We start from the raw sequence: 51,187 nt of genomic DNA, 5'->3' as shown, positions 1-51,187 counted from the left end.
TCGATGCGATTGCCGAAGCGGCGTTCGATGACCAGTGCACCGGCGCCAACCCGCGCTATCCGCTGGTCGCCGAGATCCGGCAGCTGCTGATCGACAGCTATTACGGCCGCGCCTATGTCGAGCCGTCGGCCCAGGACGCCGCACCGGTCGAGGTCAAGCCTGCCGGCAAGTCCGCCGCCCGCAAGGACGCGGCGCTCGCCAAGTAAACTCGCCAGATAACGAACCTCTTACATCAGGATACGAGACCATGAGCAAAGCGATCATGTGGGCCGAAAGCGATGCCCGCGGCTTCGAGACCGAATGCATGTTCAACGAGGACAACCGCAGCTACGAGGTGCTGGTCACCGCCAAGGGCCTGGGACTCGACAAGGCGGAGAGCTTCCCGGTGGTCGAGGACCCCGGCCTGGGGATGTGCCCCGCCGACCTCGCCCGCTCGATCAAGCTGGCCGACCGGCTGGTGTGGGAGATCGACCGGTCGCTCGGCGACCTCTGAGGCGAAACACGCCGTCGCCGGCCGGCAAGGTCCGGCGGCGGATCACCTGAAGCTCCCGTCCGGACTGCCGGACGGGGGCTTTTCTGTGCAGGGACCTTGACCGCCGCTCCCCCGGTCAGACCGGGGCCAGCAGCCAGCGGTGTTCCGGGGCGGTGTTGAAATGCCAGGCGCGGCGGGGGCCGGCCATCACGTTCAGATAATAGCCGGTGTAGCCGTGGGCGGCACCGACCGGGTGGTAGCCGCGCGGGACCATGACGAGGTCGCCGTTCTCCACCGCCATCGCCTCGTCCAGCGAGCGGTCGTCGGTGTAGACGCGCTGGAAGGCGAAGCCCTGCGGCGGGTCGATGCGGTGGTAATAGGTCTCCTCCAGCTGGGTTTCCGCCGTGCCGTCGTCGCTGTCGTGCTTGTGCGGCGGATAGCTGGACCAGTTGCCGGCCGGCGTGATGACCTCCACCACCAGAAGACTGTCGGCCGGCTGCGATTCAGGCAGGATGTCGAAGACATGGCGGGTGTTGCTGCCCTGCCCGCGGACCGAGGCGCCGACATCCTCCGGACGGATCAGCCGCACCGGCAGCCCGCCGTTCAGGCCGGGAGCGGTGCAGACCGCCAGTTCCAGCGCGGTGGTGGCCCGCACCCGCCACGGCGTGCCCTGCGGCAGGTAGATCGCGTAGGGACGCTTGTCCTCGAAGGGCGACATGCGGTCGCCAAGCTCCGCCCACTCCCGGTCGCCGGCCATCGCCGCGCCGCGCCCGGCGACGAAGACCAGACAGGTCTCGCGGTCCGCATCCTCGCCGGAAACGGTCATGCCCGCCTCCAGGCGGTAGAGGTCGAAGCCGATGCACGACCAGCCCGCCGATTCGGGCGTGACATGGTGCACCCGGCCGGCCGGGTCCGGTGCGTGGTTGCGCAGCAGAAGCTTGCTCATGGTCGCCCTCTGTGGTGCCGGATGGTCTCGCGATGCGTCCCCGCCCCCTGGCGAAGCCGCGGTGGATGCGGACGCGGACAGTTAAGGATCATACGTTCCCGCTCACGTCATCGTTGGCATCACGAAGTCGGCGCCGGACCGGATGCCGGTCGGCCAGCGGCTGGTGATGGTCTTCAGCCGGGTGTAGAAGCGCACGCCCTCCGGCCCATGCATGTGATGGTCACCGAACAGCGAGCGCTTCCAGCCGCCGAAGCTGTGGAAGGCCATCGGCACCGGGATCGGCACATTGACGCCGACCATGCCGACCTCGATCTCCGCCCCGAAGGCGCGCGCGGTGTCGCCGTCGCGGGTGAAGATGGCGGTGCCGTTGCCGAACTCGTGTGCGTTGATCAGATCGACCGCCGTGCGGTAGTCGGGAACCCGCACCACCGCCAGCACCGGGCCGAAGATCTCCTCCCTGTAGATCCGCATCTCCGGCGTGACGTGGTCGAACAGCGTGCCGCCGATGAAATAGCCGTCGCCGCACTCCGGATCGGCGATTTCGACCCGGCGGCCGTCGACCACCAGCTTGGCGCCCTCCTCGATGCCGAGGTCGATGTAGCCGCGCACCTTGTCGCGGTGCTGGCGGGTGACCAGCGGCCCCATCTCCGCCGACGGGTCGGTGCCGGGACCGATCTTCAGGGCGTGAACCCGCTCGGCCAGCCGCTCGACCAGCGCGTCGGCCACCGCCTCCGTCACCGGCACGGCGACCGAGATCGCCATGCAGCGTTCGCCGGCCGAGCCGTAGGCCGCCCCCATCAGCGCGTCCACCGCCTGGTCGAGGTCGGCGTCGGGCATGATGACCATGTGGTTCTTGGCCCCGCCCAGTGCCTGCACCCGCTTGCCGTTGGCGGCACCGGTGGCATAGATGTACTGGGCGATGGGGGTCGAGCCGACGAAGCTGACCGCCTTCACGTCGGGATGGCTCAGCAGCGCATCGACCGCCACCTTGTCGCCATGGACGACGTTGAACACGCCGTCGGGCAGCCCGGCCTGCGTCAGCAGCTCCGCCATGAACAGGGCCGCACTCGGCACCCGTTCCGATGGCTTCAGGATGAAGCAGTTGCCGCAGGCAATGGCCACCGGGAACATCCACATCGGCACCATGGCCGGGAAGTTGAACGGCGTGATGCCGGCGACGACGCCCAGCGGCTGGCGCAGCGAGTGGCTGTCGATGCGGGTGCCGACATTCTCCGCCACCTCGCCCTTCAGCAGATGCGGTCCGCCGCAGGCGAACTCCACCACCTCCAGCCCGCGCGCCACCTCGCCCAGCGCGTCGGAGTGGACCTTGCCATGCTCGGCGGTGATCAGGCTGGCGAGCCGGCCGGCGTTCTGTTCCAGCAGCTGCTTGAAGGCGAACATCACCCGGGCGCGGCGCAGGGGCGTGGCGGCCGACCATGCCGGGAAGGCGGCGCGGGCGGCGGCGACGGCGCGGTCGACCTCCGCCGCGGTCGCCAGCGGCACCTTGGCGCTGTTGCGGCCGGTCGCCGGGTTGTAGACGTCGCCGAGACGGCCGCTGGTGCCGCCGACCGGCGCGCCATCGATGAAATGCGGAACGATGTTGGTCATTTGGATGCTCACAGGCCGTATTCCGCGACGAGCGCGCTCAGATGCTGGCGGCCCTTGGTGACGTAGGTCAGGGGATGGGCTTTGGCGGGGTCCTGCTCCGCCTCGATCACCAGCCACTGGCCGCGATAGTCCGCCTCCTTCAGCGCCTTCAGCACGGCAGGGAAATCGACGCAGCCGTCGCCCGGCACGGTGAACACCCCGTCGATCACGGCGTCGAGGAAGCTGCTGTCGGCCGCCTTGGCCCGCGCCAGCACGTCGGCGCGCACGTCCTTGCAATGGACATGGTTGATGCGGCGGCCCCATTTGGCGATGAGGTCCAGCGGGTTGCCGCCGGCGAAGGTCAGGTGGCCGGTGTCGAGCAGGATGCCGACGCTGTCGCCGGTGACCTCGGCGAAGCGGTCGATCTCGTCGGGCGTCTCCACCACCGTGCCCATGTGGTAATGGTAGGCGAGCGGCGTGCCCTGGTCGCGCAGGTAGTCGCCGAACGCCGCCATGCGGCGGCCGAACTCCGCCCACTGGCCGGTCTCCAGCGTCGGACGCCGGGACAGCGGCGTGCCGCGGGACCCATGGACGCAGCCGGTCGTCTCGGCCACCACCATCACCGGGCAGCCCATCGCCTTCAGCAGCGCCAAGTGAGGCTGCACCGCCTCGATCTCCTCGGCGACGGTTCGCTCCAGCAGGCCGGCGCTGTACCAGCCGGACACCAGCGACAGGCCGTAACCGTCGAGGATCGGGCGCAGCACGGCGGCATCGCGCGGGAATTTGTTGCCAAGCTCGAAGCCCTCGAAGCCGGCTTCGCGCCCTTCGGCAAGGCACTGCTCCAGCGGCGTCGCCCCGCCCAGCTCAAGCATATCGTCGTTGCTCCAGGCGATCGGGTTGACGCCGAGACGAACGGTCATGATCGGATGCTCCCAAGACGGAAGAAGATTGGGGGAATTGGGGAAGAGGGTCTCGGTCAGCGGCGCTGGCGGGCCTTGCTGGCGACGTAGCGTTCACGGGCCGCCGCGACCTCGGGACGGGTCGAGAGTTCCGGCACCGGCACGTCCCACCACGCCCCGCCGTCCCGGGTGGAGGGCAGCGGGTCGGTGTCGATGACGATGGCGTAGGTGACGGGGGAGGCCTTGGCGCGCTCCAGCGCCTGTTCCAATTGGGCAACGCCCGTCACCTTCTCGGTCACCGCGCCCAGCGCACGCAGATGGCCGGCGAAGTCGATGTCGGGCAGGGTCTCATAATGGGTGTCGCGCAGCAGATTGTTGAAGGGCGCGCCGCCGCAGGCGTTCTGCAGCCGGTTGATGCAGCCATAGCCGCGGTTGTCGAGCAGCACGACGATCAGCTTGCGCTTCATCGCCACCGACACGGCCAGTTCGGAATTCAGCATCATGTAGCTGCCGTCGCCGACCATGACGAAGGTCTCGCGGTCCGGGCAGGCCATCTTGACGCCCAGCCCGCCGGCGATCTCGTAGCCCATGCAGGAGAAGCCGTATTCCAGATGGTAGCCGCCGGGCCGGCCGCTGCGCCACAGCTTGTGCAGTTCGCCCGGCAGGCCGCCGGCAGCGCAGACGATTGTGCCGTCGCGGCCGGCGGCGCGGTTGACCGCCCCCAGCACCTGGGCGTCGGTCGGCAGGTCGAGCCCGGCATCGGCGGTCACCCGGTCGACGACGCGGGTCCACACCGCGGTGCGCTCCTGCGCCAAAGCCTGCCAGGACAGCGGCGCCGACCAGTCGCCGAGCCCGGCGTCGAGGGCCGCCAGACCGCGCCCGGCGTCGGCGACCAACGGCAGGGCGTCGCCCTTCACCGCGTCGAAGGCGGCGACGTTCAGCCCGGCGAGGCGGGCGCCGCGGTTGGCGAAGATTGTCCAGGAGGCGGTGGTGAAGTCGGCGAGCCGGGTGCCGACCGCCAGCACCAGATCGGCCTCCGCCGCCAGCTCGTTGGCGGCGCTGGATCCGGTGACGCCGATGGCGCCGACGTTGCAGGGATGGTCCCAGGCCAGGGCGCCCTTGCCGGCCTGGGTTTCCGCCACCGGGATGCCGCGGCGTTTGGCGAAGCCGGCCAGCGCGTCGCAGGCGCCGCTGTAGAACACGCCGCCCCCGGCGACGATCAGCGGCTTCTTCGCGCCGCGCAGCGCCTCCGTCACCGCCGCCAGCTCGTCGCGGTCGGGCTCCGGCCGGCGGGTGCGGCGGACGGTGCGCTCGAAGACGGAAAGCGGGAAGTCATGGGCTTCGGCCTGCACGTCCTGCGGCAGGCAGAGCGTCACCGGCCCGCACTCCACCGGATCGGTCAGCACCTGGATGGCGCGGCGCAGGCTGGGCATCAGCTGTTCGGGGCGGGTGATGCGGTCCCAGAAGCGCGACACCGGGCGGAAGCAGTCGTTGGCACTGACGGTGGCGTCCTCGAAGCGCTCGACCTGCTGCAACACCGGGTCGGGGGCGCGGGTGGCGAAGACGTCGCCGGGCAGCAGCAGCACCGGCAGGCGGTTGACATGGGCCAGCGCCGCCGCCGTCACCATGTTGACCGCACCCGGCCCGATGGAGGTGGTGCAGGCCATCATGCGGCGCCGTCCTTGCGCCTTGGCATAGGCGATGGCGGCATGCGCCATCCCCTGCTCGTTGTGGGCGCGGTAGGTCGGCAGCAGGTCGCGGGCGGCATGCAGCGCCTCGCCCATGCCCGCCACGTTGCCGTGGCCGAAGATCGCCCAGACACCGGCGAACAGCGGCAGCTCCTGGCCGTCGATCTCGACATACTGGGCGCTGAGATAGCGGACGACGGCCTGGGCGACGGTGAGGCGCACGCTGTCCATGATGGCTTCTCCCTACCGGGGCGGGACGGCCCCTGTTGTTCTTGATGATGGCTTGAAGATCAGGCGGCGTGGCGGCTGCGCTGTTCCTGCCAGAAGGCGATCAGCCGGCCATAGGCGGCCTCCATCGCCGCGACCGCCGCCGCGTCGTCGATGCTGCCGGCCAGCCACGCCTCGGCGGCGCTGCCGAACAGGGTGCGGCCGACGGCAAAGCCCTTGCAGACCGGCTGGCGGGCGGCCAGCGCCAGCCCGGCCTTCAGCTCCTCCTCCGGCGCGTCGAGGCCGAGGATCAGCACGCCGCGGCACAGCGGGTCATGGCGGTCGATGGTGCCGGCAATGCTGTTCCAGGCTTCCTGGCTGGCCGGCGACGGCAGCTTCCACCAGTCGGGATAAATGCCGAGCCCGTAGAAGCGCTCCAGCGCGCGGGAGATGGTGTCGTCGCCGGCCGGCATGCCGCGCGGCGGGATGATCTCCAGCAGAAGCTCGTGCCCGGTGGCGCGGCAGGCGGCGAACAGGGTCTGGATCCGATGCTCCTGCTCGCTGCGCAGCGCCTCCCCGTCGTCCGGGTGGTAGAAGGCGAGGCACTTCACCACATGCTCGGCCGGCCATTCGCGGATGGTCACGGCGATGTCGGGGCAGCCCTCGAAGCGCAGCGGGCGCGAGCCCGGCAGTTCCACCGGGCGGCCGATCCAGGCGCCGGTGCCGGTCAGCGCGTCCAGCGCGTCCTGGCCATGGATGCCGTCCAGCAGCATGCCGAAGCCGTCGCGCCCGTCGGAGGCCCGCTGTGCCGCCTGTAAAGCCAGCAGCTTGAAGGCCGCGATGCGCGCCGGGTCGGCGCCCAGCCGTGCCGCCATCGCCTCCAGCTGGGCGCGGTGGTCGATGGCGAAGGCCATCACCTCCGGCCAGTCGCGGCGCCGGGTGGTCGCCCAGTGGATGTGCGAGAGGCGGGCATCCTCGCGCAGCCGCGGCGTCGGGCTGCCGTTTTCAAGGAAACAGGACAGCTCCGTCCAGGTCGGGATGGCGGGCGCGCAGCCGTGGCGCGACACCGCGAAGGCGCCGCAGGCGTTGGCGAAGGCGCAACACTCCTCCAGCGGACGGTCGCGCAGCCAGCCGCGCAGGAAGCCCGACATGAAGGCGTCGCCGGCCCCCAGCACATTGTAGACCTCGACCGGGAAGCCGGGACCGCGGATGCCCAGTTCCAGGCTGTCGGGAATGGCACCGGGGAAGACGACGCAGCCCATCGGGCCGCGCTTGCACACCAGCGTCGCGCCGGTCAGCTCGCGGACCCGGCGCAGCGCCGCCAGCGTGTCGGTGCTGCCGCCGGCGATGTGGAATTCCTCTTCCGTGCCGACGATCAGGTCGCAGCCCGGCAGGATGGTCTGCAACAGGGCGGAGACGCCGCCGTCGGCGACGAAGCGCTCCTCCCCCAAGCCATGGCCGGTCAGCTTCCACAGCACCGGGCGGTAATCGATGTCGAACACCACCTTTGTGCCGGTCTCGCGCGCCAGCCGCATCGCCTTGCGCATGGCCGCTTCGGTGGTGGGGGTGGAGAAATGGGTGCCGCTGACCACCACGGCCTTGGCCGAGGCGATGAAGTCTTCCCGGACATCCTCCTCGCAGATCGCCATGTCGGCGCAGTTCTCGCGGTAGAAGATCAGCGGGAAGGTCTTCTTGTCGCGGATGCCCAGGATGACCAGGGCCGTCAGGCGCTCCGGGTCGGTGATGACGCTGCGGGTGTCGACGCCTTCGCGGACCAGCTGTTCGCGGATGAAACGCCCCATATGCTCGTCGCCGACGCGGGTCAACAGGGCCGAGCGCAGGCCGAGGCGCGATGTCCCGACCGCGATGTTGGTGGGGCAACCGCCGACATATTTGGCGAAGCTCTGCATGTCCTCCAGCCGGCCGCCGACCTGTTCGCCATAGAGGTCGACGGAGGAGCGGCCGATGGAAATGACGTCGAGTTCGCGCTCGGTTTGACCGCGTTGGGTTGGCATGGGTCAGCTCCGCTGTAATCCGGTCGTCGGATTGGCGATGGCGTTGGATACGGACCGGCGGACCCGTGCGCCGGACAGGCGGCCGGTCGGCGGTCTGTTCAGCTGTAGAGCGCCGGACGGCTGGGCAGCGTGATGGCGACGGCCTCGCCCTCGCGGTCCTGCGCGGTGACGCAGGCATCCGAGGTGATGGCGGCGACATAGCCGTCCCAGCAGGTCGGGCCGGTTGCGGTGCCCTGGGAGGCGGCCTTCAGGAAGTCCTGAAGTTCCACGTCATAAGAGGCGATGAAACGATCTTTCCAATCGGTCAGGATCGGGTTCTGCAGGCTGGCGTTCAGGCGCATCTGCACCGCCATCGGCTCCGGCAGGCGGGCGATGCCGTCCTCGCCCACCACCTCGCACTGGATGTCGTAGCCATAGTGGCAGTTCACGAAGATCTCGACGTCGATGACGACGCCCTTCGCCGTCTCCAGCACCACGACCTGCGGGTCACGCAGCTTGCCATGGCTGCGGGCGGCGCGGCGCGGGAAGATCACGCGGGCGGAAACGTAATCGTCGTCCAGCAGCCAGCGGAACACGTCGATCTCGTGGATCAGCGTGTCGTGGATCGCCATCGGCGTGACGTAATGCTGGGGCACCGTCGGGTTGCGGTGGGCGGCATGGACCATGATCGGCGCGCCGGTGCGGCTGGTCACCGCCTCCTTCAGCGCGATGTAGCCGGCATCGTAGCGGCGCATGAAGCCGACCTGGACCAGACGTTTGCCGTGCGCCACCTCGGCATCGACGATGCGCCTGGCGCCGTCGGCGGTGGTGGCGAGCGGCTTTTCGCAGAAGCAGGGCTTCCCGGCGGCGATGGCGGCCAGCACATACTGCTCGTGGCTGGCGCCCCAGGAGGTGACCAGAACCGCATCGACCAGCGGCGAGGCGATCAGCTCCTCGCCGGTCTCAAAGATCTCGGCATCGGGGGCGATGTCGGCCCGCACCGCCTCGGCGGACCCGCGGTTGACGTCGGTCAGGGCGACGATCTTGCCGCCGGCCAGCACCTGCTCGATGCGACGGGCATGGTCGCGGCCGATGGCACCGGTGCCGATGATGCCGATTCTGACGGTCATGTTTCCAAAGCCTCCTGTCGTTCGGTGGGCGAGCGGGGCCACGCGCGCAGTCCTGCGCGCCGCGCCCGGGCGGTTCACCGGGGTCGATTGCCGTTTTCGCTCTTGATTGGCAGGGGAAGCATTCACCATCGCGCACGGTCCGGTCAACGCGCCTGCCGGCCGGACGACCGTCAAACATGAGAGAATTTGCAGCACGCTATGATGGTTTTCCATCATGGCGCCAGAAGGCTTCCCCTACAGGCTTTTCCTTACAGGCTCTCCGGCGTCCACAGCTGGGCGGGAAGGAAGCGCTGGCCGGGATTTTCCGCCATGCCGTGTTCGATGCTGTGGACCATCATCTCGATCAGGTCGGTGCAGAGCGCCGGCAACGGCGTCGCCATCACCACCGACACATGGCGGTCGAGCAGCCCCCGCCTCGATTCCGGCGTCAGCTCGTGGACGATGCAGGTCACCTCGTCCGGCCGGCGGACCTCGCGCAAGGCGGCGATGGCGCCCTCCATGCCGCCGCCCGCCACATAGATGCCGACGACATCGTCGTGCCGGTCCAGCAGGCCGAGCGTCGCCTCGTAGGTCAGCTGGCGCGTCTCGACGTTGACGATGCTGTCCGTCAGGGTGAACTCGGGCGCGAACTCGCGGAAATAGCTGCGGAATCCGGTCTCGCGCAGGGCATGGCCGTGATAGCGGAAGGCGCCGATGAAGACGGCGATGCGCCCCGGCCCCCGCGCGATCTTCGACATCAGCCACGCCGCGGTGCGGCCGGCCTTCAGGTTGTTGGTGCCGATGTAGCCTTCCCGCACGCCCTGGGCGAAGTCGGACAGCAGCGAAAAGGTGGGGATGCCGGCGGCCTTCAGTTCGGCCACCGCGGCGGTGGCGTCGTGATGGTCGATGCCGGTCACCGCGACCGCCCTCACCTTCCCCTTCATGCCGCGGATCAGCTCGGCCAGTTCGGCCGGGGATGTCGATTGGACGAAGCGGATGGTGGCGCGCAGCCGCCGGTCTGGATGGCTGCGCACCACCTCCTCGATCCGCGCCGCGAACTCCTGATAGAAGGCGTGGCGCTCCTTTTGAAGGATGAAGCCGAGATGGTAGTCGGGCTGCTGCGCCAGGGTGCGCTGGCGGATGGCGTTGGCACCGTGGAAGCCGATGTCGGTCGCCGCCTCGAAGATGCGGCGGGCGGTCTCCTCCCGCACGGGGTGCCGCCCGTTCAGCAGCCGGTCGATGGTGGCGACGCTGACGCCCGCCGCCTTGGCGAGGTCGGAAATCGTCGGGCGCTTCGTCGGGCTCTTCATGGACGGACAGCTCATCCGGTCAGGGGAGGGAACCGGCGCTGTCTATCACGAAGCATGAGGGAATGAGAGACCCTTGCACGGCCGCTTGCCGGTCAGCGCTTCACGGTGCGCAGGATCAGGGCAAGCGGCACCGCCGAGGCGGAGATCAGCATCAGCGCGAAGAACACGTCGATGTAGGACCAGTAGGCGGTCTGCATCTGCACCTGCTGGCCGATGAAGGCCATCGCCCGCTCCCGCGCGCCCGCCTCGCCGCCGGCCATGGAGAAGTAGTTGGTCGCCTGCTCCATGGTCCGCTGATAGGCCGGGTTGGACGGCACGATATGCTCGGCCAGACGGCTGTGGTGGAACTGCTCGCGGAAGGCCAGCACATTCTGGGCGATCGACACGCCGATGGAGCCGCCGACATTGCGCGCGACATTGATGAGGGCGGAGGCCTGATCGGTCTTGTCGCGCGGGATGCCGTCGTAGGAGGCCGTGGTGATCGGGATGAAGATCAGCGGCAGGCCGATGCCGATATAGATGCGCGACCAGGCGAAGAACCAGAAGGTCGAGTCCGGGTTCAGCCGCGTCAGGTCCCACATCGCCAGCGCCACGATGGTGGCGCCGGTGGCGATCAGGTATTTCGGCTGGATCCGCCCGGCGAGCCGGCCGACGACCAGCATCATCACCATGGTCACCATGCCGCCGGGCGACAGGGCAAGGCCGGCCCAGGTGGCGGTGAAGCCGTAATATTGCTGGAGAAGCTCCGGCAGGAACTGGGTCGTCGCGATCAGGATGGCGCCGGTCGCCATCATCACCAGGAAGCAGGAGCCGAACTGCCGCGTCGCCACCATCCGCAGGTCGAGGATCGGGTTTGCCCGCGTCATCTCCCACGGAATCATCAGGCAGAAGGACGCCACGCAGATGATGGCGAAGGCGATGATGAAACCCGACGCGAACCAGTCGTCGGTCTGGCCGCGGTCGAGCACCACCTCCAGCGAGCCCAGGAAGGTCGCCACCAGCAGGAAGCCGACCACATCCATGCGGATGCCCTGGCGCTTCAGCCGCCGGCGCTCCTCGATGGCGGATTTCGGTTCCTGCACCAGAAAGCTGACCAGCGCGAAGGCCATCACCCCGACCGGCCCGTTGATCAGGAAGCACCAGTGCCAGGACAGATTGTCCGACAGCCAGCCGCCCAGCGTCGGCCCGACCACCGGCGCCACCACCACGGCGATGCCGAAGATGGCGAAGGCCTGCCCGCGCTTGGCCGGCGGAAAGCTATCGGCCAGGATCGACTGCGAAATCGGCACCATGCCGCCGCCGGCAAAGCCCTGGAGCACCCGGAACAGCAGGAGCGATTCCAGATTCCAGGCGAAGCCGCAGGCCAGCGAGCTGACGGTGAACAGCCCCAGGCAGGCCAGATAGAAGCGCTTGCGGCCATAGCGCTTGGCGATGAAGCTGCTGGCCGTCAGCACGATGGCGTTGGCCACGAGGTAGGAGGTGACGACCCACGACGCCTCGTCGGCGCTGACCGCCAGCGTGCCGGAAATGTAGCGCAAGGCGACGTTGGCGATGGTGGTGTCCAGCACCTCCATGAAGGTGGCGATGGACACCACCACGGCGATCAGCCACGGGTTGCGGCCGCCCGCGGCACTCTGCGACGCATCGAAGCCGCCCGCCCCTCCCTCTGGCCCCGCGCCTTCGGCAGCGGCGCTCATCGCACCGTCACCCGCGGCACCACTGACATGCCGGGGCCGATGGAGACGCCGTCCGGCCATTGGTCGACGACGATCTTCACGGGAATGCGCTGCACCACCTTCACATAGTTGCCGGTGGCATTCTCGGCCGGCAGCAGGGAAAAGGCGGTGCCGGAGCCCGGCTGCACGCTGTCGACATGGCCGGTGACCTTGCGGCCGGGATAGGCGTCGATCTTGATGTCCACCGGCTGGCCCGGCCGCATGTCGGTGATCTGGGTCTCCTTGAAGTTGGCGGTGACCCAGATGTCGTCGGGAACGAAGATGGCAAGGCTCTGGCCGGCCTGGGCGAACTGGCCGACCGCCCCGCTCAGCTGCACCACCCGGCCGGGCTGCGCGGCGGTGACGGTGGTGTAGGACAGGTTCAACTGGGCCTGGGCCAGCTGCGCCTTCGCCCGCGCCAGATCGGCCACGGCGCTGGTCCGCTGCGCCTGGAGCGCCCCGACCTGCCTTTCGGCGGCGATCACCGCGGCGTTGGCGCTGGTCAGCTTGCCCTGCTGTTCCTGCAGGGTGGCGGTGGACTGCTGCGCCTGCTGCACCGTTCCGGCACCGCGGGATTGCAGGTCGCGGTAACGCGCAGCATCCTCCTTGGCAAAGCCGACGGCGGCCTCGGCCTGCGAAACCTCCGCCTTGGCCTGCTCGATCTGGGCGCGCTGGGCGTCGATCTGGGCGTCGTAGCCGGTGATCGCCGCCTGGGCGGAGTCGATCTGCGCCTGCGCCTGATCCAGCGAGGTCCGATAGTCGCGCGTGTCGATGCGGAACAGCAGGTCGCCGGCATTGACATGCCGGTTGTCGCCGACCGCCACCTCCGTCACATAGCCGCCCACCTTCGCCGCCACCGGGAACTGGCGGGTGTCGATGAAGGCGTCGTCGGTCGACTCATAGGGGTGGATGTTGCGCTGCCAATAGATGTAGCCGGCCACCGCCAGCAGGGCGACCGCCACCAGCCCGGCGAGGATCGCAATCGGATGACGGCGGATGAAGCCCGGCGTCTTGCGGCCGTCGCCCGCGGCCGGCTGTCCGCGCTCGCTGCGCCCGGCCTGGCTGTCCACCTCCCGTCCGGTGAGATCGACGACGTCCCTGCGCTGCTGGTCGTCCGGCATGGTTATGACGCTCCTGACCGAAATGCCGGGCGATCAGCAAGGGCCCGGTCGTTGCCGCACGGGAGCGTCCCCGCTCCCTTTTCGCATGGGAGCGTCCCCGCTCCCCAGCGCGAAACACCGGAACCACAAGATCGTTGCACAGGCTTGGCAGAAAGCCGGCGGAGGGCGCCGCAGAACAGCCATGCCACAGGTGGATGGCCGGGGCCGGACGGCGCGGGCTGCCATGAAGACGGGCAACCACCGATTCATCAGGCAATCATAACATTGGCTATGACTATGCCTTCCGAAATAATATGGAAGCCAACAGATCCAAGTTCCGTCCCATGCGTAAAAAGAAGGAGTCCACGCGCAAGTCACGGCAATCATCATATCCAATGTCCCGACGAATTATTTGTTTCCTGACGGAATTGCGTCATCGCCGGGCCGCCAGCCCTTCCAACACGACCGCGGAGCCGAGCCCATGACGCTTCTGAAGGAGACCATCGCCAGCGGGACCGCCCCGCAGACCATCCACCGTCTCGCCGCCCCGGTCGATGACGAGGCGGCGAGGCTGGAGGCGCTACGCCGCACCGGACTGCTGGACAGCGAGCCGGAGCCCGCCTTCGACGATCTGGTGTCCTGGGCCTGCGACCATTTCCGCGTGCCCATCGCGCTGGTGTCGCTGCTGGACGCCGACCGGCAATGGTTCAAGGCGCGCCGCGGGCTGCCCGTGCCGGAAACGCCGCGCGACGTCGCCTTCTGCGACTTCACCATCCGCCAGAGCCTGCCGATGGTGGTGGAGGATGCCGCCGAGGATCCGCGCTTTTCCGACAACCCGCTGGTGCTGGGCGAGCCGTACATCCGCTTCTATGCCGGCGCCCCGATCATCAACCGGCAGGGGCTGGCGCTCGGCTCCGTCTGCCTGATCGACACGGCGCCGCGCAGCTTCGGCATGGTGGACCGCATGGTGCTGGCACAACTGACCGTAACCGCGCTGGCGGCAATCGAGCAGCGGTAGGACGGACGGCAACCGGCCTTGAGACCGACGATTGTTTCCATGCCGCATTGCACCATTGTCATTGGCGCTTCGATGGACTTGTCGGCAGGATCGGTGCCGGAATTGCTTGAAGACGAGAGTGCCGGGAGCAGGATGAAAACCGAGATGACGCCCGCGACGGCGAAGCCCCTGGCGCCGATCCCGGCCCGCGAAGAGGACCGGCTGGCGATGCTCCAGCGCTACGAGCTGCTCGACACGCCGGCGGAGGCCGCCTTCGACCAGATCACGCGTCTGGCCGCCAAGCTGCTGAAGGTGCCGGTGGCGCTGATCTCTCTGGTCGACCGCGACCGCCAATGGTTCAAGTCGCGGGTCGGGCTGCCGGTGCAGGAGACGCCGCGCGAACATGCCTTCTGCGCCCATGCGCTGGAGACTGACGCCCTGCTCGTGGTCGGCGACGCCCGGCAGGACGAGCGCTTTGCCGACAATCCGCTGGTGACCGGCGATCCCAACATCCGCTTCTATGCCGGCGCTCCGCTGCGCACGGCGGACGGGCTGGCGCTCGGCACCATCTGCGTGATCGACGACCAGCCGCGCGCGGCGCTGACCCCGGAGGAGGAGGAGGCGCTGCGCGACCTGTCGGCGATGACGATGGCGCATATCGAGGCGCGGCGCGCCGTCGGCTACCTGCATCCGGTCACCTCGCTGTCGAACCGCTTCCGCTTCCTGGCCGACGCCGACGCCCTGGCCTCGGTGCCGGGAACGGCGGTGGTGATCGATGCCGCGGCGTCACAGCAATATGCCGAGCTGACCCGGGTGCTGGGGCAGGTCTGCGCCGACGCGTTCGAGGTCGATTGCGCCCGCCGCATCGCCGCCTGCCTGCCGGGCCGCACACGGCTCTACCATCTGTCGCCGGCCCGCTTCGCCTTCATCCTGCTGTCCGATGGCGACGACGATCTGGCTGCCACGCTGGACCGCATCAGCTCGGCGATCCGCAGCCCCTTCCAGTATCAGGGCGTGCCGATCGCCACCTCCGCCGGCATCGGCTTCGTGCATCGGTCGGACATCGCGACGGAAAGTGTGGAATTGCTGCGGGCCGCCTCCAGCGCCGCCCACCAGTCGCTGGAGACGCAGAAACCCTGGTGCGCCTATGACGAGGAGCAGGACCGCGCCGCCCACCGTGCCTTCCTGCTGCTGCGCAGCCTGACCGAGGCGATGGACGGGCAGGACCAGCTGCACATGGCTTATCAGCCGAAGGTCGATCTGCGCACCGACCGCTGCATCGGGGCGGAGGCGCTGCTGCGCTGGACCCATCCGGAGCTGGGGCCGATCTCGCCCGCCGAATTCGTCCCGCTGGCCGAACGCACGGCGCTGGTGCGCCCGCTGACCGAATGGGTGATCGGCGCGGTCCTGACCCAGGTGGCGCGCTGGCACCGGCGCGGCATCGCCCTGCCGGTGTCGATCAACATCTCGATGCTGGATCTCGGCAGCGGCGACTTCGCCGACCGGGTCGAGGCGCTGCTGGACCGCCATGACGTGCAGGCGGACTGGATCGATTTCGAGGTGACGGAAAGCGCCCTGATGACCGACCGGGCGGAAGTCGACCGCCAGCTTCTTCGCCTGCGCCGCCTGGGCATCGCGGTGGAGATCGACGATTTCGGCACCGGCCAGAGCGCCCTGTCCTACCTGAAGGACATCCCGGCGACGGCGGTGAAGATCGACCAGCGTTTCATCCGTTCCATCGCCCATGAGCGCAGCGACCAGATCATGGTCCGCTCGACCATCGACCTTGCCCATGACCTGGGATATCTGGTCGTCGCCGAAGGGGTGGAGACGGATGAGGCCTATGACTGGCTGCGCCTCCATGGCTGCGACTTCGGCCAGGGCTATCTGATTTCCCGGCCGCTGGCACCGGCGGCCTTCGAAGACTGGCTGGCGGCGGGCGCCTTCCGTCCCGCCGCCGTGCCGGTCTGACTTACTTCGCCGCGATGCAGGCGGCGATGGACGCGCGTTCGACCTCGGCATAGAGGTCGAACGGGTTCAGCACCGCGGCACCCAGATCGGCTTCGAAGCGCTGCTGGTTCGGGCTGGCGGCGAAATCCTGCCGGGCCTCGTCGCCCAGGTTGGACTGGAAGATCCCGGCGGCGCTGACCGGCAGGAAATCCTCGTAGACGACGGGATCGAAGCGGACGGCGCCGCTTTCGATCAGCGCTTCCAGATCGGCGCCCGGTGCCGGCGGGGTGCGGCGCCCGGCCTCGGTCAGGGAATAGCTGAAATAGCCGAGCCCCTGGCGGCGAATCCCGTCCCAGCTGTCGGGGAAGGGGGCGAACACCTCCTGGAGGGCCGTCATGTACTGCGCGGCGTTGGAGCCGTCGGCCGCCGGGGCGACGAGGCGGCGGGACTCCTGAAGCAGCGTGTCGTAGAGCGCCCGGCCCTTCGGGGTCAGGGCGATGCCGCGCTGCTCGATCTCGCCGAAGCGGGCGGTGTGGACGCCGGACCGCCAGCCGTCGCCCTCACTGGCACTGGCCTGAAAATCGACCGGCTCGCTCAGCGCCTTGAAGGAGGTCTGGCGCAGCAGGATCGGGCAGCGGCGGGTCGGCGGGCCTTCGACAACCGCCTTCGGCGCGATGCCCTTTTCCGGCATCAGCCGCTGGACCGCATCGATGTCGAGCGTGCGCGGCGTCAGGTGGTTGATGTGCGGACCCTTGAAGGACACCACGTCGGCAATCAGCCGGTGGGCGTCGTGCAGGCGGTTGTAGAGGTCGAGCGGCACATTGGCCCGGCTGTGCCAGCGGAAGGTCTCCAGCGCCTCGGCGACGAAGCGCCCGGCATCCTCCTCATCCAGCCCGCCGTCGGCCTCCGCCTTTTCGATCAAAGCGAGGCAGCCGGGGGTGAAGATGCTGCGCGCGGCCAGCACCGTCTCGGCTTCCTGCCGCAGGGCCGCATCGGCGATCAGGTCGAGCCGCAGCAGCGAGGTGAAGACGCGGAACGGGTTGCGGCTCAGCGCCTCCCCGTCCACCGGGCGGAAGGCGGTGGAGTGGACGGGGACGCCGGCCTCCGACAGGTCGTAATAGCCGACCGGCTGCATGCCCATCACCGCGAACAGCCGGCGCATGGTGGACAGCTCTTCCGCGGTGCCGAGGCGGATGGCGCCGTGGCGCTCCTCGGTGATGCGGGCGAGGCCGCCGGCGGAGTCCAGACGATGACGCTCCGCCGGATCGGCGGCCAGCAGCGCCGCGTTCACCCCCTCCACCAGCTCGACGAGCGTCTGGTAGGCCGGCACCTCGGTCCGATACATCTCCGACATCGCGGTCGAGAACAGGGTGCGGATCGCATCGGGGCCGATGACATCGGCTCTGGTGGCATCGACCCTGGTGATCGTCTGGACGCTCATTCCAAATCTCGCTCGCATTGGCTGGCCGGACCTGCGCGGTCCTTGACATGGTCCAGCTATAGCAACGAAGCGGCGGGTTGGATTGCGATTGTTTTTCCCGACTTCATGAGGAAAGCTCATGACCTGCCGGGGTGCGGCAGTCCGCCGTCTCCGCCAGGATCCAGTCGCGGAAGGCGGCCAGCGGCGGATAACCCGCCCGTTCCGACGGCCAGACGACGTAATAGGCGTTCTCGCTTTCCATCGGCAGATCGAGCGCCGGCACCAGCTGGCCCGACCGCAGTTCCTCCTCGATCAGGAACAGCGGAAGCAGCGCCACGCCGAGCCCGGCGATGGCGGCCTGGGAGGCGGTGGCAAACTGGTCGAACAGCATGCCGTGCACGCCGTCGGCTGGCGTGCCGTGCAGGGTCAGCCAGCGCTCCCAGGCATCGGGACGGCTGGTCAGGTGCAGCAGCGGGGCGAGGCGGAGGTCGGCGGGCTGGCGGAAATCGAAGCGGTCGCGCAGGCTGCGGCTGCAAGCGGGGATGACGGTTTCCCGGCGCAGCAGGGCCATCTCGCCGCCCGGCCAGTCCGGCCGACCGAAATGGATCGCGGCATCCACCGGGTCCAGGCGGAAATCGAAGGGCGCCATCCGCGTCACCAGATTGATGGTGATGCCGGGATTGCCGGCCAGGAAGTGGGGCAGGCGCGGCGCCAGCCAGCGCGCACCGAAGGTCGGCAGGACGGCGATGCTGAGCGTGCCGCCATAGGGATTGGCGCGCAGGTTCAGCGAGGCGGTGCTGATGCGGCGCAGGGCGTCGCGCACCTCGCGCACGTAATACTCGCCGCCGGCGGTCAGGCGGATGGTCTGCCGTTCGCGGTGGAACAGCTCGACCTCCAGCAGATCCTCCAGCGCCTTGATCTGGCGGCTGACCGCGCTCTGGGTCAGGGACAGCTCCTTGGCCGCCGCGGTGATGCTGCCGGTGCGCGCCGCCGCCTCGAAGGCGGACAGCAGGGCCAGGGAGGGAAGGAAGCGGCGCGGGCTCTGCATCATGGGCTCTGCATCGGGGTGTCTGTAGCGGGGGCTGGGCGGATATCATTCCGGGACGGAATGACTGGTTGAACAAACATCATTTGGCCGAAGGGGGTAGGCAAGTCAATCTTTCGCACCGGGAATGACTGGCGCACGAAAACAGACGCGAAAAGGACCTCAGGGGATGCTGAACGATCCGCGGTCGCATGGGCTTTGGGAACGCACCGCACCGGCGGCGCCGCCGACAGCGCCGCTGACCGGCAGCGTCCGCGCCGACGTGGTGATCGTCGGCGCCGGCTACACCGGACTGTCGGCGGCGCTGCATCTGGCCGAAAGCGGCGTCAGCGCCGTGGTGGTGGAGGCGGTGGAGATCGGCTTCGGCGGTGCCGGGCGCAATGTCGGGCTGGTCAATGCCGGCATGTGGGTGATGCCGGACCAGCTGGTCAGCACGCTGGGGCCGGTCTATGGCGAGCGGCTGATCGAGCTGCTGGGCAACGCGCCGCGCGCCGTCTTCGATCTGATCACCAGGCACGGCATCGCCTGCGAGGACGAGCGCAGCGGCACGCTCCATTGCGGCGTCGGCCCGGCGGGCTTGCGCGAACTGGAACAGCGCGCGGACATCTGGCAGAAGCGCGGCGCGCCGGTGCGCCTGCTCGACGCCAGGGAAACAGCGGAGAAGGTCGGCACCACGGCCTACACCGGTTCGCTGCTGGACCTGCGCGCCGGCACCATCCAGCCGCTGGCCTATGCCCGCGGGCTGGCGACGGCGGCCATCGCGGCGGGGGCCCGCATCTTCACCGGAAGCCCGGTGCAGTCGGCGAGCCAGACCGGGGGCAAGTGGGAGGTGAAGACGCCGGACGGATCGGTCACCGCCGACTGGGTGGTGGTCGCCACCGACGCCTACAGCATCGGCCCCTGGGTGCAGCTGCGCACCGAGCAGGTCCACCTGCCCTATTTCAATCTGGCGACGGAGCCGCTGTCCGACGCCATGCGCGAGGCCATCCTGCCGGAACGCCAGGGGGTTTGGGACACCAAGTCGGTGCTGAGTTCCTACCGTTTCGACCGCCGGGGCCGGCTGGTGTTCGGCAGCGTCGGCGCGCTGCGCGGGACCGGAACCGCGGTGCACCGCGCCTGGGCGCAGCGCTCGCTGGCCGCCCTGTTCCCGCAGCTGGGTCCGGTGCGGTTCGAATCCGAATGGTACGGCCAGATCGGCATGACCAAGGACAAACTGCCCCGCTTCCACCGGCTGGACCGCAACGTCATCGGCTTCAGCGGCTACAACGGCCGCGGCATCGCCCCCGGCACGGTGCTCGGCCGCTGCCTGGCCGAGCACATCGCCGGCAAGCTGCCGGAGGCGGAGATGCCGCTTCCCAGCACCGCGCCCGACACCCTGTCGGCCCGGGCGGTGCAGGAGGCCGTCTATGAGTATGGCGCGCAGGCGACCCATCTGGTCGGAGCGCGGCTGCCGGGGAAGATCTGACCGCGTCTCTTCCCCGGCACGGCCCTCGGGTTAAAGGCCCCAGGCGCCGCTTTCGGCGGGGTCGACGACCTGGATGTTGTTCTCCACCGCCTTCACGCCGGGGACGCGCTCCGCCGCGACGCGCAGCGCGTCCCGCTGCGCCCCGCTGCTGACGAAGCCCCAGAGCTGGACGACGCCGTTGCGGACGACGATGGCGTCGTGCGAGCGCGACTCCCACGACAGCTCCTTGACGGCGGCGGTCACCCGGTCCTTCAGGTCGCGGTCGTCCGCCGCGGCGGCCGGCGTTTCCGGCGAGACGCTGGCCAGCGCGCGCAGCAGGTTGGCGCGGCTGATGATGCCGACCAGGGCGCCCCGGCGCACCACAGGCACGCGCTTGATCCGCCGCGTCTCCATCACCCGCACGACCTCTTCGGGCGAGGCGCTCTCGTCCACCGTGGTGACGTGGGCGGTCATCACGTCAGCGACCTTGCGGGCATGGGATTTGATGAAATCCTCCGCCGGCAGGGTGCCGCCGGACATCAGGCCGAGCCACCAGGAGCGGTGACGCTCCGTCCCCAGCTCCACCCGGCGCAGCAGGTCGCCTTCGCTGATGATCCCGACCACCTTGCCGGAGCCGTCGACCACGGGCAGGCCGCTGATGTGGTTCTCCAGCATCGTCCGGGCGGCATCGGCGACGGTCGCGTCCGGGCCGATGGTGATGACCCGCGGCGTCATCAGATCGATTGCTTTCATCGTTTCTCTCCCTTTGATGTCGTGGAACGGACACAGCCTAGGAGGTCGACAGACGAGAGCGATTGATCTACAGCAATTCGGCGCTGGGCTTTCCGCATCATGAAAAATACAAGCCGGACCCCTGAAATTCCGGTCTGGTCCGGCAGGTCCGGTACTTGACAGAAGACATCGACTTAACCGGACCTGCCGGGAAACCCTCCCGGCCATTTCCACCGGTGACCATCCACCCCGGTACTTTACTCAGCAATCTCAGCCACCAGGGTGGCGATGGTGCGCTCTGCGGGCGGCGTCGGCGCACGGTAGAAGGAATGGCCGCCGATGGAGGCGGTCTTCAGCCGCGCCTCCGCCCAGTCCGGCTTCTGGCGGCGCAGCGCGGCCTGTGCCGGCGGGCTGTAGAACATCGAGGCGCGGGCGGTCGGATCGGGCATGTCGTCGTCGTTCAGGTTCCAGGCCAGCCCGCGCGCGGTGCGCAGCGCCTCCTGGTCGGGGGCGAGGCGCGGCTTCGGCCAGGACGGCATGCCGCCCGCCCGGATCACCGTGGCCTGCCTGCGGATCTCCGCCAGGATGCGCCGGGTTTCCACCCGCGGATCGGCCGCCAGCGCCGCCTGTTCGGCCTTCGCCTGCCGGGCCGCCTTCTCCGCCTGCTTGCCCTTTGCCTTGACCGCCTTGGCCTTTTTCCGGTCGGCGGGCTCGACGGGCGCCGCCGCGAAGGGCTCGAACTGGCCGGTGGCGACGACGACCCGGCAGGGCAGCGACGGCTGATCGGCCGAGGCGGCGCGGTTGGCGACCACCCACATGACAGCCGCCATGGCGTCGGCCCCCTCCCCCCGCGCCTCGGCCCAGCCGGCCAGCGCGAGGCAGCGGCGCTCCCGTTCGGCCTGCCAGGGGGTGAGCATGAAGACCGACGTGCCGATCATCACCGGCTGCCTGGCGCCGCCCCGTTTCGGCACGCCGCCCTTCCCGTCGCCGACGAACCGGGCGCAGCCCTTGTCACCCGGCCGGCACACGGCGTCGCCGTCATCTGCACCGGCATCTGCACCGACGGCCTGCGCAGCCGCTGCGGTGGGAAGCAGTGCGGCTGCAAGCAGCAGAGTGGTGAGGAGGTTGCGCATCCCAGTCTCTCCGGTTCAGGAAGGGGGACTTCCTTCGACAGGAGCGCGGACCGCAAGTTCCCGGATTCGTCCATCTCTCAGAGAGCTTAAGCCTGAGGGCGGAGGATGTACGCCGTTCGGGGGCCGATGGAGACTTCCGGACAGCCGGACGGGCTGGACGCCATCGGATCCCTCCGGCGTCCAGCCCGTCCGGTGGAGTGGGACTGCTGTGAAGAGGACGGCGGCCTCAGCCGTCCTTGCGGCCGGCCTGCCCATCGCCCGGCGGCTTGCTGCCGCCGTCGCCGGTCCAGTCGTCGGTCAGATACTCCTGCGAGCGGCTGATCTCTTCGATTTCCGCGCGGGAGGGCGGCTTCGGCACCTGGGCCTGACCGGACTGGCGGTCGCCTGTCGCTTGGCCGCCTGCAACTTGACCATCTGCAACTCGACCGTCTGCGGGGTCGGTGGTGCGGGGCATCGGCGCCTCCTTGTCAGCCTGGGATCAGTCCCAGCAAACAGGGGCAAGCCGTCAATGTTGCGCCACGGGTTGCGCCACCGGCCCGGCCTGCGGACCGTGACCTACTCAGTGGGCGGCGTCGGCGACGGTCACCGGCATGGTCTTGACCATTTCCAGGGCGACGGCGGCGCGGGCCTCGTCGGCGGCCAGGACGGCGCTCGGGTTCATGTGGGAGACAGCGGCGATGGCGGCAAAGACGATGGCGCCGACAACGATGCGGGCAACGGCGAACTTGGCGGCGAACTTGGCGGATTCGACATCATAGGAGGTCATGGCGGTCTTCCTTCAATTTCGGGTTTGAATTCCGGCGGCCGGTGTCGCGGCCTGTTGAGGAAGATATTGACACGATCCCGCATGCGCAAAAGAGGAGACATCACATTGCTGTACTGGCTCTTTCGCATTGCAGCATAGCGCTGCGAAAGACGGCGATGTGGTCAGTTCTTAATACGGCTTTATGTTTCGCAGCGCTCTATCGGGGATTATGGGGCTTTCGCAGCGCTATTACTGCTCGTTTCCTGGCCCCATTTAAAACATGTGGTGCGCCTTCGTCAAATGACAACCTCCCGGCGCCCCAATCGGCGCTTCCGTCAGCGGCCAGGCGACAGGCGCTCCGCGCTGGCCTTCAGCGTGTCGATCATCATCTGCTGCGCCTCTTCCGTCGTGTCGGCGGGGACGACGAAGCAGATGGTGGCGATGCAGCGGCCGGACGGATCGCGGACCGGGGCGGCAAGGCAGGTGGTGAAGCGGTCGACCAGCGCCGTGGTGCGGACATAGCCCTGGGTGCGGGCGCGGCGCATATCCTCCAGGAACTCGTCCTCGGCGATGCGGCGGCCGTCGGGCAGGGTGAAATCCTCGGACGGGATGAAGCGCCGGATTTCCTCGGCATCCAAGTGATCGACCAGCAGCCGGCCGGACGCCGTCCAGGGAATCGGCACCTTGATGCCGATCTCGGAGCTGATGCGGAACATGCGCCGGCCCGGCTCATTCAGCACCACCAGATACTTGTCGCCGTCCAGCGTGCAGAACTGCGCCGTCTCCCCCACCGTCTCGGCGATGTGGGCGACCTCGACCCGCGCCTTGCGGATCAGGTCGACGCTGTCGAGGTAATCGCTGCCGTAGTAATGCATCGCCGGCCCGAAATAGACCGTGCCGTCGCCGTCGCGCAGCTCCAGCCAGCGCGCCTCCACCAGCGTGTTGACCAGCTCGTACATGGTCGAGCGCGGCGTGCCGGTGTCGCGGGCGATGTCGGCGATGCGGGTGGGAGCGCGCCGGTCGTGCAGATGCTCCATCAGCGCGATGACACGGTCGATGCCGCGGGCGCGGCCCGTCGGTTTTTCCGCCGACTGCTTCTCTGCCTGCTTCTCCGCCACGCCATCGCCCATCATCTGATCCACGCTCCCTGGTCTTCTGCACAACCGATTACCACGCGGATTTTCGGCTTGCCAGCGGTCTTTGTCCGATATACCGTTCGCTTGTCTGGAATACAAGACCGACGTCCGATATTTCGGACAAACGGTTCGGGAGACGGAAATGACAGGGATCACGCGACGTCTGTTCAACACCGCCCTCGGCACGACGCTGGCCGCAGGCGGGCTTTCCACTGGAATTCTCGGAAGTTGGACCACCTCTGCGCAGGCCCAGCAGGGCGGCGCATCGGTCGTCACGGTCGCCACCATCGGCGAGCCGCCGACGCTGGACCCGGTCGGCACCACGTCCGACCTCGTCAGCATCATCACCCAGCACATGTTCGAGACGCTGTTCACCTTCGACGGCGACTGGAAGCTGGCCCCGCTGGTCGCCTCGGCCCTGCCGCAGGTGTCGGCGGACGGCAAGACCTACACCATCCCGCTGCGCAGCGGCGTCACCTTCCATGACGGCAGCACCGTCACCGCCGACGACGTGGTCGCCTCGCTGGATCACTGGACCAAGGCGTCGCCGCGCGGCAAGACCGTCGCCCCGCTGGTGGAGAGCATCGCCGCCAAGGGTGCGGACGCCGTCGTCATCGCGCTGAAGGAGCCCTTCGCGCCGCTGACCGCGCTCCTGGCGATGAACAACGGCGCCGCCGCCATCGTGCCGAAATCGGTCATCGACGGGCCGGGCGCCCTGAAGTCGCTGATCGGCACCGGCCCCTACAAGCTGCTGGAGCACAAGCCCGACCAGTATATCCGGCTGGTGCGCCACGACGCCTACGCCTCGCCCGCCGGCGCGCCCAGCGGCTATGCCGGCAGCCGCAAGGCCAACATCGGCGAGGTTCGCTTCGTCCCGGTGCCGAACGCCGCCACCCGCGTGTCGGGCGTCCTGGCCGGCCAGTACCAGTTCGCCGACAGCCTGCCGGCGGAAACCCTGCCGCGCATCAAGGGTGCGGCCGGCGTCAAGCCCGTGATCGTCAAGCCGTTCGGCTTCCCGCTGATGATCATGAACACCAAGACCGGCGTGATGGCGAACCCGAAGGTGCGCCAAGCGGTCCTGGCGGCGCTGGAGCCGAACGACATGCTGCTGGCCGGCTTCGGCGATCCCGAATTCGTCCAGGCGGAGGGGTCGATCTACGCCCAGGGGACGCCCTATTACGATGCGGCGAGCGCCAAGCCCTACAGCGACCATGCGGCCGGCAAGGCGGCGGAGCTGCTGAAGGCCGCCGGCTACAAGGGCGAGCCGATCCGCATCATGACCTCGGTGCAGTACGAGTTCCTGTACAAGATGAGCATGGTGGCCCAGGCCCAGCTCGAACTCGCCGGCTTCAAGGTCGACCTCCAGGTGCTGGACTGGGCGACGCTGCTGCAACGCCGCGGCGACGACAAAGGGTGGGATGCCTTCTTCACCTACCACACCTTCGTGCCGGAGCCGTCGCTGATCACCGTGCTGAACCCCAGCTATCCCGGTTGGTGGGACAGCCCGGCCAAGAAGGAGGCGCTGGCCGCCTTCAACCGCGAGATGGACCCGGCGGCGCGCAAGGCGAAGTGGGTGACCCTGCAATCGCTGTTCTACAGCGAGGTGCCGAGCATCAAGGTCGGCGAGTTCTACAACCTCGCCGCGAGCAGCGACAAGCTGACCGGCTATACCCCGACGCCCTGGCCGTTCTTCTGGAACACCGACCTGAAGGGCTGAGGGCGATTTGGTAATTCCCTCTCCCGCCTCTCGCACAAACTTTGTTTGTGCTGACGGCGTCAGGCGGATCGAAGATCCGCTGAGAGCCTCGGGAGAGGGAAGGGGCCCAAGCGGAGCTTGGGAAGGGTGAGGGGTATGGCAAGGATCGATGATCCATGTCCGGATCACCCCTCACCCTCCCCGCGCCAATGGCGCGGGTCCCCTCCCTCTCCCGGGACGGGAGAGGGAAATTCTGTGCTTCTCCTCGGTCCGGGACCGCAACCATGCTCGTTTACATCGTCCGCCGGTTCGCCGGCATGATGGTCGTCATGCTGCTCGTCGCCATGGTGGTCTTTTTGATCGCCCGCGTCGTGCCGGGCGATCCCGCCGCCGTCATGCTGGGTTCGTCCGCCACGCCGGACGACATCGCGGCGCTGCGCGGCCGGCTCGGGCTCGACGAACCGCTGCTGACGCAGTTCCTGCTCTATCTCGGGCAGATCGTCCGCTTCGACCTCGGCGAATCCATCTTCCTCAACCGCCCGGTGGCGCAGGCGCTGGCCGAACGGTCGGAGCTGACCGGGCTGCTGACCATGATGTCGGTGGGCATCGCCATGCTGATCGGCGTGCCGGTCGGCATCCTGTCGGCGGCCAAGCGCGGCGGTCTGGTCGACCAGACCGCGGTCGGGCTCGCCATGCTGGCGGCCAGCATCCCCAGCTTCTGGATCGGGCTGACGCTGATCAAGTATCTGGCGGTCGACCATGCCTGGTTCCCGGTCGCCGGCTATGGCCCGCCCGACGCCGACCTGCTGGAACGCATGCGCCATCTGGTGCTGCCGGCCATAGCACTCGGCATTCCGAACTCGGCGCTGATCCTGCGCTTCACCCGCACCAGCATGCTGGACGTGATGAGCCACGATTACGTCCGCACCGCGCGGGCCAAGGGTCTGCCGCCGCTGGTCGTCGTGCTGAAGCATGCGCTGCGCAACGCGATGATCCCGATCCTGACGGTGATCGGCCTGACCACCGCGGTGATGATCGCCGGCGCCATCGTGACGGAAACCGTGTTCGGCCTGCCCGGCGTCGGCAACCTGATCGTGTCGGCCGTGCTGCGCCGCGACTATCCGGTGATCCAGGGCGCCCTGCTGGTGGTGTCCGCCATCTATGTGCTGATCAACCTGACGGTCGACCTGCTCTATGCCGTGGTCGATCCGCGGGTCCGTTATTGAGAGGGAGGGTTTCCATGGCAAGCGTCCCCGCCGGTCACGGCAGCGTCCCCCTTCCCTCCTCCGCCAAGGCCGGGAACAGCCGGTCGCCGGCCGCCCTGCTGCTGCGCCAGCTGTTCCGCCGCCGGCTGGTGGTGCTGTCCTTCCTGATCATGCTGGCGATCCTGGCGGTGGCGCTGCTGGCGCCGTGGATCACCCCGTTCAACCCGATGAAGATGGACATCCTCGGCCGGCTGAAGCCGCCGACCGCCGCCCACTGGTTCGGCACCGACGAGTATGGCCGCGACGTGCTGTCCCGCGTGATGCTGGGCGCCCGGCTGTCTCTGCTGGTCGGACTGCTAGTCGTGGTGGTGGCGACGGTGCTCGGCACGCTGCTGGGCCTTGCCGCCGGCTATATCCGGCCGCTGGACGGGCTGCTGATGCGGCTGACCGACGCGCTGATGGCCTTCCCCGACATCCTGCTCGCCATCGCCTTCATGGCGGCGCTGGGGCCGTCGCTCTACAACGTCGTGCTGGCGCTCGGCATCGTCTACACGCCGCGCGTCGCCCGCGTGGTGCGCGCCGCCTGTCTGGTGGTGCGCGAGATGCCCTTCATCGAGGCGGCGACGGCGCTCGGCGCGTCGACCCCGCGCATCGTCTTCCTGCACATCCTGCCCAACCTGATGTCGCCGATCCTGGTGCAGGCGACCTTCATCTTCGCCTACGCCATCCTGACGGAGGCGGCGCTGTCCTTCCTCGGCGTCGGCGTGCCGCCGACCACGCCCACCTGGGGCAACATGATCGCCAGCGCCCAGCAGTATTTCCAGCAGGCCGACTGGCTGATCCTGTTCCCCGGCTGCGCCATCGTCCTGACCGTGCTGTCGCTCCAGATCGTCGGCGACGGGCTGCGCGACGCGCTCGACCCCCGGCTCCAGAAGGCCAAGTGAGATGACCGATACTCTTCTCATCAAGGGCGCCCGCGTCATCGACGGCACCGGCGCCCCCTGGTTCCCGGCCGACGTGCTGGTGGAGCGCGGACGCATCGCCGCCGTCGGCCCGATGCTGGACGCACCGGACGCCGAACCGCTGGAGGCGCAGGGGCGCTTCCTGGCTCCCGGCTTCATCGACGCCCATTGCCACGACGACCTGATCCAGCTGCGCCAGCCCGGCCGGCCGGAGAAGGTGGCGCAGGGCGTCACCACCGTGGTGGTCGGCAACTGCTCCTTCGGGCTCTACCCGCAGAGCCCGGACAGCGGCGGCCCCTTGCGCGAGCATTTCGGCAACCTGCTGGGCACTGTTTCGGATCGGGAGACCTTCGCCGACTTCGCCGGCTACCGCGCGGCGCTCGACGGGCGCGGCACCGCGATCAACCTCATCTCGCTGGTCGGGCACGCCGCGCTGCGCCTCGCCGTCATGGGCTGGCAGAACCGTGCCGCGACGCCGGAAGAGCGCGAGGCGATGGCGGCCCTGCTGGCGGACCAACTGCGCCAGGGCGCGCACGGCCTGTCGCTCGGCCTCGTCTATCCGCCCAGCGCCTGGGCCGACCGCGCCGAGCTGGTGCGGCTGGCCGAGGTGGTGGCGGAGCATGGCGCGCTGCTGACCGCTCATGTCCGCTCCTACGAGGGCGGGCTGATCGCCTCGGTGGACGAGTTCCTCGATCTGCTGAAGGCGGGCGGGGCGAGCGGCCTGCTCTCCCACCTGCAAGCCGCCGGAAAGCCCTATTGGGGCAGCCTGCCGCGGGCGGTGGAGCGGCTGGAGATCGCCCGAAAGGGCGGCACCGACGTCAGCTTCGACATGTACCCCTACCCGGCCGGCTCCAGCACCATCCTGCAACTGCTGCCGCCGTCGGCGCTGGCGGGCGGGGTGGAGGCGCTGCTGGCACGCATGGCCGATGCCGACGGGCTGGCGGCGCTGCGCCGGGCGGTGGAGGACGGCGAGGCGCCGTTTGACGCCGGCTGGGAATCCAAGATCCGCCTGATCGGCTGGGAGAATGTCCGCATCGGCGGCGTTTCGGCGGATGACCTGCGCCCGCTGGAAGGGCTGTCGCTGACCGAGATCGCCGATGTAGCGAAGGAACAGCCCTTCGACACGCTGGTCCGCCTGATCCGCGCCGACCGCGGCCGCACCAACATCGTCATGTTCCAGCTGGCCGAGGCCGATCTGGAGACCGCGCTGTCGCACCCGCTGCACATGCTGGGCTCCGACGGGCTGCCGCGCGAGACCGGCAAGCCGCACCCGCGCGCCTTCGGCAGCTTCCCGCGCTATCTCGCCCGCGCGATCCGGGGAGAGGGCGGGCTGGGGCTGGAGGATGCCGTGCGCCACATGACCGCGGTCCCGGCGCAGCGCTTCGGCCTGTCCGACCGCGGGCTGGTCCGGCCGGGCATGGTGGCCGACCTGACCCTGTTCACCGCCGACGTGGCGGATTGCGCGACCTTCCAGGATCCGACGCGCCCGCCCCACGGCATCACCGACGTGCTCGTCGCCGGACAGTTCGTCCTGCGCGACGGCGGCCACACCGGTGCGCGTCCGGGCAAGGCCCTGACCCGCGCCTGATCTTTCAACCTGTGAGGACCGAATGACCAACCGCAAGCCGATCTTCGCCGAAAAGGGTGCGAAGCCCGCCGGCCAGTACAGCCACGCCATCGTCGCGAACGGCTTCGTCTATGTGTCGGGCCAGGGGCCGCACCATCCGGAGACCGGCGCGCTGCCCGAGGATTTCGCCGGCGAGGTACGCCAGACCCTGCGCAACCTCGAAATCATCCTGAAGGCCGCCGGCACCGACCTCGCCCATGTGGTGAAGGTCAACAGCTACCTCAGCGATCTCGGCCGCTTCCAGGAATACAACGCGCTCTATTCGGAGTTCTTCCCGACCGAGCCGCCGGCCCGCACCACCATCGGCTGCCAGCTGAACAACATCCAGGTCGAAATCGACTGCATCGCCGTCCTGCCCCAAGCGTAAAACAAGGCGGCGTAATAGTCAGTGCAAGGCCGATCCCATGGCTCCGCCGCCGGGGTCGGCCCCTTTCCTCTTGTCGCCTTTGGAGCGGTCCCATGCGCGTCGACGAACTCGACACCCCCGTCCCCGTCATCGACCTCGACCGGGTCGAGCATAACCTGACCAAGATGCAGGCCTATTGCGACCGGCACGGGTTGGCGCTGCGCCCGCACATCAAGACCCACAAGCTTCCCCAATTCGCGTTGCGCCAGATCGAGCTGGGCGCCGTCGGCATCACCTGCCAGAAGATCAGCGAGGCGATGGTGATGGCCGAAGCCGGCTGCGCCGACATCCTGCTGACCTACCCCATCGTCGGCGCCGCCAAGGTGTCGCCGCTGGCCGAGCTGGCCGGCAAGACCAAGCTGACGGTTGCGCTGGACAACGCCGTCGCCCTCGACACCGTGGCCGCCGCCGCTGCCGAGGCCGGCGTCGAGATCGGCATCCTGGTGGAGTTCGACAGCGGCGACGGCCGTTGCGGCGTGCAGACCCCGGACGAGGTGCTGACGCTGGCCCGCCGCGCCGCCGGCAATGGCTTGACCCGCTTCCGCGGCCTGATGACCTACCCGCGCGGCCCCCGCACCGTGCCCTTCGTCACCGAGACGCGTGCCCTGCTGGAGGGATCCGGCATCGCGGTGGAGACGGTGTCGGTCGGCGGTACCCCCGGCTGCTGGGACACCCATGAGCTTCCCGGCGTGACCGAGCTGCGCGTCGGCACCTACATCTACCACGACCGCGCCACCGTCGGCGCCGGGGTGGCGACGCTGGAGGAGTGCGCCGTGCATGTGCATGCCACCGTGGTCAGCCGCCCCACCGCCGACCGCGCCGTTCTGGACTGCGGCAGCAAGACGCTGTCGAGCGACCGCGTCGCCCCGTCGGTGGGCGAGGGTTTCGGCCTGATCCTCGATTACCCCGACGCGGTGATCGTCCGCGTCAACGAGGAGCATGCCGTGGTCGACCTCAGCCGGAGCGCGGCGAAGCCGCAGATCGGCGACCGCGTCCGCATCCTGCCCAACCATGTTTGCGTGGTGACCAACCTGCACGACCGCATGGCGATCACCCGCAACGGCGAGGTCGTCGGCGACTGGCCGGTACCGGCGCGCGGCTGCACCCGCTGATCTGACCCTCGGGGTCGCATTCAACTCCCTCTCCCGCCCCGGGAGAGGGAAGGGGCCCATGCGGAGCATGGGAAGGGTGAGGGGTTGGGCACGGAGCCATGCGCTTCGGGGCCATGCGGTTCGGGACACTCGGACCACCCCTCACCCTCCCCGCCTTCAGCGGGTCCCCTCCCTCTCCCGGGGCGGGAGAGGGCGATTATCGGCAAATCCAGGATCCCGTCATGGACGCTGACCTCACGCTCGACATCCGCAACCTGCAAACCCACTTCACCGCCGATCCCGGCGTGTCGAAGGCTGTGGACGGCGTGTCCTTCGCCGTGCGCCGCAACGAGACGCTGGCCGTCGTCGGCGAATCCGGCAGCGGCAAGTCGGTGACCAGCCTGTCGGCGATGCGGCTGATCCCGACGCCGCCGGGCATCATCGCCGGTGGCGAGATCCTGTTCCGCGGCCGTGACGGCCAGGTGCGCGACCTCGCCCGCCTCAGCGAGCGCGCCATGCGCAGCGTCCGCGGCAACGAGATCGGCATGATCTTCCAGGAGCCGATGACCTCGCTGAACCCGGTCTACACCGTCGGCGACCAGATCGGCGAGGCCCTGCGCTACCACCAGGGCCTCGACCGCCGGGCGGCGCGGGCCGAGGCGCTGGCCATGCTGAAGAAGGTCGGCATCCCGGCGGCGGAGCGGCGGCTGGACGAGTATCCACACCAGATGTCGGGGGGCATGCGCCAGCGCGTGATGATCGCCATGGCGCTGGCCTGCCGCCCCACCCTGCTGATCGCCGACGAGCCGACCACCGCGCTGGACGTGACCATCCAGGCGCAGATCCTCGATCTGATGCGGCGGTTGCAGGAGGAGACCGGCACCTCGATCCTGTTCATCACCCACAATCTGGGCGTGGTGGCCGAAGTGGCGCACCGGGTGGTGGTGATGTATTCCGGCCGCATCGTCGAGGAAGGCGATGTCCGCTCCCTGCTGAAATCGCCGAAGCACCCCTACACCCGCGGGCTGCTGGCCTGCATGCCGCATCTGGGCCAGCGCCGCGGCGACGGCGGCCGGCTCTACGCCATCCCCGGCAGCGTGCCGAGCCCGGTGAACCGCCCGGCCGGCTGTACCTTCGCCCCGCGCTGTGCGCTGGCAGAGGCGGCCTGCCTCGCCGCCGAACCCGTGCTGGAGCCGGTCGGCCCCGACCATTCCGCCCGCTGCCGCCGCTGGAGAGACGTGCAATGAGCATCGATACCGTTACCGAACAGCCCCTGCTGAGCGTCCGCAATCTGGAGAAGCGCTTTGCGGTGCGCGGCGGGCTGCTGCAACGGCCGGTCGGCTGGGTGAAGGCGGTGGACGATCTGTCCTTCGACCTGAACCGCGGCGAGGTGCTGGGTCTGGTCGGCGAGTCCGGGTCGGGCAAGACCACCGCCGGGCGCAGCATCCTGCGGCTGATCGAGCCGACCGGCGGCTCCATCCGCTTCAACGGGCAGGAGATCACCGGGCTGCCGACGGCGGAGATGCGGGCGCAGCGCCGCCGCATGCAGATCGTCTTCCAGGACCCCTATGCCAGCCTCGACCCGCGCCAGCGCGTGCGCGAGGTGATCGGCGAGGCTCTGACGATCCACAACATCGGCACCCGCGCCGACCGCCGCGACCGTGTGGCGGCATTGCTGGAGAAGGTCGGCCTGAGCGCCGACGCCATGGACCGCTTCCCGCACGAATTCTCCGGCGGCCAGCGCCAGCGCATCGGCATCGCCCGCGCGCTCGCGGTGGAGCCCGACTTCATCGTCGCGGACGAGCCCGTGTCGGCGCTCGACGTCTCGGTGCAGGCGCAGGTGGTGAATTTGCTGGGCGACCTGCAGCGCGAGCTGGGGCTGGCGGTGCTGTTCATCGCCCATGATCTGGCGGTGGTGCGCTACATCAGCGACCGGGTGGCGGTGATGTATCTCGGCCGCCTGATGGAGATCGCGCCGAGCGATTCCCTGTACGAGCGCCCGCGCCACCCCTACACCATGGCCCTGCTGTCGGCCGCCCCCGACCCGGACCCCGACGCGCCGAAATCCCGCATGCTGCTGGACGGCGACGTGCCGAGCCCGATGAACCCGCCGTCCGGCTGCGTCTTCCGGACGCGGTGCCCCTTCGCGCTGCCTGCTTGTGCTGAACCGGAAGCCCGGACGCTGCGCGAGGTGGCGCCGGGGCATTCGGTGGCGTGCATTCGGGATGATGTGGGGGGGTGAACAATCGTACTTTTTGTGACAACGCAGTGACCACAGCCTTTCAAACCTGTAAAGCTCTCAAGCTTGTAAAGTTCTTTCTTTCCAAAACTTAATTTTGATATCCTTACGCAAATCCACAAGAAAATTGCATATCGATAGTCTCCCCACTGGGATATTTTTTATGCTTATCAGTAGTTTGCTGAGGCTTGCACAGTTTCCAGCACAGGCCTCAGGTAATGTGAAATTACTGGCAAATCTCTCAATGCGCCGAATTCAAATGCCTTAGGCTGTATGCCTCCATGCCTTTTGCGTTCCATTTCAACAGAAAGGAACTTTATTTGGTCTCAGCTTTAGTTCAAGCGATCATCGAGATTAACTATCGGTTCTGGTTTGTCAATAAAAGGGGCAACGTCCTGCGGACTAAGCGTCCACGTTGCACCCTTGCTCTCTCGCGCTTCCCGAACAAACTCATCAAGTTTGTAAGCCTGCGTAACTGATCGGATTTTATCGATTTTTTGCGCAAGCGGCGCTGCAGCGCGCTCGTCTATATGCAGCAATGTAGCCATCAGTTCATAACTCTGATCTGTTTCGAATTCTTCGCCAGCCGCCATAGACAGAAAATCTATAACTCGCGCAGGGGTATCAGCATAGACACGCGCGAGCTCCTCCACTAAATCAATCATGACCTTATCCCAAGTATCTAGAATAAATCCTTTCATGTCTTCATTTTTTAGCATGGTAACGACACTTGCATCATGATCAATTAAAAGTTTTACTTGGAACATTTTTTGCTTTTGTATAAGATCCCAAATATCTTTATCGTAGTATGCATTCGGAAGTATTTTTATATTATGATTATCAAGGACAGTTTGAATTTTATTTTCAACAGATCCAAGAGATTTTCCTGAAGAGATTCCAAAATATCTGAGAAAATCCTTTAAGCTGAGATCATCACCTTTTCGCCTGAGGTGTTCGGCAATGTGAGTATAGTGGCTAATGTAAGCGTTCTCTGAGGCTCGGAGTGGTCCGCGCGCTTCGTCCGGTAGTGCATTATAGACATCTAGACGATCAAGAGCACTTAGGCCATGTGCCGCCATTTCGTTAAGATAGGGACGCGGCACGACCATTTTAATCCCATGAGCGTCGCAAGCTCGCTTCAGTGCCATAGCAGCCATACCAAATCGCGACTTGGCTTCGCCGAAAGCCAACCCAAACAGAACAGGCATGGCAACGCTCGCGTCAAGGACGAGTGAGAGGTCTGTCCGACGCCCCAAAGCACGATAGATATCAAAAGAATTTGCGGAGAAAATCTGATCAACGGTAGCGCCATATTGTCTCAATCGGGCTGTGGCGCTCGCGGCCAACACCTCAAAGACGCCAGAGCGCTTGCGGCTAAGCCCGTGCGCAGCTATGAAATTACTCAGAGCGGCTTCAATGGGACCCTGGCCGTCAAAATCGCGGCCACGGACAAGGAGTTCGAGCGCGATATCCAGCAACTCACCAGCAGCATCACTCTCCAATCCAGTCAACTCTACCAGAGCCTTTACATCAGCTCTGCGAGCAGCAAGAAACTCCGTTTCTGCGGCTTGCATGATCTCCAATTCGACGTCACTTAGCCGGAATCGATTTGCTACTTGCTGCACACGCCCAGCAATTCGGAGGCGCGATAAGGCAGATCTCGCCGCACGTTCAATATTTACACCTGGAATTGAGTCGGAGAGATGTCGAATAAGCTCTGGCTCTGAGATATCGGGACGCTTCAGGAGTTGAGCTCGGAGATTCGCTTCTATTACCTCGTTATGAAGCTCTCTAGCCTCTTGCGAAAACATGAGTACTGTACTAATCGCGATATCTTTCGGATCAGCATGAAGCTCCAGCGGCACCGACATACCTAGCATTTCGTAAGATCGCCGAATGACGCCTGGCCGAGCGAGTGCAGTCGAAATGCGACGTAGATCAGCAATTGTCAGGTCAACACGTCCCTTCTGGTTGTAATTTGTGCTCAAAAAATGTTGTTCGGCATCCGGCCCAATTGAGCGATTTGTAACAAAAATGAGATGATGTTTCCCAGATGAAAGCGTCTTGAACGCCTCATCGTTGATCTTTGTTTCCCAGTCCTTCCGAACACTCAATTGAATGCGAAGATCTTCACGCGAACAAACAACATCACGCCCGCCATCTCCGGACCCGTCGACAATACTCAAATCTTGATAACCACGTTGCTCAAGGTACATAAGCGCAACATCATAAAAGCGTTTTTCTTCGAGATGCTGGATTGCAGTCTTGAGAGCCGAAAAATACACAGTAACCTCCTAAATTTTTAGATATTGCTTACCGCACACCGCCCAAACATTCAACGAAAACCACATTCATGACCATCAATTATCTAAAGCGAACTAGAAATTGATGTTTCAAAAATCTGCCTAAATAAGACATTTATACTTAATTTTATCACTCATATCATTAATCTAGACTAGCTCTCCATTTCTCTCACCCTCGCCGCGCCGCCTCAATCGCCGCCACATCGATCTTCGTCATCCCCATCATTGCCTCGAACGCCCGCTTTGCCTCCTCTCCCCCCGCCGCCAGCGCGTCGGTCAGCACGCGGGGCGTGATCTGCCAGGAGATCCCCCAGCGGTCCTTGCACCAGCCGCAGGCGCTCTCCTGGCCGCCGTTGCCGGTGATGGCGGTCCAATAGCGGTCGGTCTCATCCTGGTCGTCGGTAGCGATCTGGAACGAGAAGGCCTCGCTGTGGGGGAACGCCGGACCGCCGTTCAGGCCGAGGCAGGGGAGGCCGGCGACGGTGAACTCGACCGTCAGAACGTCGCCCGCCTTGCCGGACGGGTAGTCGGCGGGGGCCCGGTGGACGGCGGTCACCGCGCTGTCGGGGAAAGTCGCGGCGTAGAAGCGGGCGGCGGCCTCGGCGTCCTTGTCGAACCAGAGGCAGATCGTGGTCTTGGCGACGGCCATGGCGGGTCCTTTCGCACTGAAACCGAACCGGCCGGGCGCGGGGTCGAAGGGGCCGGCCCGTCCCGATCCGACACCATACCGTGTTCAGTAGGGCTTCACCACCACCAGCGTCACGATGGCGATGGCCCCGGCGATCACCGCCAGCGGGGAGAAGCGCAGCAGCGGCGACACCTGCCGCGCACCCGGCTCACCCAGCCGGCGCAGCCCGGCGGCGAGCGTGCCGTGCAGGGCGGACAGGGCGGTGACGATGACCACCTTCGCCACCAGCCACGGCTCGAAGCCCCAGCCGCCGACCACCACCAGCGTGATGCCCAGCAGCCACGCCAGCCCCATCGCCGGGGAGGTCACGCGGCGCTCCCAGCGGCCGACGGCGCGCAGGAAGCGGGCCGGTCCTTCCTCAGCGGCGGTCGTGGCGTCCAGGGCGCTGATCAGGATGGCGGCGGCGGACATCCCCAGAATCCAGAGCGTCACCGCCGTGACGTGCAGCCCGATAAGCCAGATATACACCGCGACCGTCCTTCGAAAGCCCGGCCCGACCTCGCGTCAGGCGCCCACTTGCAGGATGATCTTACCGCGGCCGTGGCCGGAATCGAGCCGTTCATGCGCCTTGCCGACCTCTTCCAGCGGCAGGACGGCATCGACGATCACCCTCGCCTGCCCGCGCACGAACAGCGGCGCCATCTCGCGCAGGCGCGCACCCTCGCGGGTCAGGAAGGTGCCGTACAGGGTCTGGTTCTTCACATAGAGCGCGTTGAGGTCGCCGGACGGCGGCAGGATGGTGGCGATGCGGCCGAAGGGGCGCGTGACCTGGGTGCTCAACGGCACATTACCGCCGGCGGTGTCGAAGGACGCGTCCACCCCTGCCCCGCCCGCCTCGCGCAGGATTTGGTCGGCCACGTCGGTGTCGCGGTAGTCGAGCGTCACGTCGGCGCCGAGATCGCGCATCGCCTCGTGGTTGGCCTTGCTGGCGGTGGCAAGCACGCGGGCGCCGGCCGCCTTGGCGAACTGGATGGCGAAGCTGCCGACACCGCCGGCCCCGCCATGGATCAGCACCGTCTCGCCCGGCCGCACCGCCAGACGCCGCACGATGGCCTCCCAGGCCGTGCCGCCGGCCAGCGGGATGCCCGCCGCCTCGACGTGGCTGAGGCCGGGCGGCTTGTGGGCGACGATGGACGCGGCGGCGACGGTGTATTCGGCATAGCTGCCGTTGGGATTGCCGAAGATTTCCGGGGTGTAGAACACCTCGTCGCCGGCCTTGAAGCCGGTCACGCCGGGGCCGGCCTCCTCGACCACGCCCGACACGTCATAGCCCAGCACCGCCGGGAAGGGGATGCCGGCCCAGCTGCCGGCCTGACGGATCTTGGCGTCCACCGGGTTGGTGCCCGACGCCACCACCCGCACCAGCAGCTCGCCCGGCCCCGCCACCGGCCGCGGCCGGTCCTGAAGCTCGAGCACGTCGGGTCCGCCGAATCGCGAAATCACCATCGCCCGCATGACGCCATCCTCCGATTTGGCCGTTGCACTGATGAAGCAGCAACGTGGGACGCCGGCCCCCGCCTGTCCAGCGGGCGGAGAGGAGGCGGCGGACGACTCTTGGGACTCCTCGCGGTGCGTCCCCCCCCCCCTAACCCTCTCCCCGGGGGGGAGAGGGGACTTCTTGGGGGAAGGTCAGCCGATGCGGAACTCTTCGCGGTGGATCGCGGTCATCGCCAGCCCCTCCGGCCCGATGGCGCCGCGATACATGCCGGAGCAGTTGAAGGGCAGCGCCACCCGGCCGTCACGGTCGATGGCGATCAGGCCGCCGGAGCCGCCGATCACGCCCAGCTCGTCCACCACGCCGCCGGCGGCACGCTCCAGGGTCTGGCCGGCCCAGCGCATGCGGGCGTCGATCTCGTGGGCGGCGCAGCGGCGGATGAAATGCTCGCCATGGCCGGTGGCGGAGACGGCGCAGGTGATGTTGTCGGCGAAGGTGCCGGCGCCGATCACCGGGCTGTCGCCGACGCGGCCCTTGGCCTTGGCGGTCATGCCGCCGGTCGAGGTGGCGGCGGCGAGGTTGCCGTCGCGGTCGCGGGCGACGGCACCGACGGTGCCATGGCGGCGCTGCTCATCGCCGTCGTCGGGGGTGCCGGAGCGGCGGCGCTCCAGCTCGGCCTGGAGGGCGTCCCAGCGCGGCTGGGTGAAGAAATAGGGGGCCTCCTCCATCGCCAGACCCTGGCGGCGGCAGAGGTCCAGCGCGCCTTCGCCGATCAGCAGGACATGCTCGCTGTGCTCCATCACCGCGCGGGCGGCCAGGATGGGGTTGCGGGGGCCGAACAGGCCGGCCACCGCACCGGCGGCGCGGTCGCGGCCGTCCATGATGGCGGCATCCATCTCCTGCACGCCCTCGGCGGTGAAGACGGCGCCGCGGCCGGCGTTGAACAGCGGCTCGTCCTCCAGCGCCATCACGGCGGATGTCACGGCATCGAGCGCGCTGCCGCCGTCGGCCAGAACTTCATGCCCGGCGGCCAGCGCCCGGCGCAGGCCGGCGTGGTAGCCCTCGGTCAGCGCCGGGGTCAGGGCGCTGCGCTTGATGGTGCCGGCGCCGCCATGGATGGCAAGGGCGAAGGGTTGCGGGTGCGAAAGGGTCATGGGGGCGGGTCTCAGCGCAGGGTGGCCGACATGGCCGACAGGGTGTTGATCCAGCCGAGCGCGGCGGCCATGCTGGCGGCCGGCAGGCGGATGGTGACGGGATCCAGCCGCTCCGACACCGGGATCAGCGACGCCAGATCGGCCAGCGCCGGACTGTTCATCTCGATCTCCAGCCGGTAGGGCGCGCCGTCGGCCTGTGGCGGCACGCGGAAGGGCGGGATGCCGGACGCGCGGCGGACGGCGCGGACCGAGGCCTCGCGGATGCGGTCGCGGGCGACCGACGGGGCGACGGAGCGGGCGGCGCGCTGGCCCAGCGCCTGCTTGACCACCACCTGTTCGGCGTCCGGGAACAGCGGCGCCATCTCGGCGGCGAAGCGGTCGTCGCCGCTCAGCAGGATCACCGGCACGCCGATCTCGCCGGCATAGGCGCCGTAATTGCCGGCCTCCCCCAGTTCCAGCCCGTTCACCCGGACGCGGCCGAAGGCGAAGCTGTTGGTGGTGTGGGCGAGGATGCCGTACTGGCGGGCCGAGGTGTGAAAGCCGACGCACATCACCCCGGCGGCGTCCGGCTCCAGCCCGGCGAACATGCCGATGGGCTTGGGCCGGCCCAGGATCAGCTCGGCGGCGGGGTGCAGTTCGTCCGGCAGCAGATTGACCATCGGGCCGTGGCTGTCGTTGACCAGGATTTCGCTCGCCCCGGCCTCCAGCGCGCCTTCGATGGCGGCGTTGACCTCGGCGGTCATCAGGCGGCGGGCGCGCTCATACTCGGCATTGCCCGGCGTCACCTGCTGCTGGGAGACCACGCCGGCCACCCCTTCGATGTCGGCGGAGATGTAGATCTTCACGGAGTGCTCCCGGAAATCAGCAAATGGGAGAGGCAGGGCCGGGTAACGCCGTCGCGGCCCACCACAGGCGTGGCGGCGGCCAGCGCGTCGAGGACGGCTTCCTGCGTCGCGTCGGCCATCGCCTCGAACAGCCTGTCGATGCGGTGTTCGTTCACCATGCGCAGGGCCACAATGTCGGCCCGCTCGTCATGGTCGATGCGGTTGGCGGTGGTGAAGCCCAGCGCGATGTCGCCGCTGCCATGCCCCCAGAAGGAGCCCACCCGCGCCAACCCGACCCCGGCGCGGCGGATCACCCGGCGCAGCTGGCGGTGGTCGAGCGGCACGTCGGTGGCGGCGATGACGATGACGGAGCCCTTCTCCGGCGCATCGTCCTTCGCAGGTGGGGCGACGCGGCGGCCGTCGGGCAGGCGCAGCTCGCCCGGCCGGCCGAAATTCGCCAGCACCAGCACGCCCAGGTGATGGCGCTTGCCGTCCAGCTTGAGGCGGCGCGAGGACGTGCCGATGCCGCCCTTGAAGCCGAAGCAGGACATGCCGCGCCCGGCCCCGACCGAGCCGACCGCGACCTCCGCACCGTCCGCTTCCGACAGGGCGGCGGCGAGCGCGGCGGCGGCATGGGCCTCCGTCACCGCCAGCGCCTGGATGTCGTTCAGCGGGCCGTCGTTGCACTCCATCACAACCGGATTGACGGTGGCGGTGCTGCGGCCGATGTCGGGATTGGCGGCGATGGCGTGGCGGACCAGCGCCGTGGCAGCGGTGCCGACCGACAGGGTGTTGGTCAGCAGGATCGGGGTTTCCAGCGCGCCGAGTTCCTCCACCTGCATCAGCCCGACGCTCTTGCCGAAGCCGTTCAGCACCTCGGCGGCGGCGACGGGCTTGTCGCGGTAGAGGTTGCCGGCATGGGGCAGGATGGCGGTGACGCCGGTCTGGATGGCGCCCTCATCCAGCGTGACATGACCGACGCGCACGCCCGGAACGTCGGTGATGGCGTTGCGCGGCCCCGGCGTCAGCCGGCCGCAGGCGAGCCCGAAGGCCCGCGCGCGTTTTGCCGGCTCAGCGGAGTTTCGGGTCGAGGGCATCGCGCAGTCCGTCGCCGAGCAGGTTGAAGGCCAGCACCGTCAGGAAGATGGCGAGGCCGGGATAGAAGGTGACATGGCTGGCGACGCCGATGTAGCTGCGCCCGTCGGCCAGCATCGCGCCCCATTCCGGGCTGGGCGGCTGGGCGCCGAGGCCGATGAAGCTGAGGCTGGCCGCCGTCAGGATCGAGGTGCCGATGCGCATGGAGACATAGACGATCACGCTGGGCAGCGTGCCGGGCAGGATGTGGCGGACCATCAGCAGCCGGTCGCGCACGCCGATGGCGCGGGCGGCGTCGACATAGACCGCGCGCTTCAGCGACAGCGTGCTGCCGCGCACCAGACGGGCGAAGACGGGAACGCTGAAGATCGCCACCGCATAGATGACGTTCTCGATCCCCGGCCCGAGGATGGCGACGATGCCGATGGCCAGCAGGATGCCGGGGAAGGCCAGCAGAACGTCGCAGACGCGCATGATCAGGCTGTCGATCCAGCCGCCGCGGAAGCCGGCGATCAGGCCCAGCGCCACGCCGGCCACCCCGCCGAGCAGCACCGACAGCAGCCCGACCGACAGCGAGATGCGGGCACCCCACAGGATGCGGCTGAGGATGTCGCGGCCGTAGGCGTCGGTTCCGGCCCAATGGTCGGCCGAGGGGCCTTCCAGGATGCGGTCGTAATCGAAGGCCGCCGGGTCGAAGGGGGCGATCCACGGCGCCGCCGCCGCGGCCAGCACCAGCGCCAGCAGACAACATCCTGCCGCCATGGCGGTGCGGTTGCGCCGGAACTTGCGCCAGAACTCGCGCAGCGGCGAACGGACGGCTTCGTGGGTTGCGGCGGCCACGCCGGTTGCGTCTGTCGTGGTCATGAGTAGCGAATCTCGGGGTTGGCGAAGGCGTACAGCACATCGACCAGCAGGTTGATGATGATGAACTCCAGCGAGAACAGCAGGATCTCCGCCTGGATGACGGTGTAGTCGCGGTAGTTGACGCTATCCACCAGCAGCCGGCCCAGCCCCGGCCAGGAGAACACCGTTTCCACCACGATGGACCCGCCGAGCAGGAAGCCGAACTGCAAGCCGACCATGGTGATGATCGGGATCAGCGCGTTGCGCAGCGTGTGCTTCCACACCACCAGCCGCGCCGGCACGCCCTTGGCCCGCGCGGTGCGGACGTAATCCTCGCGCGCGATCTCGATGAAGGCGGAACGGGTGAAGCGCGCCATCACCGCGGCGACGCCGAGGCCGAGCGTCAGCGACGGCATGACGTAATGCTGCCACGTGCCGTAGCCGCTGGTGGGCAGCCAGCCGAGCTTGACCGAGAACAGGTCGATCATCAGCAGCCCGAGCCAGAAGGACGGGAAGGCGATGCCCGACACCGCCACCACCATGCCGACATGGTCCTGCCAGCGCCCGCGCTTGGTGGCGGACGCCACGCCGATCAGCAGCCCCGCCAGCGTCGCCCACACCATGGCGACGACGGTGAGGTAGAGGGTGGGGAGGAAGCGCTCGCCGATCTCCTGCGACACCGGCCGCTTGGACTTCATCGACCGCCCGAACTCGCCCTGCACGGCATTGCCGAGGAAGCGTCCGTACTGCACCCACAGCGGCTGGTCGAGGCCGAGATCCTGGCGCACCAGTTCGACGTCCTGCTGGGTCGCATCCGTCCCGGCGACCAGCCGCGCCGGATCGCCCGGCAGCAGATGGACGAAGCCGAAGACGAAGACGGAGATCACCAGCAGAACCGGCAGGATGCCGGCAAGACGGCCGACGAGATATTTCAGCATGGGGCAGAGGTCCTGGTGGAGGGCCTGGGTGGGCGGACGAGAAATCCCCTCTCCCGCCCCGGGAGAGGGGAGGGGCCCGTCGCGTAGCGGCGGGAAGGGTGAGGGGTGAGGCACGAAGCCGTGCGGTTCGGGAACCTTGCCCTACCCCTCACCCTCCCCGCGCCTGCGGCGCGGGTCCCCTCCCTCTCCCGGGACGGGAGAGGGCGCTTAGCAGTTACTGCAGATCGGCCTCTTCCATCTGCAGGCCGCCGTCGGCGACGTAGTAGAAGCCGGTCAGCTTCTTCGACTTGCCGGCCAGCAGGTTCTCGACGCCGAGGAAGATCCAGGGCGCATCCTTCCAGATCTGCTCCTGGGCGACGCGGTAGGCCTCGGCGCGCTTGGCGGTGTCGGCGGTGCCGATGCCGGTCTCGATGGCGGCATCGACCGTGTCGTTCTTGTAGTAGGCGACGTTGAAGAACTTCGGCGGGAAGCCCTTGCCCCACAGCAGCGGGCGCAGACCCCAGTCGGCGTCGCCGGTCGAGGCCGACCAGCCGCCATACTGCATCTGCACCGTGGCGTCCTCCGGCTTCTCGACGCCCCAGACGCGGGCGGTCTCGACACCGGATTCGAGCGGGGTGACGGTCAGCTTGACGCCGATCTGCGACAGCTGCTGCTGGACGAACTGCATGCCGCGGATGAAGTTGGTGCTGTTGCGGCCGAACATCTCGGCCTCGAAGCCGTTCGGATAGCCGGCTTCGGCCAGCAGCGCCTTCGCCTTGGCGAGGTCGTAGGTGTACTGGTTGGGCTGGGTGACGTGGAAGCCCAGCTTGGACGGGATCGCCGAATCCAGCGGGCCGGCATAGCCGCGATAGACCACCTTCGCGTAGGCGTTCTTGTCGATGGCGTAGTTCAGCGCCTGACGGACGCGCGGGTCGTTGAACGGCTTCTTCATGGTGTTCATCGCCACATAGCGGGCGATGATCGACGGGGCGTCGATCAGCTCAAGCTGGTTGTTGGCCTCGACCATCTTCACCATCTCGGGCGGCAGCGGATAGATGAACTGCGCCTCGTTGGTCTGGAGCATGGCGATGCGGCTGCCATTCTCCGGCACGCTCTTCAGCGTGACGTGGTCGATCTTCGGCAGGCCCGGCTTCCAGTACTTGTCGTTCTTCTCGACCTTGAGGGTGTCCGCTTCCCAGCTGACGAACTTGTAGGGGCCGGTGCCGACCGGGTGGCGGCCGATCTCCTTGCCGAAGGTCTCCAGCGCCTTCGGGCTGTGGATCATAGCACCCGGGTGAGCGAGGTTGTTGTTCAGCGCGCCGAAGGGCTGCGACAGCTTCAGCGTGATGGTGGTGTCGTCGACCACCACCGTCTCGGCCAGCATCGCCAGCAGGCTCTGGCGCTTCAGCCGGTTGGCCGGGTTGGCGAGGCGGTCGAAGTTGGTCTTCACCGCCTGGGCGTTGAAGGGCGTGCCGTCATGGAAGGTGACGTTCTTGCGCAGGCGGTAGGTGTATTCGGTGGCGGTGTCGTTGACGGTGAAGCTCTCCGCCAGCAGCGGCACCAGCTTCATGTCCTTGTCGAAGCCGAACAGGCCCTGCATCATCGTGCGGCTGGCCGACTGCGACAGCGTGTCGTTGATGTCGGCCGGGTCCAGCGTGGTGATGTTGTCGGGGAGGCCGACAACGAGATCCTTGGCGGCGAAGGCCGGGCCGGCGAGAGCGGTGCCGGCGAGCAGGCCGGCGAGAAGCGGAAGGGCGAAGCGGTTCACGTGTAGGCTCCCTGCTTTTTTGGTTCGGAAATCGGCAAACTCAGAAGTCGCCGCCCACGGCGTGGCGCGCGACGAAATGGCCGTCGCCGACCGGCACCAGCGGCTGCACCAGCGGCTCGTCGCCGATGCTGCGGATGGGGCTCGGGATCTCGCCGGTCAGCAGCCGCAGGTCGCGGGTGCGGCGGCCGGGATCGGCGATCGGCACCGCCGCCATCAGGCGGCGGGTGTAGGGATGCTGCGGATTCTCGAACACGGCGCGGCGGGGGCCGAGTTCGACGATCTGGCCGAGATACATCACCGCGACGCGGTGGCTGACCCGCTCCACCACCGCCATGTCGTGGCTGATGAACAGGTAGGACAGGCCGCGTTTGGCCTGAAGCTCCATCAGCAGGTTGACGATCTGCGCCTGGATCGACACGTCGAGCGCCGCCACCGCCTCGTCGGCGATGATCAGCTTGGGGTCGCAGGCGATGGCGCGGGCGATGCAGATGCGCTGGCGCTGGCCGCCGGAGAACTCGTGCGGATAACGGCGCGCATGCTCCGGCTTGAGGCCGACCTGGGTCAGCAGCTCCGCCACCCGCTCCTCGATGGCGCGGCGGCGCGACAGGCCCGGCCTGGATGCGGGCGCATAATCGTGGACCAGCATCGGCTCGGCGACGCTGAAGCCGACGGTCATCCGCGGGTTCAGCGAGGCGAAGGGATCCTGGAAGATGTACTGGATCTTCTCCTTCAGCTTCGCCTGACCGTTGGAATCGAGCGTCGCGGTGTCGAGCCCGTCGAAGCGGATGGTTCCGGAGGTGGCGGACTGGAGCCCCATGATGGTGCGGCCGGTGGTCGACTTGCCGCAGCCGGACTCGCCGACCAGCGCCAGCGTCTCGCCCGGACGGACGGCGAAGCTGACCTTCTCCACCGCATGGACGCGGGCCTTCAGCGAGCCGAAGATGCCCTTGCGCACGTCGAAGCGGGTGGTGAGGTCGCGCACCTCCAGAAGCGGGGCGTCGGCGGCGCGCACGGTGTCCTGCACCGGGGGCGGGGCCGGAGGAGCGGCATCGGCTTTGGCCTCGTCCACCACCAGCAGCGGGAAGCGCACCGGCAGGTCCTGGCCGCGCAAGGCGCCCAGCTTCGGCACGGCGGACAGCAGGGCCTTGGTGTAGGGGTGCTGCGGCGCCTGGAAGATGCGCTCGACGGGCCCCTCCTCCACCTTGCGGCCGCGCCACATCACGACGACGCGGTCGGCCACTTCGGCCACCACGCCCATGTCGTGGGTGATGAAGATGACGCCCATCCCCATCTCGTCCTGCAACAGGCGGATCAGCCGCAGGATCTGCGCCTGGATGGTGACGTCGAGCGCGGTGGTCGGCTCGTCGGCGATCAGCAGCGACGGCTTGCAGGACAGCGCCATGGCGATCATCACGCGCTGGCGCATGCCGCCCGACAGCTGGTGCGGATGGCGGTCGAGCAGGCGGGCCGGTTCGGGAATGCGAACCTTCTCCAGCATGCGCAGCGCCTCCGCCCGCGCCGCCTTGCGGTCGAGACCCTGGTGCAGCATCACCGCCTCGGCGATCTGGTCGCCGATGGTGAAGACCGGGTTCAGCGACGTCATCGGCTCCTGGAAGACCATGGCGATGTCGTTGCCGCGCATGTCGGTCAGCGCTTCGGCCGGCGGCGTGGCGAGGTCGCGCTCGCGCCCGTCGCGGCCCTTGAAGCGGATGCGCCCGCCGACGATGCGGCCGCCGGCATAATCGACCAGCCGCATCAGCGACAGCGAGGTCACCGACTTGCCGCTGCCGGATTCGCCGACGATGGCGACCGTCTCGCCCGGCGCCACGGTGAAGCTGACATCGTCGACGACGCGCAAAGGCCCATGCTCGCCGTCGAAGGCAACGCTCAGCCCCTCGACCGACAGCAGGGCCGGCGCGGTGTCGACCGCCTTCACGGCAGCGGCCACGGTCATCGCCCGAGCCTTTCGGCGAACAGCGCGAACAGGCGGCGCCAGACCATGCCCGGGGCGCCGCTGCCGACCGGCTTGCCGTTCAGGCTGGTGACGGGAGTGATTTCCTTGGTGGTGCTGGCGATCCAAATCTCGTCGGCGCTGTCGAGCTCGGCCGCCGGGATGTCGCGCTCCTCCAGCCGCAGGCCGGCCTCGGCCGCCAGCCGCAGGATGACGATGCGGGTGATGCCCTGGAGGATGCGGTTGTCGTTGATCGGGGTGGCGATGACGCCGTCCTTCACCACGAAGATGTTGGTGGCGGCGCCCTCGGTCACCAGGCCGTCGCGCAGTTGCAGCGCATCGACCACGCCGGCATCGGTCGCCGCCTGCTGCGCCAGCACGCTGCCCAGCAGCGCCACCGTCTTCAGGTCGCAGCGGCCCCAGCGGATGTCGGGGATGGTGATGGCGGCGACACCCTGGTCGCGCCACGCCGCGGGCGGGCGCTTCAGCGGGCTGGCCATGCCGAACACCGACGGGGTGACGCCGGCCGGGAAGGCATGGCCGCGGCTGGAGGCCGCACCGCGGGTGACTTGCAGGTAAACGGTCAGGTCGCCGGCGATGCCGGACTCCGCAGCCAGCCGCTCCATAATGCCCAGCCAGTCGCCGGCCGACAGCGCGCAGTCGATGCGCAACTCCGCCATGCCGCGTTGCAGGCGGGCGATGTGGGCCTCCGGCTCGAACAGGCGGCCATTGTAGGCCGCGGTCACCTCATAGAGACCGTCGGCGAACAGGAAACCGCGGTCCAGCGGCGACACATGGACCTCGTCCAGCGGCAGGTAACGCCCGTTCCAATAGGAGATCGTCATCGCTTTCCAACTTCTTCGGCGCGTGGAGGGGAAGGCCCCGGTTGATCGGCCCGGATCACTCCGTCGGGCGGTTCGATTTCGGCACGACGTGGAGGTAGGGCAGGATGCGTTCGGCGACGTCGGCGGCCTGTCCGACGCTGTCCGGGCCGGAGCGCGATAGCGCGGTGCCCAGCGCCACGATCAGCGCCATCAGCCCGGTGGGCGAGCTGTGGCGCACGCCATGGTCGGCCCCGGCCAGCAGGGTGACGTCGGCCAGCGGCACGATGGGGCTGTCCGGCGCATCGGTCAGCGCGATGGCCTTGGCCCCGCGCTCCCGGCACAGCTGCAGATGCTCGATGGTCCGGCGCGAGTAGCGCGGCGAGGTGATGGCGATCACCAGATCGCCGGGCCTGACCGTCATCAGCCGGCGGATGGTGCGCTCGGTCCCGGCGAATTCGATGGCTTCGCGCACGGTATCGACATAGGGCTCCAGCACGTCGGCCAGGAACAGGGCGAGATAGGCGCTGTCGCCGAGGCCGAGCGCCACGACGCGGCCGGCCTCGCGGATCAGCCGGATGGCGGCCTCGCACTGCTCGGGCTGGAGCAGATCCATGGTGCGGGCGATGTTGCCGGCGTCGCTGGCCAGCGATTCCCGCATGATCTCGGCGTTCGAGGTGTCGCGCTGGACGGCGACGCGCAGCTTCTCCACCGGCGCGAAGGTCGATTCGAAAGCGCGCAGCAGATCCTCGCGGAATTCCGGAAAGCCGTCATAGCCGAGGAAGCGGGCATAGCGGTTGACCGATGCCACCGACACTTCGGCCGCCGCCGCCAGTTCGCCGATCTTCAGGGTCGCGGTGCGGAAGGGATAGGCCAGCGCCCACTCCCCCACCTTGGCGAGGGCGGCCGGAAGCTGCTGCTGGCAGTTCTGCATGCGGATCAGCAGCGATCCCGTCTGAATGGGCGGCTCCATCCCCCCGATCCCCCTCAACAGCGTCAGCACGGCCCTTGTGAGCATAGAGTTACAGGAACGGCATATTTCTGTAAATCCATTTTCACATATGGCCGTATGCCGTCTGTGCGGGGGCCGATGCCGTCAGCGCGAACGGTCGCGAAGGAGTCGGTCGGACTGGTTCAGCCAGTCTTCCAGTTTCTGCGGCCGACCGGCGCGGGCCGGCGGCGTTGGCGGACTGGGGTCGGCGTCCGCCGCCGCCGGGATCGAGGCCGATTGCGGCGGGCGGTCCAGCGGGGCACCGGCGCCGACGGTGCCCCGGGCGTCGATCTGCGGGCGATAGCGTCGGCCGTCGGCGGTGACGAACTCCCCCTCTCCGGTCGGGCGGTTGCGCTGGAAGCGGCCGACATATTTGTTGCCGCTGGGGAAGGTGAGCGTGCCGAATCCGGTCCGGCGGTCGTCCTGCCACTCCCCCTCATACACGCGGCCATCGGCCCAGACATGGGTCGCCTGACCCGAAACCAGCCCATTGCTGAAATTCCCGTCGAGGCGGCGGCCGTCGCGCCAGGTGACGCGCCCCTGCCCCTCCATCCGCCCGTCGACCAGCGTGCCCTCCACCTGCCCGTCGTAGCGGCCGCCATGGAACCAGCTGAGCACGCCGGGCCCGCTGGCCCAACCGTCCGGGCAGGCGCCGGACCAGCGGACGGTCTTGCGCCGGTCGGGATACTGGTCCCACACCCGGCAGTCGGAGCCATCGACGGTCACCGCGCGTTCCGCCAAGGCGGACGCCGGCAGGAATGTGAGCAGACAGGGCAGCAGAAGGGCGGCACGGGCGGACATGAAGGCCACCTTTCGCGGGGGGACGGAGGATGCAACCTCCAACCGTCCCTGTCCGGATTCGGTTCCGAAATGCCTGTTTTCGTATGCTCCCGGCGTCTTCCTTATCGTTTGTTAACGATGTTTGCCGCAAATATCGCGCATCGATGGATCAGCGGATCATGAAGGTTAGCAATGGCTCAGAAGGTTCGTGAGGACTACCGGACCCTCACCGGCCCGGAAAAGGCCGCCATCATGATGCTGGCGCTGGGCGAGGAGCATTCGTCCAAGCTGTTCTCGCTGATGGACGACGAGGAGATCAAGGAGCTGTCCCAGGTGATGGCCAACCTGGGCACCGTGTCGGCCAACCTGATCGAGCGCCTGTTCGTCGAGTTCGCCGAGCAGATGTCGTCGAGCGGCACCGTCGTCGGCTCCTTCGATTCGACCGAGCGGCTGCTGCTGAAGACCCTGCCGAAGGACAAGGTCGACCAGATCATGGAGGACATCCGTGGTCCGGCCGGCCGCACCATGTGGGACAAGCTGACCAACGTGAACGAGTCGGTGCTGTCCAACTACCTGAAGAACGAATACCCGCAGACCGTCGCCGTCGTCCTGTCGAAGATCCGCTCCGACCATGCCGGCCGCGTCCTGGCGCAGCTGCCGGAAAGCTTCGCCATGGAAGTCATCATGCGCATGCTGCGCATGGAGGCGGTGCAGAAGGAGGTTCTGGACGACGTCGAGCGCACGCTGCGCACCGAGTTCATGACCAACCTCGCCCGCACCAGCCGGCGCGACAGCCACGAGATGCTGGCGGAGATCTTCAACGGGCTGGACCGCACCACCGAGCACCGCTTCATGGCGGCGCTGGAGGAACGCAACCGCGACAGCGCCGAGCGCATCAAGTCGCTGATGTTCACCTTCGAGGATCTGTCGAAACTCGACCCCTCGGGCGTCCAGACGATGCTGCGCACGGTCGACAAGCAGAAGCTGGGCACCGCATTGAAGGGCGCGTCGGAGTCGCTGAAGGATCTGTTCTTCTCCAACATGTCCGAGCGCGCCGCCAAGATCCTGCGCGAAGACATGGCGGCGATGGGTCCGGTCCGCGTCCGCGACGTGGACGAGGCGCAGATGTACATGGTGCAGCTGGCGAAGGATCTGGCCGCCCGCGGCGAGCTGGTCCTGGCCGAGGGCAGCGGCGAGAACGAGCTGATCTACTGACCGGCGGGTGCGGCGCAACCGATAAGCGGCGGGCGGCGCTGACTTTTTTCCCGGCAGCCCTCACACGGGGTTTGACGGACGGTCCGGAACGGTGAACCTTTGGAGTCCGATCAAGGGCGGGATCAGGGGGGCGGCCAATCGCCCTCCTCCGACCGGCCAGAAGGCCGGCGGATGCCGCATCGGGCAACAACAGGGGGCTTTGCGAACATCATGACCGCTCACACGCTGCATTCCCATCTCGTCAGCCGGATTGCCGGTCCGGTCGTTGCCGGCCTGCTGGGTCTGGGCGTCGCCGCCGGGCCGCTGGCCGCTGCCGCCGAGACCTGGGACATGCCGACTCCGTATCCGGACACCAACCTGCACACCATCGTGGTGAAGCAGTTCGCCGACGACGTGAAGGCGGCCACCGCCGGCAAGATCCAGATCACCGTCCATTCCAACGGCTCGCTGATCCGCCATCCGGAGATCAAGCGCGCGGTCCAGTCCGGCCAGGCCCAGCTGGGCGAGGTGCTGATCAGCTCCTGGGCGAACGAGGATCCGCTCTACGGCCTCGATTCGGTGCCCTTCCTCGCCACCGACTTCAAGTCCGCCCACAAGCTGTACGAGGTCTCCAAGCCCTATCTGGAGAAGAAGCTGGAGCGCCAGCGCCTGAAGCTGCTCTACTCGATTCCGTGGCCGCCGCAGGGCCTGTATGTGAAGGACGAGATCCAGTCGGTCGAAGGGCTGAAGAGCCAGAAGTTCCGCGCCTACAACCCGGCCACCACCCGCATCGCCGAGCTGAGCGGCGCCATCCCGGTGAAGATCGAGGCGGCCGAAGTGGCGCAGGCCTTCGGCACCGGCATCGTCACCGCGATGATCACCTCGGCCGCCACCGGCGTCGACACCAAGGCCTGGGACTTCGTGAAGGTCTATTACGACGTGCAGGCCTGGCTGCCGCGCAACATGGTGTTCGTCAACACCGAGGTCTGGAAGGGGCTGGACGCCGGCACCCAGAAGGCGATCCAGGACGCCGCGGCGAAGGCCGAGGCCACCGGCTGGGCCGAGTGGGAGAAGAAGACGGCCGACCTGAACAAGACCATGTCCGACAACGGCATGAAGGTGTTGCCGCCGTCCGACAAGCTGAAGGAAGGCCTGTCCGCCATCGGCAAGACCATGACGGCGGAATGGACCAAGGCCGCCGGTGCCGACGGCGAGGCGATCATTTCCGCCTTCGGCAAGTAACCGGTCCGGATGCGTCCGGCCGGCACCGCCCCAGGCAGCAATGCAGGGGCGGCGGCCGGCCGGGCCCCCTCCACGCCCCTTCGCTCCGTCCCGACCGCAGGAGGTGGTTGCGCCATGCGCACCGCACTGTCCATCCTTTACCGCGCCGCCGAGATCCTGGGCGCGGTCCTTCTTGCCGCCATCGCCGTCCTGATCGTGACGCAGGTGGCCTCCCGGCTGCTCAACGTCATGGTGCCGGGGGCCGACGAGCTTGCCGGCTACTGCATGGCGGCGTCCTTCTTCCTGATGCTCGGCCCGGCGCTGCGCCGCGGCGCACACATCCGCGT

At 67.9% G+C, this 51,187-nt stretch carries 46 protein-coding genes (1 of these 46 only partly in view); 16 read left to right on the top strand and 30 right to left on the bottom strand.

Features of this window, described 5'->3' with window-relative positions; translation table 11 throughout:
* Both CRT60_RS15250 and CRT60_RS15245 read left to right on the top strand, forming a co-directional pair.
* Positions 1-206 (top strand): hypothetical protein (locus CRT60_RS15250; RefSeq protein WP_143273307.1); only part of this gene is annotated, 206 nt, incomplete at its 5' end.
* Between the two features lie 41 nt (positions 207-247).
* On the top strand, positions 248-493 hold the full coding sequence (locus CRT60_RS15245) for a hypothetical protein (protein ID WP_098737311.1): 246 nt from the start codon (positions 248-250) through the stop codon (positions 491-493).
* 115 nt (positions 494-608) lie between these two features.
* Here CRT60_RS15245 and iolB read toward each other — a convergent pair whose 3' ends face one another.
* The 9 genes from iolB to CRT60_RS15200 all read right to left on the bottom strand — a co-directional run bounded on the left by iolB (position 609) and on the right by CRT60_RS15200 (position 13,048).
* Positions 609-1,418 (bottom strand): 5-deoxy-glucuronate isomerase, encoded by an 810-nt coding sequence (gene iolB / locus CRT60_RS15240; RefSeq protein WP_098737309.1) that lies wholly within the window; start codon positions 1,416-1,418, stop codon positions 609-611.
* 102 nt (positions 1,419-1,520) lie between these two features.
* Positions 1,521-3,026: a CoA-acylating methylmalonate-semialdehyde dehydrogenase gene (locus CRT60_RS15235; protein WP_098737872.1), complete on the bottom strand. Its 1,506-nt coding sequence runs from the start codon at positions 3,024-3,026 to the stop codon at positions 1,521-1,523.
* Positions 3,027-3,034: 8 nt separating this feature from the next.
* Positions 3,035-3,925 (bottom strand): myo-inosose-2 dehydratase, encoded by an 891-nt coding sequence (gene iolE, locus CRT60_RS15230; protein WP_098737308.1) that lies wholly within the window; start codon positions 3,923-3,925, stop codon positions 3,035-3,037.
* 56 nt (positions 3,926-3,981) lie between these two features.
* Positions 3,982-5,823, bottom strand: a complete 1,842-nt coding sequence (gene iolD / locus CRT60_RS15225; RefSeq protein WP_167421720.1) for a 3D-(3,5/4)-trihydroxycyclohexane-1,2-dione acylhydrolase (decyclizing) — start codon at positions 5,821-5,823, stop codon at positions 3,982-3,984.
* A gap of 59 nt (positions 5,824-5,882) precedes the next feature.
* Entirely contained in the window at positions 5,883-7,814 is a 1,932-nt protein-coding gene (locus tag CRT60_RS15220) for a bifunctional 5-dehydro-2-deoxygluconokinase/5-dehydro-2-deoxyphosphogluconate aldolase (RefSeq protein WP_098737306.1), read from the bottom strand.
* Between the two features lie 98 nt (positions 7,815-7,912).
* Positions 7,913-8,923 (bottom strand): Gfo/Idh/MocA family protein, encoded by a 1,011-nt coding sequence (locus CRT60_RS15215; RefSeq protein WP_098737304.1) that lies wholly within the window; start codon positions 8,921-8,923, stop codon positions 7,913-7,915.
* Positions 8,924-9,171: 248 nt separating this feature from the next.
* Positions 9,172-10,212, bottom strand: coding sequence for a LacI family DNA-binding transcriptional regulator (locus CRT60_RS15210; protein ID WP_098737302.1), 1,041 nt, complete (start codon positions 10,210-10,212; stop codon positions 9,172-9,174).
* Positions 10,213-10,304: 92 nt separating this feature from the next.
* Positions 10,305-11,909, bottom strand: a complete 1,605-nt coding sequence (locus CRT60_RS15205; protein WP_098737300.1) for a DHA2 family efflux MFS transporter permease subunit — start codon at positions 11,907-11,909, stop codon at positions 10,305-10,307.
* Positions 11,906-13,048 carry an HlyD family secretion protein gene (locus tag CRT60_RS15200; RefSeq protein WP_098737298.1) on the bottom strand — a complete coding sequence of 381 codons (1,143 nt, stop codon included), beginning with the start codon at positions 13,046-13,048 and terminating at the stop codon, positions 11,906-11,908. Before CRT60_RS15200 ends, CRT60_RS15205 begins: the two co-directional genes overlap by 4 nt.
* Before the next feature lie 460 nt (positions 13,049-13,508).
* On the opposite strand from CRT60_RS15200, the gene CRT60_RS15195 reads away from it, so the two are divergent.
* Both CRT60_RS15195 and CRT60_RS15190 read left to right on the top strand, forming a co-directional pair.
* Complete coding sequence (locus CRT60_RS15195; protein ID WP_098737296.1) at positions 13,509-14,045, top strand: GAF domain-containing protein; 537 nt, start codon at positions 13,509-13,511, stop codon at positions 14,043-14,045.
* Between the two features lie 144 nt (positions 14,046-14,189).
* Positions 14,190-15,995, top strand: coding sequence for a sensor domain-containing phosphodiesterase (locus tag CRT60_RS15190; protein WP_244592514.1), 1,806 nt, complete (start codon positions 14,190-14,192; stop codon positions 15,993-15,995).
* A gap of 1 nt (position 15,996) precedes the next feature.
* Here the strand turns inward: CRT60_RS15190 and hglS are convergent, their stop codons facing one another.
* Together hglS and CRT60_RS15180 are read right to left on the bottom strand one after the other, a co-directional pair.
* The gene (hglS, locus tag CRT60_RS15185; RefSeq protein ID WP_098737292.1) at positions 15,997-17,415 is read right to left on the bottom strand and encodes a 2-oxoadipate dioxygenase/decarboxylase HglS; all 1,419 of its coding nucleotides are present in this window, start codon (positions 17,413-17,415) and stop codon (positions 15,997-15,999) included.
* A 103-nt stretch (positions 17,416-17,518) separates the two neighbouring features.
* The gene (locus tag CRT60_RS15180) at positions 17,519-18,445 is read right to left on the bottom strand and encodes a LysR family transcriptional regulator (protein WP_425290407.1); all 927 of its coding nucleotides are present in this window, start codon (positions 18,443-18,445) and stop codon (positions 17,519-17,521) included.
* A gap of 163 nt (positions 18,446-18,608) precedes the next feature.
* Here CRT60_RS15180 and CRT60_RS15175 point away from each other — a divergent pair, with 163 nt between their 5' ends.
* Entirely contained in the window at positions 18,609-19,904 is a 1,296-nt protein-coding gene (locus CRT60_RS15175) for an NAD(P)/FAD-dependent oxidoreductase (RefSeq protein ID WP_098737290.1), read from the top strand.
* A 30-nt stretch (positions 19,905-19,934) separates the two neighbouring features.
* On the opposite strand, the gene CRT60_RS15170 is transcribed toward CRT60_RS15175, so the two are convergent.
* The 5 genes from CRT60_RS15170 to CRT60_RS15155 all read right to left on the bottom strand — a co-directional run bounded on the left by CRT60_RS15170 (position 19,935) and on the right by CRT60_RS15155 (position 23,626).
* Complete coding sequence (locus CRT60_RS15170; RefSeq protein ID WP_098737288.1) at positions 19,935-20,636, bottom strand: CBS domain-containing protein; 702 nt, start codon at positions 20,634-20,636, stop codon at positions 19,935-19,937.
* A gap of 236 nt (positions 20,637-20,872) precedes the next feature.
* Positions 20,873-21,748 (bottom strand): cell wall hydrolase, encoded by an 876-nt coding sequence (locus tag CRT60_RS15165; RefSeq protein ID WP_098737287.1) that lies wholly within the window; start codon positions 21,746-21,748, stop codon positions 20,873-20,875.
* A 226-nt stretch (positions 21,749-21,974) separates the two neighbouring features.
* Positions 21,975-22,202, bottom strand: a complete 228-nt coding sequence (locus CRT60_RS35665) for a hypothetical protein (RefSeq protein ID WP_143273272.1) — start codon at positions 22,200-22,202, stop codon at positions 21,975-21,977.
* A gap of 105 nt (positions 22,203-22,307) precedes the next feature.
* Positions 22,308-22,514, bottom strand: a complete 207-nt coding sequence (locus tag CRT60_RS15160; RefSeq protein ID WP_098737285.1) for a hypothetical protein — start codon at positions 22,512-22,514, stop codon at positions 22,308-22,310.
* Between the two features lie 314 nt (positions 22,515-22,828).
* Entirely contained in the window at positions 22,829-23,626 is a 798-nt protein-coding gene (locus CRT60_RS15155; RefSeq protein WP_098737283.1) for an IclR family transcriptional regulator, read from the bottom strand.
* Positions 23,627-23,771: 145 nt separating this feature from the next.
* On the opposite strand from CRT60_RS15155, the gene CRT60_RS15150 reads away from it, so the two are divergent.
* From CRT60_RS15150 to CRT60_RS15115, 8 genes are all read left to right on the top strand, one after another.
* Positions 23,772-25,346, top strand: coding sequence for an ABC transporter substrate-binding protein (locus tag CRT60_RS15150; RefSeq protein WP_098737281.1), 1,575 nt, complete (start codon positions 23,772-23,774; stop codon positions 25,344-25,346).
* Between the two features lie 263 nt (positions 25,347-25,609).
* Positions 25,610-26,551, top strand: coding sequence for an ABC transporter permease (locus CRT60_RS15145; protein ID WP_098737279.1), 942 nt, complete (start codon positions 25,610-25,612; stop codon positions 26,549-26,551).
* A 14-nt stretch (positions 26,552-26,565) separates the two neighbouring features.
* Positions 26,566-27,474, top strand: coding sequence for an ABC transporter permease (locus tag CRT60_RS15140; RefSeq protein WP_098737277.1), 909 nt, complete (start codon positions 26,566-26,568; stop codon positions 27,472-27,474).
* Between the two features lies 1 nt (position 27,475).
* Entirely contained in the window at positions 27,476-29,080 is a 1,605-nt protein-coding gene (locus CRT60_RS15135) for an N-acyl-D-amino-acid deacylase family protein (protein WP_098737276.1), read from the top strand.
* A gap of 22 nt (positions 29,081-29,102) precedes the next feature.
* Complete coding sequence (locus CRT60_RS15130) at positions 29,103-29,486, top strand: RidA family protein (RefSeq protein WP_094304977.1); 384 nt, start codon at positions 29,103-29,105, stop codon at positions 29,484-29,486.
* A 92-nt stretch (positions 29,487-29,578) separates the two neighbouring features.
* Positions 29,579-30,637, top strand: a complete 1,059-nt coding sequence (locus CRT60_RS15125; RefSeq protein ID WP_098737274.1) for an alanine racemase — start codon at positions 29,579-29,581, stop codon at positions 30,635-30,637.
* 221 nt (positions 30,638-30,858) lie between these two features.
* Positions 30,859-31,863 (top strand): ABC transporter ATP-binding protein, encoded by a 1,005-nt coding sequence (locus CRT60_RS15120; RefSeq protein ID WP_098737272.1) that lies wholly within the window; start codon positions 30,859-30,861, stop codon positions 31,861-31,863.
* On the top strand, positions 31,860-32,858 hold the full coding sequence (locus CRT60_RS15115) for an ABC transporter ATP-binding protein (protein WP_098737271.1): 999 nt from the start codon (positions 31,860-31,862) through the stop codon (positions 32,856-32,858). Before CRT60_RS15120 ends, CRT60_RS15115 begins: the two co-directional genes overlap by 4 nt.
* A 329-nt stretch (positions 32,859-33,187) precedes the next feature.
* Here CRT60_RS15115 and CRT60_RS15110 read toward each other — a convergent pair whose 3' ends face one another.
* The 14 genes from CRT60_RS15110 to CRT60_RS15045 all read right to left on the bottom strand — a co-directional run bounded on the left by CRT60_RS15110 (position 33,188) and on the right by CRT60_RS15045 (position 48,446).
* Entirely contained in the window at positions 33,188-35,140 is a 1,953-nt protein-coding gene (locus CRT60_RS15110) for a restriction endonuclease (RefSeq protein ID WP_143273270.1), read from the bottom strand.
* Positions 35,141-35,327: 187 nt separating this feature from the next.
* The gene (locus CRT60_RS15105) at positions 35,328-35,807 is read right to left on the bottom strand and encodes a VOC family protein (RefSeq protein WP_098737267.1); all 480 of its coding nucleotides are present in this window, start codon (positions 35,805-35,807) and stop codon (positions 35,328-35,330) included.
* A gap of 84 nt (positions 35,808-35,891) precedes the next feature.
* On the bottom strand, positions 35,892-36,314 hold the full coding sequence (locus CRT60_RS15100; protein WP_098737266.1) for a CopD family protein: 423 nt from the start codon (positions 36,312-36,314) through the stop codon (positions 35,892-35,894).
* A gap of 36 nt (positions 36,315-36,350) precedes the next feature.
* Positions 36,351-37,262: a zinc-binding dehydrogenase gene (locus CRT60_RS15095; RefSeq protein ID WP_244592513.1), complete on the bottom strand. Its 912-nt coding sequence runs from the start codon at positions 37,260-37,262 to the stop codon at positions 36,351-36,353.
* A 213-nt stretch (positions 37,263-37,475) separates the two neighbouring features.
* Positions 37,476-38,435: an isoaspartyl peptidase/L-asparaginase family protein gene (locus CRT60_RS15090; protein WP_098737263.1), complete on the bottom strand. Its 960-nt coding sequence runs from the start codon at positions 38,433-38,435 to the stop codon at positions 37,476-37,478.
* 11 nt (positions 38,436-38,446) lie between these two features.
* A complete protein-coding gene (locus CRT60_RS15085) occupies positions 38,447-39,280 on the bottom strand; it encodes a M55 family metallopeptidase (protein ID WP_098737261.1) in 834 nt (277 codons plus the stop codon).
* The gene (locus tag CRT60_RS15080) at positions 39,277-40,356 is read right to left on the bottom strand and encodes a DmpA family aminopeptidase (protein WP_098737259.1); all 1,080 of its coding nucleotides are present in this window, start codon (positions 40,354-40,356) and stop codon (positions 39,277-39,279) included. The genes CRT60_RS15085 and CRT60_RS15080 overlap by 4 nt, the downstream gene beginning before the upstream one ends.
* Positions 40,331-41,218, bottom strand: a complete 888-nt coding sequence (locus CRT60_RS15075; RefSeq protein WP_098737257.1) for an ABC transporter permease subunit — start codon at positions 41,216-41,218, stop codon at positions 40,331-40,333. The genes CRT60_RS15080 and CRT60_RS15075 overlap by 26 nt, the downstream gene beginning before the upstream one ends.
* Positions 41,215-42,135: a glutathione ABC transporter permease GsiC gene (gene gsiC / locus CRT60_RS15070; RefSeq protein WP_098737256.1), complete on the bottom strand. Its 921-nt coding sequence runs from the start codon at positions 42,133-42,135 to the stop codon at positions 41,215-41,217. Before gsiC ends, CRT60_RS15075 begins: the two co-directional genes overlap by 4 nt.
* A 214-nt stretch (positions 42,136-42,349) precedes the next feature.
* Complete coding sequence (locus tag CRT60_RS15065) at positions 42,350-43,882, bottom strand: glutathione ABC transporter substrate-binding protein (RefSeq protein ID WP_098737254.1); 1,533 nt, start codon at positions 43,880-43,882, stop codon at positions 42,350-42,352.
* Positions 43,883-43,922: 40 nt separating this feature from the next.
* Positions 43,923-45,836: an ABC transporter ATP-binding protein gene (locus CRT60_RS15060; RefSeq protein WP_098737252.1), complete on the bottom strand. Its 1,914-nt coding sequence runs from the start codon at positions 45,834-45,836 to the stop codon at positions 43,923-43,925.
* Positions 45,833-46,678: a D-amino acid aminotransferase gene (locus CRT60_RS15055; protein ID WP_098737250.1), complete on the bottom strand. Its 846-nt coding sequence runs from the start codon at positions 46,676-46,678 to the stop codon at positions 45,833-45,835. The genes CRT60_RS15060 and CRT60_RS15055 overlap by 4 nt, the downstream gene beginning before the upstream one ends.
* A 55-nt stretch (positions 46,679-46,733) precedes the next feature.
* Entirely contained in the window at positions 46,734-47,627 is an 894-nt protein-coding gene (locus CRT60_RS15050) for a MurR/RpiR family transcriptional regulator (RefSeq protein ID WP_098737248.1), read from the bottom strand.
* A 123-nt stretch (positions 47,628-47,750) separates the two neighbouring features.
* Positions 47,751-48,446 (bottom strand): MORN repeat-containing protein, encoded by a 696-nt coding sequence (locus CRT60_RS15045; RefSeq protein ID WP_098737246.1) that lies wholly within the window; start codon positions 48,444-48,446, stop codon positions 47,751-47,753.
* A 171-nt stretch (positions 48,447-48,617) separates the two neighbouring features.
* Between CRT60_RS15045 and fliG the strand changes: the two genes are divergently transcribed.
* From fliG to CRT60_RS15030, 3 genes are all read left to right on the top strand, one after another.
* Positions 48,618-49,640, top strand: coding sequence for a flagellar motor switch protein FliG (gene fliG / locus CRT60_RS15040; RefSeq protein ID WP_098737244.1), 1,023 nt, complete (start codon positions 48,618-48,620; stop codon positions 49,638-49,640).
* Between the two features lie 210 nt (positions 49,641-49,850).
* Positions 49,851-50,861, top strand: a complete 1,011-nt coding sequence (locus CRT60_RS15035) for a TRAP transporter substrate-binding protein (protein WP_098737242.1) — start codon at positions 49,851-49,853, stop codon at positions 50,859-50,861.
* 114 nt (positions 50,862-50,975) lie between these two features.
* Positions 50,976-51,187, top strand: partial view of a TRAP transporter small permease gene (locus CRT60_RS15030; RefSeq protein ID WP_098737241.1) — the 5' portion only. 298 nt of this gene lie beyond the right edge of the window; 212 of the gene's 510 nt are visible here — the first part of the coding sequence; its start codon is at positions 50,976-50,978; its stop codon lies beyond the right edge, outside the window.

Origin of the sequence: Azospirillum palustre, from assembly GCF_002573965.1 — a bacterium.
In the GTDB taxonomy this organism is placed as follows: Bacteria; Pseudomonadota; Alphaproteobacteria; order Azospirillales; family Azospirillaceae; genus Azospirillum; species Azospirillum palustre.
The sequence above is the reverse complement of the archived record's forward strand: the minus strand, read 5'-3'. Positions and strand labels throughout refer to the sequence as shown.

Bases quoted from the DNA above. Each gene is read 5' to 3' on its own strand.
- CRT60_RS15150 (WP_098737281.1), top strand. From the start codon at position 23,772: ATGACAGGGATCACGCGACGTCTGTTCAACACCGCCCTCGGCACGACG.
- CRT60_RS15245 (WP_098737311.1), top strand. From the start codon at position 248: ATGAGCAAAGCGATCATGTGGGCCGAAAGCGATGCCCGCGGCTTCGAG.
- CRT60_RS15165 (WP_098737287.1), bottom strand. From the start codon at position 21,748: ATGCGCAACCTCCTCACCACTCTGCTGCTTGCAGCCGCACTGCTTCCC.
- CRT60_RS15205 (WP_098737300.1), bottom strand. From the start codon at position 11,909: ATGAGCGCCGCTGCCGAAGGCGCGGGGCCAGAGGGAGGGGCGGGCGGC.
- CRT60_RS15190 (WP_244592514.1), top strand. From the start codon at position 14,190: ATGACGCCCGCGACGGCGAAGCCCCTGGCGCCGATCCCGGCCCGCGAA.
- CRT60_RS15045 (WP_098737246.1), bottom strand. From the start codon at position 48,446: ATGTCCGCCCGTGCCGCCCTTCTGCTGCCCTGTCTGCTCACATTCCTG.
- CRT60_RS15220 (WP_098737306.1), bottom strand. From the start codon at position 7,814: ATGCCAACCCAACGCGGTCAAACCGAGCGCGAACTCGACGTCATTTCC.
- CRT60_RS15195 (WP_098737296.1), top strand. From the start codon at position 13,509: ATGACGCTTCTGAAGGAGACCATCGCCAGCGGGACCGCCCCGCAGACC.
- CRT60_RS15175 (WP_098737290.1), top strand. From the start codon at position 18,609: ATGCTGAACGATCCGCGGTCGCATGGGCTTTGGGAACGCACCGCACCG.
- CRT60_RS15115 (WP_098737271.1), top strand. From the start codon at position 31,860: ATGAGCATCGATACCGTTACCGAACAGCCCCTGCTGAGCGTCCGCAAT.
- CRT60_RS15160 (WP_098737285.1), bottom strand. From the start codon at position 22,514: ATGACCTCCTATGATGTCGAATCCGCCAAGTTCGCCGCCAAGTTCGCC.
- CRT60_RS15120 (WP_098737272.1), top strand. From the start codon at position 30,859: ATGGACGCTGACCTCACGCTCGACATCCGCAACCTGCAAACCCACTTC.
- CRT60_RS15145 (WP_098737279.1), top strand. From the start codon at position 25,610: ATGCTCGTTTACATCGTCCGCCGGTTCGCCGGCATGATGGTCGTCATG.
- CRT60_RS15055 (WP_098737250.1), bottom strand. From the start codon at position 46,678: ATGACGATCTCCTATTGGAACGGGCGTTACCTGCCGCTGGACGAGGTC.
- CRT60_RS15215 (WP_098737304.1), bottom strand. From the start codon at position 8,923: ATGACCGTCAGAATCGGCATCATCGGCACCGGTGCCATCGGCCGCGAC.
- CRT60_RS15235 (WP_098737872.1), bottom strand. From the start codon at position 3,026: ATGACCAACATCGTTCCGCATTTCATCGATGGCGCGCCGGTCGGCGGC.
- fliG (WP_098737244.1), top strand. From the start codon at position 48,618: ATGGCTCAGAAGGTTCGTGAGGACTACCGGACCCTCACCGGCCCGGAA.
- CRT60_RS15090 (WP_098737263.1), bottom strand. From the start codon at position 38,435: ATGACCCTTTCGCACCCGCAACCCTTCGCCCTTGCCATCCATGGCGGC.
- iolE (WP_098737308.1), bottom strand. From the start codon at position 3,925: ATGACCGTTCGTCTCGGCGTCAACCCGATCGCCTGGAGCAACGACGAT.
- CRT60_RS35665 (WP_143273272.1), bottom strand. From the start codon at position 22,202: ATGCCCCGCACCACCGACCCCGCAGACGGTCGAGTTGCAGATGGTCAA.
- CRT60_RS15050 (WP_098737248.1), bottom strand. From the start codon at position 47,627: ATGGAGCCGCCCATTCAGACGGGATCGCTGCTGATCCGCATGCAGAAC.
- gsiC (WP_098737256.1), bottom strand. From the start codon at position 42,135: ATGCTGAAATATCTCGTCGGCCGTCTTGCCGGCATCCTGCCGGTTCTG.
- CRT60_RS15155 (WP_098737283.1), bottom strand. From the start codon at position 23,626: ATGATGGGCGATGGCGTGGCGGAGAAGCAGGCAGAGAAGCAGTCGGCG.
- iolD (WP_167421720.1), bottom strand. From the start codon at position 5,823: ATGGACAGCGTGCGCCTCACCGTCGCCCAGGCCGTCGTCCGCTATCTC.
- CRT60_RS15080 (WP_098737259.1), bottom strand. From the start codon at position 40,356: ATGCCCTCGACCCGAAACTCCGCTGAGCCGGCAAAACGCGCGCGGGCC.
- CRT60_RS15060 (WP_098737252.1), bottom strand. From the start codon at position 45,836: ATGACCGTGGCCGCTGCCGTGAAGGCGGTCGACACCGCGCCGGCCCTG.
- CRT60_RS15210 (WP_098737302.1), bottom strand. From the start codon at position 10,212: ATGAAGAGCCCGACGAAGCGCCCGACGATTTCCGACCTCGCCAAGGCG.
- CRT60_RS15125 (WP_098737274.1), top strand. From the start codon at position 29,579: ATGCGCGTCGACGAACTCGACACCCCCGTCCCCGTCATCGACCTCGAC.
- CRT60_RS15135 (WP_098737276.1), top strand. From the start codon at position 27,476: ATGACCGATACTCTTCTCATCAAGGGCGCCCGCGTCATCGACGGCACC.
- CRT60_RS15180 (WP_425290407.1), bottom strand. From the start codon at position 18,445: ATGATGCAGAGCCCGCGCCGCTTCCTTCCCTCCCTGGCCCTGCTGTCC.
- CRT60_RS15105 (WP_098737267.1), bottom strand. From the start codon at position 35,807: ATGGCCGTCGCCAAGACCACGATCTGCCTCTGGTTCGACAAGGACGCC.
- CRT60_RS15075 (WP_098737257.1), bottom strand. From the start codon at position 41,218: ATGACCACGACAGACGCAACCGGCGTGGCCGCCGCAACCCACGAAGCC.
- CRT60_RS15200 (WP_098737298.1), bottom strand. From the start codon at position 13,048: ATGCCGGACGACCAGCAGCGCAGGGACGTCGTCGATCTCACCGGACGG.
- iolB (WP_098737309.1), bottom strand. From the start codon at position 1,418: ATGAGCAAGCTTCTGCTGCGCAACCACGCACCGGACCCGGCCGGCCGG.
- CRT60_RS15130 (WP_094304977.1), top strand. From the start codon at position 29,103: ATGACCAACCGCAAGCCGATCTTCGCCGAAAAGGGTGCGAAGCCCGCC.
- CRT60_RS15035 (WP_098737242.1), top strand. From the start codon at position 49,851: ATGACCGCTCACACGCTGCATTCCCATCTCGTCAGCCGGATTGCCGGT.
- hglS (WP_098737292.1), bottom strand. From the start codon at position 17,415: ATGAGCGTCCAGACGATCACCAGGGTCGATGCCACCAGAGCCGATGTC.
- CRT60_RS15170 (WP_098737288.1), bottom strand. From the start codon at position 20,636: ATGAAAGCAATCGATCTGATGACGCCGCGGGTCATCACCATCGGCCCG.
- CRT60_RS15140 (WP_098737277.1), top strand. From the start codon at position 26,566: ATGGCAAGCGTCCCCGCCGGTCACGGCAGCGTCCCCCTTCCCTCCTCC.